Annotated in this window: 52 protein-coding genes and 2 riboswitches (2 of these 54 only partly in view); of the genes, 14 read left to right on the top strand and 38 right to left on the bottom strand. The window is 45.5% G+C overall.

All coding sequences use genetic code 11. The features are described from left to right. The 3 genes in view from gatB to gatC are tightly spaced (at most 15 nt apart) and all read right to left on the bottom strand, a layout consistent with a single transcriptional unit that may run on beyond the window. Positions 1-1316 carry the 5' portion of an Asp-tRNA(Asn)/Glu-tRNA(Gln) amidotransferase subunit GatB gene (gene gatB, locus NSU05_RS03600; RefSeq protein WP_003219444.1) on the bottom strand. It extends 115 nt beyond the left edge of the window, so the window shows 1316 of its 1431 coding nt (coding positions 1-1316); the start codon lies at positions 1314-1316; its stop codon lies off the left edge, out of view. Between the two features lie 13 nt (positions 1317-1329). Beyond that, positions 1330-2787, bottom strand: a complete 1458-nt coding sequence (gatA, locus tag NSU05_RS03595; RefSeq protein WP_003242878.1) for an Asp-tRNA(Asn)/Glu-tRNA(Gln) amidotransferase subunit GatA — start codon at positions 2785-2787, stop codon at positions 1330-1332. 15 nt (positions 2788-2802) lie between these two features. After that, a complete protein-coding gene (gene gatC, locus NSU05_RS03590) occupies positions 2803-3093 on the bottom strand; it encodes an Asp-tRNA(Asn)/Glu-tRNA(Gln) amidotransferase subunit GatC (protein ID WP_003219442.1) in 291 nt (96 codons plus the stop codon). Between the two features lie 413 nt (positions 3094-3506). Between gatC and opuE the strand changes: the two genes are divergently transcribed. Together opuE and NSU05_RS03580 are read left to right on the top strand one after the other, a co-directional pair. Then, a complete protein-coding gene (gene opuE / locus NSU05_RS03585; protein WP_003242814.1) occupies positions 3507-4985 on the top strand; it encodes a proline transporter OpuE in 1479 nt (492 codons plus the stop codon). Between the two features lie 106 nt (positions 4986-5091). After that, positions 5092-5790, top strand: coding sequence for an MgtC/SapB family protein (locus NSU05_RS03580; protein WP_010886431.1), 699 nt, complete (start codon positions 5092-5094; stop codon positions 5788-5790). 37 nt (positions 5791-5827) lie between these two features. On the opposite strand, the gene NSU05_RS03575 is transcribed toward NSU05_RS03580, so the two are convergent. The 5 genes from NSU05_RS03575 to NSU05_RS03555 form a co-directional block, all read right to left on the bottom strand. After that, positions 5828-6838, bottom strand: a complete 1011-nt coding sequence (locus NSU05_RS03575) for a phosphotransferase enzyme family protein (protein ID WP_082200925.1) — start codon at positions 6836-6838, stop codon at positions 5828-5830. 161 nt (positions 6839-6999) lie between these two features. After that, positions 7000-8190: a CamS family sex pheromone protein gene (locus tag NSU05_RS03570; protein ID WP_003242795.1), complete on the bottom strand. Its 1191-nt coding sequence runs from the start codon at positions 8188-8190 to the stop codon at positions 7000-7002. 15 nt (positions 8191-8205) lie between these two features. Then, positions 8206-10212 (bottom strand): NAD-dependent DNA ligase LigA, encoded by a 2007-nt coding sequence (gene ligA / locus NSU05_RS03565; protein WP_015252641.1) that lies wholly within the window; start codon positions 10210-10212, stop codon positions 8206-8208. 23 nt (positions 10213-10235) lie between these two features. Beyond that, entirely contained in the window at positions 10236-12455 is a 2220-nt protein-coding gene (gene pcrA, locus NSU05_RS03560; RefSeq protein ID WP_038428532.1) for a DNA helicase PcrA, read from the bottom strand. Between the two features lie 61 nt (positions 12456-12516). Continuing rightward, on the bottom strand, positions 12517-13203 hold the full coding sequence (locus NSU05_RS03555) for a heptaprenylglyceryl phosphate synthase (RefSeq protein WP_015715449.1): 687 nt from the start codon (positions 13201-13203) through the stop codon (positions 12517-12519). Between the two features lie 263 nt (positions 13204-13466). Between NSU05_RS03555 and NSU05_RS03550 the strand changes: the two genes are divergently transcribed. Beyond that, on the top strand, positions 13467-15044 hold the full coding sequence (locus tag NSU05_RS03550) for an FMN-binding glutamate synthase family protein (RefSeq protein ID WP_038428531.1): 1578 nt from the start codon (positions 13467-13469) through the stop codon (positions 15042-15044). Positions 15045-15081: 37 nt separating this feature from the next. Here NSU05_RS03550 and NSU05_RS03545 read toward each other — a convergent pair whose 3' ends face one another. Genes NSU05_RS03545 through NSU05_RS03535 form a run of 3 tightly spaced genes read right to left on the bottom strand, consistent with a single transcriptional unit; the run spans position 15082 to position 18163 of the window. Beyond that, positions 15082-15396 carry a YerC/YecD family TrpR-related protein gene (locus NSU05_RS03545; RefSeq protein WP_003219429.1) on the bottom strand — a complete coding sequence of 105 codons (315 nt, stop codon included), beginning with the start codon at positions 15394-15396 and terminating at the stop codon, positions 15082-15084. Positions 15397-15398: 2 nt separating this feature from the next. Beyond that, positions 15399-16394 carry a DUF3048 domain-containing protein gene (locus tag NSU05_RS03540; RefSeq protein WP_339204469.1) on the bottom strand — a complete coding sequence of 332 codons (996 nt, stop codon included), beginning with the start codon at positions 16392-16394 and terminating at the stop codon, positions 15399-15401. Between the two features lie 26 nt (positions 16395-16420). Continuing rightward, on the bottom strand, positions 16421-18163 hold the full coding sequence (locus NSU05_RS03535) for an adenine deaminase (RefSeq protein ID WP_015383004.1): 1743 nt from the start codon (positions 18161-18163) through the stop codon (positions 16421-16423). Between the two features lie 128 nt (positions 18164-18291). On the opposite strand from NSU05_RS03535, the gene NSU05_RS03530 reads away from it, so the two are divergent. After that, complete coding sequence (locus NSU05_RS03530) at positions 18292-18519, top strand: DUF2892 domain-containing protein (protein ID WP_003233931.1); 228 nt, start codon at positions 18292-18294, stop codon at positions 18517-18519. 14 nt (positions 18520-18533) lie between these two features. On the opposite strand, the gene NSU05_RS03525 is transcribed toward NSU05_RS03530, so the two are convergent. Next, entirely contained in the window at positions 18534-19808 is a 1275-nt protein-coding gene (locus NSU05_RS03525; protein ID WP_038428529.1) for an amino acid permease, read from the bottom strand. A 143-nt stretch (positions 19809-19951) separates the two neighbouring features. Here NSU05_RS03525 and NSU05_RS03520 point away from each other — a divergent pair, with 143 nt between their 5' ends. Continuing rightward, entirely contained in the window at positions 19952-20371 is a 420-nt protein-coding gene (locus NSU05_RS03520) for an Lrp/AsnC family transcriptional regulator (protein ID WP_038428527.1), read from the top strand. 39 nt (positions 20372-20410) lie between these two features. Here NSU05_RS03520 and purD read toward each other — a convergent pair whose 3' ends face one another. From purD to mneS, 22 genes are all read right to left on the bottom strand, one after another. Further along, entirely contained in the window at positions 20411-21679 is a 1269-nt protein-coding gene (gene purD / locus NSU05_RS03515) for a phosphoribosylamine--glycine ligase (RefSeq protein ID WP_038428525.1), read from the bottom strand. Between the two features lie 15 nt (positions 21680-21694). Beyond that, positions 21695-23233 carry a bifunctional phosphoribosylaminoimidazolecarboxamide formyltransferase/IMP cyclohydrolase gene (gene purH, locus NSU05_RS03510; protein WP_038428524.1) on the bottom strand — a complete coding sequence of 513 codons (1539 nt, stop codon included), beginning with the start codon at positions 23231-23233 and terminating at the stop codon, positions 21695-21697. Beyond that, positions 23230-23817, bottom strand: a complete 588-nt coding sequence (purN, locus tag NSU05_RS03505; RefSeq protein ID WP_015252651.1) for a phosphoribosylglycinamide formyltransferase — start codon at positions 23815-23817, stop codon at positions 23230-23232. The genes purH and purN overlap by 4 nt, the downstream gene beginning before the upstream one ends. Beyond that, the gene (purM, locus tag NSU05_RS03500) at positions 23814-24854 is read right to left on the bottom strand and encodes a phosphoribosylformylglycinamidine cyclo-ligase (RefSeq protein ID WP_003233945.1); all 1041 of its coding nucleotides are present in this window, start codon (positions 24852-24854) and stop codon (positions 23814-23816) included. The genes purN and purM overlap by 4 nt, the downstream gene beginning before the upstream one ends. A 101-nt stretch (positions 24855-24955) precedes the next feature. Beyond that, positions 24956-26386, bottom strand: coding sequence for an amidophosphoribosyltransferase (purF, locus tag NSU05_RS03495; protein ID WP_003233947.1), 1431 nt, complete (start codon positions 26384-26386; stop codon positions 24956-24958). Next, positions 26362-28590 (bottom strand): phosphoribosylformylglycinamidine synthase subunit PurL, encoded by a 2229-nt coding sequence (gene purL, locus NSU05_RS03490; RefSeq protein ID WP_038428523.1) that lies wholly within the window; start codon positions 28588-28590, stop codon positions 26362-26364. Before purL ends, purF begins: the two co-directional genes overlap by 25 nt. Continuing rightward, positions 28574-29257, bottom strand: coding sequence for a phosphoribosylformylglycinamidine synthase subunit PurQ (gene purQ / locus NSU05_RS03485; RefSeq protein WP_038428522.1), 684 nt, complete (start codon positions 29255-29257; stop codon positions 28574-28576). Before purQ ends, purL begins: the two co-directional genes overlap by 17 nt. Further along, the gene (gene purS, locus NSU05_RS03480; protein ID WP_003219409.1) at positions 29254-29508 is read right to left on the bottom strand and encodes a phosphoribosylformylglycinamidine synthase subunit PurS; all 255 of its coding nucleotides are present in this window, start codon (positions 29506-29508) and stop codon (positions 29254-29256) included. The genes purQ and purS overlap by 4 nt, the downstream gene beginning before the upstream one ends. Continuing rightward, entirely contained in the window at positions 29501-30226 is a 726-nt protein-coding gene (gene purC, locus NSU05_RS03475) for a phosphoribosylaminoimidazolesuccinocarboxamide synthase (protein ID WP_038428521.1), read from the bottom strand. The genes purS and purC overlap by 8 nt, the downstream gene beginning before the upstream one ends. Before the next feature lie 73 nt (positions 30227-30299). Further along, a complete protein-coding gene (gene purB / locus NSU05_RS03470; protein ID WP_003233955.1) occupies positions 30300-31595 on the bottom strand; it encodes an adenylosuccinate lyase in 1296 nt (431 codons plus the stop codon). Then, on the bottom strand, positions 31592-32734 hold the full coding sequence (gene purK, locus NSU05_RS03465) for a 5-(carboxyamino)imidazole ribonucleotide synthase (RefSeq protein WP_046160141.1): 1143 nt from the start codon (positions 32732-32734) through the stop codon (positions 31592-31594). The genes purB and purK overlap by 4 nt, the downstream gene beginning before the upstream one ends. Then, a complete protein-coding gene (gene purE / locus NSU05_RS03460) occupies positions 32727-33215 on the bottom strand; it encodes a 5-(carboxyamino)imidazole ribonucleotide mutase (protein WP_003244134.1) in 489 nt (162 codons plus the stop codon). The genes purK and purE overlap by 8 nt, the downstream gene beginning before the upstream one ends. 141 nt (positions 33216-33356) lie before the next feature. Continuing rightward, positions 33357-33458: riboswitch (purine riboswitch) on the bottom strand. A 79-nt stretch (positions 33459-33537) separates the two neighbouring features. Further along, the gene (locus NSU05_RS03455) at positions 33538-33735 is read right to left on the bottom strand and encodes an NETI motif-containing protein (RefSeq protein ID WP_003219403.1); all 198 of its coding nucleotides are present in this window, start codon (positions 33733-33735) and stop codon (positions 33538-33540) included. After that, on the bottom strand, positions 33735-34289 hold the full coding sequence (locus tag NSU05_RS03450) for a DUF5698 domain-containing protein (protein ID WP_015482896.1): 555 nt from the start codon (positions 34287-34289) through the stop codon (positions 33735-33737). The genes NSU05_RS03455 and NSU05_RS03450 overlap by 1 nt, the downstream gene beginning before the upstream one ends. Before the next feature lie 213 nt (positions 34290-34502). Next, on the bottom strand, positions 34503-34670 hold the full coding sequence (locus NSU05_RS03445) for a Fur-regulated basic protein FbpA (RefSeq protein ID WP_003244066.1): 168 nt from the start codon (positions 34668-34670) through the stop codon (positions 34503-34505). Between the two features lie 158 nt (positions 34671-34828). Continuing rightward, entirely contained in the window at positions 34829-35632 is an 804-nt protein-coding gene (locus tag NSU05_RS03440) for a hypothetical protein (protein ID WP_014479057.1), read from the bottom strand. A gap of 210 nt (positions 35633-35842) precedes the next feature. Next, positions 35843-37165 carry a hypoxanthine/guanine permease PbuG gene (gene pbuG, locus NSU05_RS03435; RefSeq protein WP_038428518.1) on the bottom strand — a complete coding sequence of 441 codons (1323 nt, stop codon included), beginning with the start codon at positions 37163-37165 and terminating at the stop codon, positions 35843-35845. A gap of 135 nt (positions 37166-37300) precedes the next feature. Continuing rightward, positions 37301-37402, bottom strand: a riboswitch (purine riboswitch). 143 nt (positions 37403-37545) lie between these two features. Next, positions 37546-39087 carry a glutamine-hydrolyzing GMP synthase gene (gene guaA, locus NSU05_RS03430; RefSeq protein WP_024571783.1) on the bottom strand — a complete coding sequence of 514 codons (1542 nt, stop codon included), beginning with the start codon at positions 39085-39087 and terminating at the stop codon, positions 37546-37548. Positions 39088-39249: 162 nt separating this feature from the next. Continuing rightward, on the bottom strand, positions 39250-41463 hold the full coding sequence (locus tag NSU05_RS03425) for a DUF4129 domain-containing transglutaminase family protein (protein WP_038428517.1): 2214 nt from the start codon (positions 41461-41463) through the stop codon (positions 39250-39252). A gap of 21 nt (positions 41464-41484) precedes the next feature. Beyond that, a complete protein-coding gene (locus NSU05_RS03420) occupies positions 41485-42681 on the bottom strand; it encodes a DUF58 domain-containing protein (protein ID WP_038428516.1) in 1197 nt (398 codons plus the stop codon). Continuing rightward, positions 42681-43643, bottom strand: coding sequence for a MoxR family ATPase (locus tag NSU05_RS03415; protein WP_038428514.1), 963 nt, complete (start codon positions 43641-43643; stop codon positions 42681-42683). Before NSU05_RS03415 ends, NSU05_RS03420 begins: the two co-directional genes overlap by 1 nt. A gap of 349 nt (positions 43644-43992) precedes the next feature. After that, positions 43993-44865 carry a manganese transporter MneS gene (gene mneS / locus NSU05_RS03410; RefSeq protein ID WP_003233995.1) on the bottom strand — a complete coding sequence of 291 codons (873 nt, stop codon included), beginning with the start codon at positions 44863-44865 and terminating at the stop codon, positions 43993-43995. Between the two features lie 72 nt (positions 44866-44937). On the opposite strand from mneS, the gene NSU05_RS03405 reads away from it, so the two are divergent. From NSU05_RS03405 to NSU05_RS03375, 7 genes are all read left to right on the top strand, one after another. After that, complete coding sequence (locus tag NSU05_RS03405; protein ID WP_339204463.1) at positions 44938-45225, top strand: hypothetical protein; 288 nt, start codon at positions 44938-44940, stop codon at positions 45223-45225. A gap of 37 nt (positions 45226-45262) precedes the next feature. Further along, positions 45263-46672 (top strand): GABA permease, encoded by a 1410-nt coding sequence (gabP, locus tag NSU05_RS03400; RefSeq protein WP_003233998.1) that lies wholly within the window; start codon positions 45263-45265, stop codon positions 46670-46672. A 151-nt stretch (positions 46673-46823) separates the two neighbouring features. Continuing rightward, positions 46824-48365 (top strand): outer spore coat copper-dependent laccase CotA, encoded by a 1542-nt coding sequence (cotA, locus tag NSU05_RS03395; protein ID WP_014479048.1) that lies wholly within the window; start codon positions 46824-46826, stop codon positions 48363-48365. Between the two features lie 98 nt (positions 48366-48463). Continuing rightward, on the top strand, positions 48464-49453 hold the full coding sequence (locus tag NSU05_RS03390; RefSeq protein WP_339204461.1) for a DUF4003 domain-containing protein: 990 nt from the start codon (positions 48464-48466) through the stop codon (positions 49451-49453). A gap of 12 nt (positions 49454-49465) precedes the next feature. Next, positions 49466-50287 (top strand): alpha/beta hydrolase, encoded by an 822-nt coding sequence (locus NSU05_RS03385; protein ID WP_038428511.1) that lies wholly within the window; start codon positions 49466-49468, stop codon positions 50285-50287. Positions 50288-50369: 82 nt separating this feature from the next. After that, on the top strand, positions 50370-50579 hold the full coding sequence (locus NSU05_RS03380) for a cold-shock protein (protein WP_003234008.1): 210 nt from the start codon (positions 50370-50372) through the stop codon (positions 50577-50579). A gap of 189 nt (positions 50580-50768) precedes the next feature. Then, positions 50769-50927: a hypothetical protein gene (locus NSU05_RS03375; protein WP_029726582.1), complete on the top strand. Its 159-nt coding sequence runs from the start codon at positions 50769-50771 to the stop codon at positions 50925-50927. Positions 50928-50960: 33 nt separating this feature from the next. Here the strand turns inward: NSU05_RS03375 and NSU05_RS03370 are convergent, their stop codons facing one another. Together NSU05_RS03370 and walM are read right to left on the bottom strand one after the other, a co-directional pair. Further along, positions 50961-52007 (bottom strand): PD40 domain-containing protein, encoded by a 1047-nt coding sequence (locus NSU05_RS03370; protein ID WP_038428510.1) that lies wholly within the window; start codon positions 52005-52007, stop codon positions 50961-50963. A gap of 65 nt (positions 52008-52072) precedes the next feature. Next, positions 52073-52444, bottom strand: a complete 372-nt coding sequence (gene walM, locus NSU05_RS03365; protein WP_003234013.1) for a cell wall metabolism protein WalM — start codon at positions 52442-52444, stop codon at positions 52073-52075. Between the two features lie 436 nt (positions 52445-52880). On the opposite strand from walM, the gene bdhA reads away from it, so the two are divergent. After that, a complete protein-coding gene (bdhA, locus tag NSU05_RS03360; protein ID WP_003234015.1) occupies positions 52881-53921 on the top strand; it encodes a (R,R)-butanediol dehydrogenase in 1041 nt (346 codons plus the stop codon). Between the two features lie 47 nt (positions 53922-53968). On the opposite strand, the gene iolT is transcribed toward bdhA, so the two are convergent. Next, positions 53969-55390, bottom strand: a complete 1422-nt coding sequence (gene iolT / locus NSU05_RS03355) for a myo-inositol transporter IolT (RefSeq protein WP_029726584.1) — start codon at positions 55388-55390, stop codon at positions 53969-53971. A 571-nt stretch (positions 55391-55961) separates the two neighbouring features. On the opposite strand from iolT, the gene NSU05_RS03350 reads away from it, so the two are divergent. Further along, positions 55962-56987 carry a potassium channel family protein gene (locus NSU05_RS03350; RefSeq protein WP_003242752.1) on the top strand — a complete coding sequence of 342 codons (1026 nt, stop codon included), beginning with the start codon at positions 55962-55964 and terminating at the stop codon, positions 56985-56987. A gap of 47 nt (positions 56988-57034) precedes the next feature. Here NSU05_RS03350 and NSU05_RS03345 read toward each other — a convergent pair whose 3' ends face one another. Next, on the bottom strand, positions 57035-57671 hold the 3' portion of the coding sequence (locus tag NSU05_RS03345; protein WP_038428509.1) for an SPFH domain-containing protein. Its footprint extends 335 nt past the window's final position; 637 of the gene's 972 nt are visible here — the last part of the coding sequence; the start codon falls outside the window, past its right edge; the stop codon is at positions 57035-57037.

Below are 57671 nucleotides of genomic sequence, written 5' to 3'. Positions count from 1 at the left end.
TTTTTAAAGTCTTCGATTGATTGAGGATTGTTGTCAAGCGCCTCAGTGACAAGCTTCAGAAGCACGCCTTCGTCAGAAATCTGAACAAGGCCTTTCTCTTTCACAATCTTCTCAGCGTCGCCGCCTTTTTCAATCAATTCTTTAAACACTTTCTTCGCGATCTTAGAAGAAATGGTTCCTTTTTCAATCAATTTGATCATGCCGGCAAGGCCTTCAGGTGTCAGGGCAACGTCGGCAAGCTCTTTTTGTTCTGCGTTTAGGTAAGCTGATACTTCACCCATCAGCCAGTTAGACGCTTGTTTAGCTTCAGCGCCTTTTTGAACGGTTTCTTCGAAGAAATCAGCCATTTCTTTTGTCAGCGTCAGAACCATCGCGTCATATGCAGGCAAGCCAAGCTCTTCGATATAACGCTTGCGGCGCTCATCCGGAAGCTCAGGAATGCTTGCTTTTACGCGTTCCTTCCATTCATCATCAATGTAGAGCTCGACTAGATCTGGCTCTGGGAAGTAACGGTAGTCGTCAGATCCCTCTTTGACACGCATAAGAATGGTTTTCTTCGTTGCTTCATCATAACGGCGAGTTTCTTGCTGGATGACGCCGCCGGAAAGAAGAACCTGCTCCTGGCGTTTTTCTTCATGCTCAAGGCCTTTTTGAACAAACGCAAAGGAGTTCAAGTTTTTCAATTCCGTTTTTGTGCCGAATTCCTCTTGGCCGATCGGACGAAGAGAGATATTGGCGTCACAGCGAAGTGAGCCTTCTTCCATTTTACAGTCAGAAACGCCTGTATATTGGATGATGGATTTCAGCTTTTCAAGATACGCGTACGCTTCTTCCGGCGTGCGGATGTCCGGCTCTGATACGATCTCAACAAGCGGCGTTCCTTGACGGTTGAAGTCAACAAGAGAATAGCCGTCGCCCGTATGCGTCAGTTTTCCAGCATCCTCTTCAAGGTGAAGGCGCGTGATGCCGATGCGTTTTGTTTTGCCGCCGACTTCAATTTCGATCCAGCCGTTTTCACCAATTGGTTTATCAAATTGAGAAATCTGATACGCTTTCGGGTTGTCAGGATAGAAATAGTTTTTGCGGTCAAACTTCGTATCCGTTGCGATCTCACAGTTGAGCGCCATAGCGGCTTTCATTGCGAATTCAACGGCTTCTTTGTTCAGAACAGGCAGGACGCCCGGATATCCGAGGTCAATAACGCTTGTCTGCGTATTCGCCTCCGCGCCGAATGGCGTTGGAGAGCTTGAGAAAATTTTTGATTTTGTTTTTAACTCAACGTGGACTTCAAGTCCGATTACCGTTTCAAAGTTCAATTCTTTTCACCCCTTACAGTTCAGGTTTTGCTTTATGATGGTCTGTCGCTTGTTCAAATGCATGAGCAACGCGGTATACAGTGCTTTCATCAAAGTGTTTTCCGATGATTTGCAGGCCGAGCGGAAGACCGTCTGCTAAACCGCATGGCACGCTGATTCCCGGTACGCCGGCAAGGTTGACCGGAATCGTTAAGATATCGTTTGCGTACATTGTGAGCGGATCCTTCGTGTTTTCACCGATTTTAAACGCAGGTGTCGGTGTAGTCGGTCCAACAATAACATCATATTTTTCAAATACGTCTTCGAAATCCTTCTTAATCAACGTACGCACTTTTTGCGCTTTTTTGTAGTACGCATCGTAGTAGCCTGAGCTTAAAGCAAACGTTCCAAGCATGATGCGGCGTTTGACTTCATTTCCAAAACCTTCAGCGCGCGTTTGCTTGTAAAGGTCGATCAGGTTATCCGCATTGTCTGTGCGGTAGCCGTAGCGGATGCCGTCAAAGCGTGCAAGGTTCGCTGACGCTTCAGAAGATGACAGCAGGTAATATGTCGCAAGCGCGTATTTACTGTGCGGAAGAGACACTTCTTCCCATGTAGCGCCGAGACCTTCAAGGACTTTCAGCGCTGCCAAGACAGATTCTCTCGCTTCTTTGCCGACACCTTCACCAAGGTATTCTTTCGGAACGGCGATTTTCAGTCCTTTGATGTCGCCAGTTAATGAAGAAAGAAAATCAGGCACGTCCACATTTGCACTCGTGGAGTCCATTTTGTCTACGCCGGAAATCGCTTGAAGTAAAAACGCGTTATCCTCAACCGTACGTGTAATCGGCCCGATTTGGTCTAATGAAGAAGCAAATGCGACCAGACCGTAACGAGATACACGTCCGTATGTAGGTTTTAATCCGACAACGCCGCAGAAAGATGCCGGCTGACGGATGGAGCCGCCTGTGTCAGATCCAAGAGAAAACGGAACTTCTCCCGCAGCAACCGCAGCCGCAGATCCGCCGCTTGAACCGCCGGGAACTGTATCCAGGTTCCAAGGGTTTTTCGTCAGCTTGTAAGCAGAGTTTTCGGTAGATGACCCCATGGCGAATTCGTCCATGTTCAGTTTTCCGATTGTGACCGCTTCAGCGTCTTGAAGGCGCTGAACGACAGTAGCGTCATAGATCGGATCAAAGTTTTCGAGAATTTTGCTGGAGCATGTTGTACGCAGCCCTTTTGTTACGATATTATCTTTTACGCCGATCGGCATACCGAAAAGAAGACCGTGCTCAGAACGGCCGTCAACCGCCTCATCAAGCTCCTTCGCGTATGCGCGCGCTCTTTCTTCATCTAATGCCAAAAAGGCTTGTACCTTATCATCAACCGCTTGGATGCGTTTATAAGATTCGTCAACCAGATCAGAAATCTTAATCTCTTTTTTATGTATGAGCTGTTTTAATTCTGTGATTTTATGATCAAATAATGACATTCTTGTGTCCCTCCTTTAGTCCAGAATTGATGGCACACGAATATAGCCGTCTTTATGGTCAGGCGCATTTTTCATGACATCCTCAACCGGAAGACCTTTACCCGCTTCATCTTCTCTCATGACATTTTTCATTTTCAGCACGTGAGTTGTAGGCTCCACATTGTCTGTGTTAACCTCATTAAGCTCCTCGGCAAATGAAATGATACTGTCGAGCTGTTCAGTGAACATTTTTGCTTCTTCTTCAGTAATCGCAAGTCTTGCAAGGTGCGCAACGTGCTTTACTTCTTCTATTGAAATTCGTGACATATGATCCACCTCCACATATTTCTCCGTTAAGTCATATAATACTGATCATATCAAAAACAAGCCCTTTAAAGCAACAAAACGCCTTGAGACAGGCCTGTGTTTTCGAAACAATACCCTATATATTTTATACTAAAATGAGGAGAAGGAGAAACGAAATATTTTTCTGAATATTTTTACTTTAATTATTTCTTGAAAGCGTTTTATTCTTTATTCCCTTCTAGGTTTGCAACGGTTTTCCCCGCTCATGATCAAGGTTTCATCGCTTGAATGGCCGGGAATACTTTGTTAGGTTAAGTTACCAAGTGCACCCGCAAAGGAATTTCTTTTGTTTTGCACTTACGCCAGGCTGCTTAACTGGCACCATCAATTTGAGAGGTGATGCAACATTATTAGAAATGAAGAGAGGGTAAAACGTGAGTATTGAAATTATTATATCTTTAGGAATTTACTTTATTGCCATGCTGTTAATCGGCTGGTATGCATTCAAGAAAACCACTGACATCAATGATTACATGCTTGGAGGAAGAGGCCTCGGACCATTCGTTACTGCTTTGTCTGCCGGCGCGGCCGATATGAGCGGATGGATGCTGATGGGTGTTCCCGGCGCGATGTTTGCGACAGGGCTGTCCACCTTATGGCTTGCTTTAGGTCTTACAATCGGGGCGTACTCAAATTACTTGCTGCTGGCTCCAAGGCTGCGTGCTTATACAGAAGCGGCGGATGATGCGATTACGATTCCTGATTTCTTTGATAAACGATTCCAGCATTCTTCATCACTGCTGAAAATCGTATCTGCATTGATCATCATGATCTTTTTCACATTGTATACCTCTTCCGGTATGGTATCTGGCGGACGGCTGTTTGAATCTGCTTTTGGTGCGGATTACAAATTAGGCTTGTTTCTGACCACCGCAGTTGTCGTATTATACACACTGTTTGGCGGTTTCCTTGCTGTCAGTCTGACTGACTTCGTGCAGGGTGCGATCATGTTTGCAGCACTAGTGCTTGTGCCGATCGTTGCTTTTACCCATGTGGGCGGCGTTGCTCCGACTTTCCATGAAATCGACGCTGTTAACCCACACTTATTGGATATTTTTAAAGGCGCGAGCGTCATTAGCATTATTTCCTATTTAGCCTGGGGCTTGGGCTACTACGGCCAGCCTCATATCATCGTCCGATTTATGGCCATTAAAGACATTAAAGATTTGAAGCCTGCACGCCGAATCGGCATGAGCTGGATGATCATTACAGTTCTAGGTTCCGTGCTGACGGGTTTAATCGGTGTTGCATACGCCCATAAATTCGGAGTTGCTGTAAAAGATCCGGAGATGATTTTCATTATCTTCTCTAAAATTTTGTTCCACCCATTAATTACAGGGTTCTTATTGTCAGCTATTTTGGCTGCCATCATGAGTTCGATTTCCTCACAGCTCTTAGTCACAGCAAGTGCTGTTACAGAGGATTTATACCGGTCATTTTTCAGACGAAAAGCTTCTGATAAAGAATTGGTCATGATCGGGCGATTGTCCGTCTTAGTCATTGCCGTTATCGCGGTACTCTTGTCATTGAACCCGAACAGCACCATTCTTGATTTGGTCGGATACGCTTGGGCCGGCTTCGGTTCAGCTTTCGGACCTGCGATTCTGCTCAGTCTATATTGGAAGCGAATGAACGAATGGGGCGCGCTTGCTGCCATGATTGTCGGGGCTGCGACCGTGTTGATCTGGATTACAACCGGCCTGGCAAAATCAACCGGTGTGTACGAAATCATCCCTGGGTTTATTCTCAGTATGATTGCCGGCATCATTGTCAGCATGATCACAAAACGTCCTGCAAAAGCCTCTTACCGATTATTCGGTGTCATGGAAAAGCTGTTAAAACGCAAAAAGTAAGCAATAAGCCATCAAGCGCAGCTTGGTGGCTTTTGTGCCCTTGTTTTGCTATAAATACTGTGAGAAAATCATATTTATTTAAAAACACCATAGAGAAGGGGGAAGTTTGCTGTTGAGCTGGTATATTGATCCTGATATTTTATTGAAATTGGGCATTGCCACATTGATTGGCATGGTCATCGGGCTTGAACGCGAATTAAAAAATAAGCCGCTCGGATTAAAAACCTGTATCGTCATCGCAGTCAGCTCATGCATGCTGACGATCGTCAGTATTAATGCGGCATATCATTTCCCTAAATACTACCGCATTATGATGGATCCGCTTCGTCTGCCGGCACAAATCATCTCCGGCGTCGGGTTTATCGGAGCCGGTGTCATCCTGCGAAAAAGCAATGATGTCATTTCCGGCCTGACGACATCGGCCATGATCTGGGGGGCAGCGGGGCTCGGGCTTGCTACGGGAGCCGGTTTTTATAAAGAAGCGTTTGCCAGTCTTCTGTTCATCCTGATCAGCGTGGAATTTCTCCCATGGGTGGTCAGAAAAATCGGCCCCGACCGCCTGCAGGAAAAAGACATCCGCATCAGAATGTCACTTTCTGATAAAGACAAAATGACAGAGATTTTAAAAGAAATGAAAAGAAGAGATATCAAAGCACACTCCGTTCGGATCGACGACCTAGGCGAAAAGGATTTTCCAATTATGGAAGTGAAGGTCCGCGTCCATAAAAACAGATACACGACCGACGTCTACTATGACATTAAAGCCATTGAAGGCGTAGTCGGCGTGAAGTGTGATACATTATAAAAGCCAATGGGACTGGAATCCCATTGGCTTTTTCTATCTACACCAGTGCTGAAAAATCAAATGCTGTAATCGGCGTGCCATTCTCTATATCTCTTCTGAAACCGGCCAGCATTTCTTTTTCCTCTGCTCCTATTGTGTTAAGATCAAACATCTGATGCAGCAATCCGTAAATCAGCATATGGCGAAGGCGGAGGAAATCAGGTATTATCATCAGCCATGCAGGGTCAAGCTCATTTTCCTCCCAGTACCCTTTCATAAAATGCGTCATAAATTTTTCTGTAAACGCAGCTTTATCATCATATGGCACAACAGGATACCACAGGACATTGTAGAGAAGAATGCTAATATCGTTAACAAACCAATTGTAGCCGATATCATCAAAATCAAATGCCGTGATTTTGCCATGATCCCAGTTAAAATTGCCATGGTGCAGATCCGCATGCACCAAGCCGTAGCTGTCCTGGCTTTTCGGGAGCCTCCGCAGTTCATTCATCAAAGAATCGGCTTGCTGAAACACCTTTATCTGATCTTCAGGTACATATTTTCTCAGCTTTAATTGCTCCTCTTCATCCCATTCCTGTCTTTTGAAAGCGGGATTGCTCAATTTGTAGCTTTTTGTCAAGCTGTGCATGCTGCCTGTGTATCTGCCAAGCTCATAAAATAGCGTTTCATTCCAGTCCGATTCATCCACTTTTTGCCCCGGCGCTTTCTCATACACTCTCAATAAAAATGACCCGCCGTTTCCGTCCGGCACTGCTTCTACATCTTTTCCGTTCAGCGACGGGAGCGGTTTGGCTACTGAAATTCCTCCTATTGCAAGGTGACGGAGCCATTCCATCTCTCCCATTATATAATCAGAAGATCTCCGAATCGTATGGGTAATCTTTAAAATATAAGGTTGATTGTCTTTCATACATTCATATACATAGTTTTCCGCATCAGCCAGAAAACGCACCTGATCTTTTGAGAAACCGTATCTCGCTGCAGCTTCTGCCAAAACCTGCTCTTCCTCAAATATTTTTTTGATATCTTTATGCATGTCTAACATCCTTTCATTGCTATAGATTTGATAATGATTGTTTTCACACGATTTCCAGCATCAACATACCTCCCCTTGATTTGTGTTTCGGCAGAAGCGGAAATATTTTCCCTTTTCCTGTTAATTGTAACATAAAACCCCTTGTGCCAATATGGCACAAGGGTTTTCTATCAGTCATAAATGTGAACAGTCGGCTCTTTATCTCCGGCATTGCGGATAATGACCGCTTCCTGTCCGTCTGAGGACGTGATATTGACTTCGACATCAACTGAGCTCTTAGAGTAGTAGTCCATCACTTCACCCGTTAAGAACTGGGTAAACGCGACAACTTCACTTTTTCCGTAGAATTGCATTGGTATGTCAATCTTCATTTTCTTCATTTCATCATTTTCATACAGCGCTGTACCGACAACGCCTGTATAGTTCGGGAAATATTCTTCAATTGAGTTTTTGAACCGCTTAAAGACCTCGGTGTCATCCGGGTATTTTTCTGCTGTGGTTGTATCTGCCGGATAGAATACATATTTTTCATTGATGTCATCCCAATTTGAGATATCAGTAGAGCCTGCTTTGACCTCTGTTTTGGCGATGAAGTTCCCCGGCACAATCGATGTTTTTGACGCCTGCTTGTAGAGCGCGACGGTAATCGGCACATTCTTCAAGTTATCTTTTTTGCGGAGGCGGTTAATAACCTCCTGTGCAATTTTTTCTCCCTGCTGGCGAAGCGTGCTGTCTTTAATCTCCACTTCTTTTTGCGGGTCGCCAGTTTTTTCACGATAGTAATACACTGAGTTTAACGCCAGTCCGATCATGACGCCGCCAAGCTGGATAGAATTCTTGTCTTTTCTGACTAAATAATCGTGCTCAAGCATGGATGCTAAATAAATCGGGCTGCTTTCGTTCTTTTCTTCTGTTGAACCAGAACTCGGGAGCGCCGGGTTCAAGCCTTCATTTTTGAAGTTTTTATCTTCTTTTTCGGCTTTTTTCAAATCAGAGCCCGTTTTTTTCCGTGCCAGCCAGCTTAATACTGTATCCTCATCTAAATATTGTCCTTCTTGGAACAGATAATCGTCAGTCGAGAAAGAATCTTGGGCAAGACGCATCAGCCCTGTTTCAAACTCGTCAATGTCCAGCCTAGTGTTCAGCTGTTCCGTTGTTAAGCCGCGCGCTTTGCCTGCCTTAAACGGCAGCACCATTTTGTAATAGGAGTCAGAGATATTATATTTCGGGACAATCGCTTTTTCTGACGATTTCGCCGTCTTTTGCGTAATCTCTTCCTCCTTCTCCCCCCCAAAACCTGACGAGCAGGCAGACAGCATTAATACTGCCGCCGTTGCCGCCAATGCCAACGTCTTTTTCAATAGAAAACACTCCTCTTATTTCTTTAGCTCTCCCATTAACTGTTCTTCATTCCACACTTCAATGTTCAGCTCTTGTGCTTTTGTCAGCTTGCTTCCCGCCGCTTCTCCGGCGATGACTAAGTCTGTGTTTTTGCTGACGCTTCCAGTCAGCTTTCCGCCCAGCGCTTCGATTTGCGCTTTGGCTTCGTTTCTTGACAGCTCTTCCAGCTTTCCTGTCAGAACAATTGTTTTACCGGCAAAGTAAGAGTCGCTGTCCTCTGCTTTTACTTTTTTCGGGCCTTTGTAGAGCGTGTTTACGCCCAGCTCCTGAAGTTCATTCAAGAGTTCAAGCATTTCTTCTTTATGAAAATAGGTGATGACCGCGTCAGCCATTTTTTCACCGATTTCATCTACCGCGAGAAGTTCCTCTTTTGAGGCTTTTTTCAGGTTCTCCAAGCTTTCAAAATGCATGGCAAGCGTCTTTGCAGCCTTTGATCCGATAAAACGGATACCAAGCCCAAACAGCAAACGCTCTAACGAATTTTCTTTTGATTTTTGGATGGAGCTGATCAGGTTTTCAGTGGACTTTTCACCCATGCGCTCGAGCTGGATGACTCGTTCCTTCGTCAGCTTATATAAATCTGCCACATTGCGGACAAGGTTTTCCTCAAACAGCTGTGTGATCACTCGTTCGCCGAGCCCGTCAATGTTCATGGCATTGCGGGAAACGAAATGGATCAGCCCTTCCCGGATTTGCGCCGGACATTCAGGGTTAATGCAGCGAAGCGCCACTTCTCCTTCGATCCGGACGAGCTCACTGCCGCATTCAGGACATTCCGTCGGCATGCTGAATTCCTTTTCTTCTCCTGTTCGCTGTTCAACGAGGACATTCACAACTTCCGGGATGATATCGCCCGCTTTTTTGACGACAACCTTATCCAAAATCCGAATGTCCTTCTCTTTAATTAAATCTTCGTTATGAAGGGATGCTCTTGAGACCGTTGTGCCGGCAACTTTTACCGGCTCAAGAATCGCGGTCGGCGTGATCACACCCGTTCTGCCGACATTTAATTCGATATCGAGAAGCTTCGTCACGACCTCTTCAGCAGGAAACTTATACGCGATGGCCCAGCGCGGGCTTTTCGCCGTAAAACCGAGCTCCTCCTGCTGATCGAGAGAATCGACTTTAATGACAATGCCGTCTATTTCATACGGCAGGTCTGCGCGCTTCGCCTGAAACTCATCGATCAGCACTATGACTTCTTCTATGCTGCCGCATTTTTTTCGTTCCTGATTCGTTTTAAATCCGAGTTCGTCGAGAAAATCAAGCCCTTGGCTTTGCGTCTCCACACCCATCTCGTCAAGCTCCGCTATACTGTAGACGAAGATATCGAGGTTTCGTTTCGCTGCAATTTTCGGATCGAGCTGCCTGAGAGATCCCGCCGCGGCATTTCGCGGATTGGCGAACGGTTCTTCCTCATTTTTAATCCGTTCCTCATTGAGTGCTTCAAACGAACGTTTCGGCATATACGCCTCTCCGCGCACTTCGATTGACAGCTCACGGTTCATTTTAAGGGGGATATTGCGGATCGTCTTCAGGTTCTCCGTAATATCCTCTCCAGTCGTTCCGTCACCTCTTGTGGCCCCTCTGACAAAATAGCCGTCTTCATAACGGAGAGAAACAGCAAGACCGTCTATTTTCAGCTCCACATTATACGCCACATCGTCGCCGACGGCTTGGCGCACACGGCGGTCGAAATCACGAAGATCATCAGCATTAAAGGCGTTGCCCAGACTGAGCATCGGTGTGCCGTGGGTGACTTTTTGAAACGCTTCAAGCACGGCTCCGCCGACGCGCTGCGTAGGAGAGTCAGGCGTTCTGAGGTCTGGGTGCTCCTCCTCGATCGCAATCAGCTCCTGCATCAATCTGTCGTATTCGGCATCTGGGACGCTCGGTTCATCTAAGGTGTAATATTCATAGCTATACTTGTTGATGGTGCGGCGCAGTTCTTCTGCCCGCTGCTTCGCTGTTTCTTTGTCCATCTGCTTCTTCCTTTCCTCTTCAATTACTGCTTTTCAATAGGAGCAAATGCTGCTAACAGGCGTTTCACGCCGACAGGGCTCGGAAAGGCAATATCGAGCTCCGTCCCTTCTCCTTCGCCTTTCACGCTGACGACAGTTCCTGTTCCCCATTTTTTATGGCCCGCCTTATCTCCGACTGCCCAGTTTAAGGTGTCGCCGCCTGTTTTGCTGGCGTAGGATACCGGGCGTGAAACAGGGCCGCGTCTCGGCTGCATTTTTCTCGCAGACGTCGCTCTCGTTTCTTTTTTCTCATTTAGGTTTTCCAATAAATCATCCGGTATTTCAGCAATGAAGCGAGATTCCGGGTTCATATTTGTCCGGCCAAACAAGGTGCGCATTTTAGCATTGGTCAGATAAAGCTCCTGTTCCGCCCTTGTAATCCCAACGTACGCAAGGCGGCGTTCTTCTTCCATTTCCGCTTCCTCCATGAGTGAACGGCTATGCGGGAAGACGCCTTCTTCAAGCCCCATCAAGAAAACAACCGGAAACTCCAGTCCTTTCGCGGCGTGCAGTGTCATCAGGGTGATCGCATCCTTGCCGCCTGACTCTTCCTCCTGCTGATCGAGCTGATCAATATCTGCGATCAACGCCAAGTCTGTCAGGAACGCAACGAGTGTCTTGTCTTCACTTTTCTGTTCAAAGTTTTTCGTAACAGACAGGAACTCGTCGATATTTTCTAAACGGCTTTGGGCTTCGATCGATTTCTCAGCCTTCAGCATTTCTCTGTATTCCGTCTTATCAAGAATTTCTTCTGTCAGCTCTGTAATGGATAAGTAATCCTGCATATTGGTCAGGTTTTCAATCATCTGTCTAAAGCTGTCAAGCGCGTTTGCCGCTTTGGCACTGACGCCGATAAAATCAACCTGCTGAATCGCTTGGAAAAATGACAAGCCGTTTATGGCCGCATACGAAGCGATTTTTTCAAGTGATGTCGCGCCGACTCCGCGCTTCGGCACATTGACAATGCGCGTGAAACTGATATCGTCATCCGGATTGGATACGAGGCGCAGGTACGCAAGAATGTCTTTAATTTCTTTTCTGTCATAGAACTTTGTGCCGCCGACAATGTTATAGTTCAAGCCCGCTTTGAGAAGCGTTTCCTCAATCACACGGGACTGCGCGTTTGTCCGGTATAATATGGCGATATCAGACAGTTTCCGCTTGCCTGAGCTGTGAAGCTGATGAATTTTGCCGGCCACAAACTGTCCTTCTCCGAATTCATTATCACCGCGATAATAGGAAATTTTGATGCCTTCATCGTTTTCCGTCCACAAATTTTTCGGTTTGCGGTTAGAGTTGTTTTTAATGACCTCGTTTGCCGCGCGCAAAATCCGTTTCGTTGAACGATAGTTTTGTTCTAGCAAAATCACGCTTGCATTCGGATAATCTTTTTCAAATGAAAGGATGTTGGTGATATCCGCGCCGCGCCATCTGTAGATTGACTGATCAGAATCCCCCACAACGCAAAGGTTCTGGAAACGCTCGGCAAGCTGCTTAACAAGCATGTATTGCGCCCTGTTCGTATCCTGATACTCATCAACATGGATGTATTGGAATTTGCGCTGATAAAATTCAAGTACTTCCGGCACTCGGTCAAACAGTTTAATCGTCGTCATAATCAAATCGTCGAAATCGAGCGACTGGTTTTTCAATAGCTTCTTCTGATAATCAGCATATACATCGCTGACCACCTGATCGTAGTAGCCGCCAGCAACTTTAGAGAATTCCTCCGGTTCGGTCAATTCGTTTTTCGCACTGCTGATCGTACCGAGGATGCTTCTCGGGTCAAACTTCTTCGGATCAAGATTGCGCTCCTTCAAAATCCCCTTGATCACTGAAAGCTGGTCAGCCGTATCAAGGATGGAGAAATTTCGGTTGATCCCAATCCGGTCGATATCTCTGCGCAAGATCCGCACGCACATGCTGTGGAATGTGGAAATCCAGATATCGTCCGCGCCGGGTCCGAGGATGCTTTCCACACGTTCTTTCATTTCGCGTGCCGCTTTATTTGTAAATGTGATCGCCAGAATGTTCCACGGCGCCACATGCTTTTCCGCCATTAAATAAGCAATTCTATGGGTCAGGACACGCGTCTTTCCGCTTCCCGCTCCCGCCATCAGCAAAAGAGGCCCGTCCGTTGTTTTGACTGCTTCCTGCTGAACGGGGTTTAAACCGCTTAGTAATTGATTGCTAATATAATTCAAAATTTGTTCACCCGCCTATACAAAACATATGTTCTATCATAAACCAAATCCGTACAATTTACTACTCGCCTTTCACAGCCGCTACTGTTTTCAAAGCCCTGTCAAAATCTTCATACACAGCATTGCCTACAACGATCACGTCCGCATGCTCTGCATACTGTCTGGCCGTTTCCGCATCCTTGATGCCGCCGCCGTAAAACAAGGTTGACGTTTCCAATACAGCCTTCGTTTTCTTGACAGCTTCTATGTCTCCAATCATGCCGCTGTATTCTAAATAAAAAATCGGCAGTTGCAGCAGCTCCGACACACGCGCATAGGCGACAATATCATCCATATTCAGATCGGCGTCCGCTTCAGTCAGTGCCGCGGCTTTGCAATCTGGATTTGCGATGCAGTAGCCCTCCGCCACGATTTCTTCCATAGACATCAGTTCTCCGTATTCCTTCATGGCTTTCTGGTGCATTCCGACAATCCAATCCGCGTTTTTGCTGTTTAATACACTCGGAATAAAATATAAGTCAAAGCCGGGAACGATCGCTTCAATCGCTGATACCTCAAGGACACACGGCACCAAAAACCGTCTTACCTTAGACATCATCCGCAGGACATTATCCTCTGTTACACCATCACTGCCTCCGATAATGACCGCATCCGTTCCTGATTCGCAAAGAATCTCCAGCTGTTCGTCAGGCAAATCTTTATTTGGATCGAGTTTAAAGACATGCTTCCACTCCGTTACATCGTACACGTCATACGTTCCTCCATTCGTTTGTTACCATTTAAACATTATAACAAATTCACATAGCGCGGAAAAACGGAAAAAGCCGTTAATCTCGTTATTCACTGAAAAAGGTGTTTTGATTCTTTTTTCATAAAAAAAGGAGCAGGAGGCAGACCTGCATGGTGAGTCCTGTATCGGCAGAAGCACACATTTTTCACCTGATTCCTTCTGCTATTGTTTGGAAAGTGTTCAACTGTGGAAATGGTTACATAAAAAAGGGAGGCTGAGAGATGGAAACCATCATAATAGCACTCATCGCATTTATCATAGGGATCATCGCTATCCCGATCGTCTTGTTTGCCTGGATCTACATAAAGGATGAAAAACAGCAGGAGCACTCAATTCTTCGCAACTATCCCGTCATCGGAAGGTTTCGGTATATCCTTGAAAAAATCGGGCCGGAGCTGAGGCAGTATTTATACAGCAATGACAATGAGGAGCAGCCTTTTTCACGAAAGGAATATGAGCAAACCGTCATCTCCGGAAAATACAAAAGCAGAATGATGGGCTTTGGATCTGTAAGAGATTTTGATAAACCTGGCTATTATATCCGTAACGCTATGTTTCCAAAACAAAGGGAAGAAATGCATGTAAATCAAACGCCAAAAATTGAAACCCAAATCTATAAAATGGATGCTGACAATCTGTTCAAACGCAAGGAGCATGCCGAACATATCAAGGCAGACCCGTATTTTCTCCATCCTGATGATGTACAGGTGATTGGCGAGCATACATGCGAGAAGCCATTTTATGTGAAGGGCTTAGTCGGCCAGTCTGCCATGAGCTACGGCTCTCTTGGAGAACGGGCTGTTACGGCGCTCTCAAAAGGGCTCCACCAGGCAGGCGGAACCTGGATGAATACAGGTGAAGGAGGATTGTCTGAGTATCACTTAAAGGGCGGCGCCGATATCATTTGCCAAATCGGACCAGGCCTATTCGGCGTGCGCAAAAGAAACGGGGAATTTTCGTGGGAGGAATTTAAAAGAAAAAGCAGGATTGACCAAATTAAAGCGTTTGAGCTAAAGCTGGCACAAGGAGCGAAAACCCGCGGCGGCCATGTGGACGGCGCCAAAGTATCAGAGGAAGTGGCAGACATTCGGAATGTCGAACCTGGAAAGTCGATTGACAGCCCGAACCGCTTTTATGAATTCTCAAACCCTCCTGAAATGCTCGACTTTATTGAAAAACTTAGAGATGTCGGACAAAAGCCAGTCGGCATCAAACTGGTCGCAGGGCATCCTGAAGAATTGCATGAGCTTTTCTCTCATATGCAGAAAAGCGGAAAGCATCCGGATTTTATCACGATCGACGGAGGTGAAGGCGGTACCGGAGCTTCCTTTTACGAGCTCGCGGATACAGTCGGCCTTCCGATTATGACAGCGCTGCCTATTGTTGACACGCTTCTTAAACAGTACGGCTTGCGCAGCCAGCTGAAAATCTTTGCTTCCGGAAAGCTCCTGACTCCTGACAAAATCGCGGTCGCCTTAGCCCTCGGCGCTGACTTTGTCAACATCGCACGCGGCATGATGTTTTCCGTTGGCTGCATCCGCGCTCTCGTCTGCCACACCAACACCTGTCCGGCAGGTGTGGCGACGACAGATCCGAAATTGCAAAAAGCATTGAGCGTTGAGGAAAAACAGCATCGTGTCTGCAACTACGTTATTTCATTGCGTGAGGGGCTGTTTAACCTTGCAGCCGCAGCAGGGATCAATTCGCCGGTTCACTTTTCCATGGAGCATGTTGTCTATCGGAAAGAGGATGGCAGTCTCATCGATATCGACAACCTGATCCATCAATTTGTTTCATAAAGAAACCGCCCTTGCCGAACGGCAGGGCGGTTGTTTATTATTTTGAAGAAGACTCAGTTTCCGTCTCCTTCACACGGTCAAGCGCCATTTCATAAGCGTCATTCCCGTAATTTAAGCAGCGTTTCACACGGGAAATCGTAGCCGTGGAAGCGCCTGTTTCTGTTTCAATCTTATGATACGTGTTTCCTTCGCGAAGCATGCGCGCCACTTCAAGGCGCTGAGCCAGCGATTGAATTTCGTTAATTGTGCATAGATCATCGAAGAATCGGTAACATTCCTCCAGGTCTTTCAGCGATAAGATCGAGTTAAATAACTGGTCCAGCTCTTTGCCGCGTAATTTATCGATTTGCATCGTTACACACCTTCTCCTTTACTAATGGAAGCCGCATCAAGATCAGGTACGATATTGATCCAAGTCTTTCCTGGCACAAACGGAAGCCACTTGCCGTCTTTTATCGGCACAATTCTGCCATTCACTTGTTTCCAGTCTGTTTCAATGACGTTTCCGTGCTGAAACAACAGACCTTTTCCTCCTGATTCCAAGTCGATGTCCCGCCTTCCATCTTGATCAATAATATGATGGCTGGCTTCAACAATGAAAATATTTTGCATTGCAACCGGCTTTCCGGTTTCCCGGTCTGTCGTTATGACACCATCAGAGCTTCTTGTATAAGATTCAGCTTTTTTATCATAGTTGTATTCGACAAGATTTGTAACGTTTTTTGTTCCATAATCTACCCGAACATTGTAAGATTCATTTGCAGGTTTTGCATCTGATGTTTGAAACAGCAGCGGATTTGTTTCCTGCTTCAGCTTATAACCCTTTTGTTCTGCCGCCTTTTTTATGTAATCATAAGACGTATAGGAATTGTGGGGCGGTTTGCTGAAATCAGCTCTCCAAAATAAGCTTCCGTCAAAATCCAATCCGTTCATATAATCGGCAGCTCCGGATTCCAGCTGCTTTTTGGCGCTGGGACTCCAGCCGTGATGGACAAATATGCTGTCAAAGCCATTGCTGAGAGTGACGAAATATTCCCGCGCGCTCCGCACAGGTCCGACAGTTTCAGGCATCTGGCTTTGGAAAATGGCCAGAAATCTTGTGATTTGCCCTTCGGCTAGCGCTTCTATGACAATGTCGGCTTTAGACAGACCCGACTGCGGCCTCGCCTTCGGGTGATTGTTCACCACAACAGCAACAGGCCGGCGTTCAGTCGCCTTCTGTTCAGTCTTTAGCCCCGTTAAAGGAGCTTTCAGCTTCTTTGCAGTATCCGGGACAGCATCCTTCTGCTGGCAGGATACCAGCAGAAAAAACACGAAACACAGCGCGCAAACTGTCATCCATTTTTTCATATGTCGGCTCCCTGCTCTTTTATATTTTAACGCATTATCGATGGAAAGAGTACAGTTTTTTTCATGACGTCGAAGATTCCTCTTGGCGTAATGCGTATATACGGAAGGTGCGTACTTTGCAAAAAGAGCAGCGTATAGATAGGATCGCAAAACTCATAGCCTCTTTCAGTCAAAAGATCTCTCAGCTTTTGTTCCTTCTCAAGCACGTCTTCATACGCTTCCGAAGAGGCGCAGCCGCACAGCGCAAGCGGGATTTCATGCAAAATGTTTCCGTTCTCCGCTAAAACAATTCCTCCTCCGATTTCTTTCATCCGGGCGAAAGCGAGCAGCATATCCGCTTTATTTTTTCCAATCGCGACAATGTCGCCCGTCGTCGTAAAGGAGCTTACAAATCCCTGCACGCTTGAGGCAAACCCTTTTATCATCGTATTGACGCGCCATTTCCCGTGTCTGTCGAGCATCGTCAAATAACTTTCATCATGGTCAAACGAGAGCTGTTCCATCGAATTGTCGATCTCAATCATATATGGCTCCATAATAACCGCATTCCGCATTTTCACGCCCATCGGCATAGAAAACTGCAAGTCATCCATCGTCATATCATATGAAAGTTCAAGCGGGACAAGACCGCCTTTGTGCCAGTCCGTCTTTGTAAACGCCTTCAAATCACAGCCGTCCTCACGCAGAATGGTCCCTTTTGACAGAACAGTCACTGGATTCGGATTTAACGGATCTTCCAGTATGTTGAGCGATGCCAGTCTGCCCGGTCCGACAACTCCTAAATAATCATCCATTTGGTAATACTTTGCGATATTAAATGATGCCATATTGTAGGCGTCGATTGCAGGTACGCCTTCTTCTAACGCGATACGAATCAGCTCGTTTGTCATGCCGCCTTTATAGAAATTCGGGGTTGCGCCATCTGTCGTGTAAAAGAAGTGGTCATAATAGCGGAAGCCCTTCTCATGCAGCTCTTGCAAGATTTTTCTTACATCAGGGCGAATGGAAGAGTTCCGAAGGGAAACATAATAGCCCAGTTCCAGCCTTCTCATCACTTCATCACCTGTCATCGCTTCATGATCACAATCCGCACCGAACAGCTTCATTTTTGTAAGCGTTTTATCAGAAGCGCCGGGAAAATGCCCTTCAATGCGTTTTCGCTGTTTCTTTGTAGCTTGCATGCAGTGGAGCATTAAATCATCACCATCTACCAAGCGTGGCCATCCGGTCATTTCTCCGCCTTGAATCACATCCGGATGTTCAATCCACTGTTTTCTGACGTCAAATGGAAGGACGTGGTCCTCGTTCAGAACCTCGGTCTGGAGGTCATAGCGTGACCACCAAAAATACTGGACAGGCTGCTTTTTAAGTTCATTCAAAATCGTAAGCGCTTTCTTTTTTCCGCTTTGCAAAAGCAAAAATAAGTTATCATTCACGAATGTCGTTGTTCCGTATTGAGACACATATTCCGCCAGTGTTTGGGGATTATATATTTGAAAAGGATGTGCGTGCGGTTCAATATAACCTGGCACAATGTATTTTCCTTCACAATCAATCGTATGAATTTCTTCGGCTCTATTCGGAAGTTCATGACCCACATAAACAATGCGGTCCTGATAAATCCAAATGTTTTTTTTCAGCCATTGTTTTACATATGGATTTAAGACGAGAGCATTCCGTAAAAGGAGCGTTGGAAGCAGCTTTGAGTCTACAACATCAACCTGTGCCCTGATGTCTTTGTTTTTCCAGTTAAAGGTGCGTTCGGACATTCACATACTCTCCTTTACATGTATTAGACTCATGGTATCACATCCTTCCTCATCACGCACGATAAAAACGTTACAAATTTTTGAAGGTTCGGTAAAAAAACTTTTTTAAGTAAAAGGAGCGGATTTCCTTGAAGCCAAACATCAGTCTCATCAATGCCGTGTTCAGAATCGCCTGCGGATTGACGATTATGTCAGCCGCCAGTGCAAAGTTTACGAAAAAACCTTGGTGCAGAATGCATCTCTTTTACATCTTTATGGGGGCCATGAAAGCGGGTTCGGGAATCTTGCGCTTCTGTCCTGTGACCTACATGTTTCAACACAGTGATTCTGGAAATAACGAGCATCAAAACGGATAAACGGAAAAGCTTGATCACAAAACGTGATCAAGCTTTTTTTTATGCCCATCCTTTGTTTTCATATAGAAATATCCTGCAGCTGCCAGCACTGCCGGATAAAGCAGTGCCCAGCCGCTGAATGAATAAATCACCGCGCACGCCACAAATGCCCCGAGCGCCATCCACCAGCCTATATCTCTCCTGCCCAGCAGTTTCAGTGCTGCCGCCATTGTACATATGTAAGATGCGATAAAAGCCGCGCTCGGCCCTTTCAACAGAGTCGTCAAATCGATTTGAAACAGACCATGCGCCGCAAGCACTAAGCCAAACACTGCGGCCATCGCTGTCAAAACGCGAATAGGCGTACGTTTTGTCGCACTGAGTTTTCCAAAAAATACGGGTATGTGCCCCTCTCTCGCCAATGCGTACACCATTCTTGAAAAACCGGCAATATTGGCATGGATGGTGGCGAATGTAATAAACAGCGCTAAGCATACCGTGACGTATACACCGCTTTCCCCTGCTCCTTTTGAGATGAGCATGGCAAGCGATGCAATTTCTCCATTCTCTCCGTATGAATGAGTTCCCACTGTTACAAATGACAGCATGATATACAGCCCTGCCACACAAGACGCTCCCAAGAACAAGCTGATTGGGACATCTTTTTCAGGGCGATGAAATTCCTCAGCCAATGGAGTAATCATTTCCCAGCCTACAAAAGAGAAAAAAATCATAACAGAAACAGATCCCGCGGCAGACCAGCCATGCGGAAGAAACGGTTTGAATTCTGCTATCGTGACGTGTGGCAATGACACAGCAATAGAAATGACAAGCAGAAATACAATGACACATATAACGATTGTACTGATGTTTGCTGATAGTTGAATCCTTTTCATATGAAGCAAAATAGATATAGCCAGCATACAACCAGCAATCGATGTAACCTGCCAATCCACCGCCTCTGTGACGTAACTGACGTAATGCGCGCCAGTCAAAGCGATGATGGGAACGCCAATCGGAACGGAACCTAACATGATCCAGCCCAAAATAGCCCCGGCTTTTTTTCGAAAAGCCAGCTGCACATAAGCCGTGATTCCTCCCGCACTAGGCGCAATTTTCACAAGCCGTGCCAGCGTGCCGACGAGAAGAAAAGATAAAAAAGACATGAATACCCAGACAAATAAAGAAGCCGGACCGGCCTTATCCGCGGTAACAGACGGCAAAATTAATATCCCGCAGCCTAAAACCGCCCCAATCGTTAACGCCGTCCCTTGTATCCAAGTAATAGAGCGCTGTAATTCTGGCAACATGATGCCTCCTCTCAAATTGATGGCTTTATTATAGAAAAAATAAGACGGCATCCATATGCTACAATGAAGGTAAATCAACAGCATTACCTTACAATCAAAGGAATTTTCATTCATTCGCCTAAATATGTAAAGGAGCCAGACAAATGGACGATACAGACCTTCAGATTCTCTCGCATTTGCAGCGAAATGGCAGATTAACGATGGTTGAGCTGGGAAAGCTTGTCGGACTCAGCTCGCCAAGCGCGGCGGAGCGTGTCAGGAAGCTGGAAGACAAAGGAGTGATTACCAGCTACAGCGCGAATATCTGTTACGAAAAACTAAACAAGCATGTCACCGCTTTTATTCTCATGGAGCCAAAAAGCTGTAAGCACTACGCCGCCTTTGCAACATCGCATCCTGATGTAGCAGAAAACCACCGCATCACAGGGATGTACAGCTATGTGACAAAGGTCGTGACTGAATCGGTACATACGCTTGAGGATTTTATTGACGCCTCGATGGCCCATGGAAAACCAACCACACTCGTTGTGCTTTCCTCTTCCAGCTGCCATCCCGCTTTTTGATAACAAAAAACCCGCAGCTAATCTGCGAGTTTTCCTCACTTATTTTTGGGCAGCCTTTAAAGCGCGTGCCCCAATGTCTTTTCTGAAAAAGAGTCCCGGTTTGAAAATTTCATCAACCGCTTTGTACACTCGGTCTCTAGCCGCTTCAAACGTTTCATCAAAAGCCGTCACATTGGCGACGCGCCCCCCGTTTGTAACGAACTCTCCGCCTTCTGCTTTCGTTCCGGCATGGAAGACCACGACCTGCTCAGTTTCCGCAGCAAGGCTGCCGATCGGCGTGCCTTTTGCGTAGCTTTCCGGATATCCTTCAGAAGCAAGCACCACACTAACAGCAGCGGTATCCTTCCATCTTAAGTCAACTTCCTTATCATCTAAAAGATCAAGAAGCACCTGTACCAGATCAGATTCCATGCGCGGAAGCACGACCTGTGTTTCCGGATCGCCGAAACGGGCATTAAATTCAATGACCTTCGAGCCGTTTTCAGTAAGCATCAATCCAGCGTACAAAACGCCAGTGAAGGAACGGCCTTCTTGTACCATTGCTTTTGCGGCCGGCTTAACGATCGTTTCTACAGCATGGCGAACCGTTTCTTCCGAAATTTGCGGAACTGGAGAGTAAGCGCCCATTCCGCCCGTATTCGGGCCTTTGTCTCCGTCAAACACACGCTTGTGATCCTGGGCAATCACCATTGGATACACTTTTTCTCCTTTGACAAAGGCCATTAGAGAAAATTCTTCACCAGAAAGGTATTCTTCAATGACAACGGACGCGCTCGCATCACCGAACTTTTCATCTTCAAGAAAGTCATGCAGACATGCAATTGCTTCTTCCTCTGTCATAGCCACAGTAACGCCTTTTCCAGCTGCAAGTCCATCTGCTTTTATCACAATCGGAGCACCTTTTTCCTGCACATATGCCTTCGCCTCATCAAAGGATGTAAACGTCTCGTATTCTGCGGTCGGAATGTCGTATTTCTTCATTAAATCCTTAGCGAACTGTTTGCTTCCTTCGATGATCGCCGCGGCTTTTGACGGGCCGAACACGCGCAGACCCGCTTTTTCGAATTCATCCACCAGACCTTCAATTAAAGGAACCTCAGGGCCGACAATGGTCAGGCCGACCTGATTTTGTTTTGCAAATGAGACAAGCCCTGCGTGGTCGCTTTCCTCAATGTTTACAAGCTGTGCGGAAGCTGCCATGCCGTCATTTCCGGGAGCGGCAAATACATTCTCGACGAGGCTGCTTTGCGCTGCCTTCCACGCCAGCGTATGTTCTCTTCCGCCTTTACCGATAATTAATACATTCACGTCGTTTTCATCCCCTTAATGTTTGAAGTGTCTGATGCCGGTGAATACCATGGCAATGCCGTATTCATCCGCTTTTTTGATGGAATCCTCATCTCGGATCGATCCGCCTGGCTGAATGATGGCTGTAACGCCCGCTTTTGCCGCTTCTTCGACAGTATCTGGCATTGGGAAATATGCATCCGAACCGAGCGCGCTGCCCTTCGCTTTTTCCCCTGCTTGCTCGATTGCGATTTTTGCCGATCCGACGCGGTTCATTTGGCCTGCTCCCACACCGACTGTCATGTTGTCCTTCGCGAGAACAATCGCATTTGATTTCACATGCTTCACGACTTTCCAAGCAAGCTTCAAGTCTTCCCACTCTTGCTCGTTCGGCTCTCTTTTTGTCGGAATGCTAATCTCAGCATCCTCGAAACCGTGCATATCTAAATCTTGAATCAGCAGCCCGCCTTGAACAGATGTCAGTTGTTTTTCCTTTTGAACAGCGGCGGATACGTCAAGCGTCAGCAGACGGAGATTTTTCTTCGCAGTCAGGACGTCGAGCGCTTCTTGGCTGAATGAAGGTGCAATGATGATTTCTAAGAAAATGTTGTGAAGCGCTTCGGCAGTTGCCTTGTCCACTTCACGGTTCAGCGCGATAATGCCGCCGAAGATAGATGTTTTATCCGCTTCAAACGCTCTGTCAAACGCTTCGGCGATCGTTTTTCCTGTTCCTACACCGCACGGATTCATATGCTTTACAGCAACAGCAGCCGGCTCAGTGAATTCACGAACGATTTGAACTGCCGCATCCGCGTCTTTAATGTTGTTGTAAGAAAGCTCTTTTCCGTGAAGCTGTTCTGCTTGCGCAATAGAGCCTTTGACAGGAAGAGCTGTTTGATAGAAAGTTGCTTCCTGATGCGGGTTTTCTCCATAGCGAAGCGATTGTTTTTTCTCAAATGTCACAGTGAATTGCTCTGGTTCTTTTTCACCGACAACATTTGTCAGGTAGTCAGCGATCAGTGCATCATATGCCGCAGTATGACGGAATACCTTTGCCGCGAGCTCGCGTTTTTTCTGAAGAGATACGCTGCCTTCTTCTTTGATTTGATTCAGCACTGGGCTGTAATCGGCCGGATCGACGATAACTGTGACATCCTGATGGTTCTTTGATGCCGCACGCAGCATGCCAGGTCCGCCGATGTCGATATTTTCGATCGCTTCTTCATACGTGACGTCTTCTTTAGAAATCGTTTCTTTAAATGGATAGAGGTTGACGACAACGAGGTCAATCGGCTGAATCCCGTGTTCATTGATCTGCGCCATATGCTCTTCATTGCCGCGAACCGCCAGAAGGCCGCCGTGAATATTCGGGTGTAGGGTTTTTAACCGGCCGTCCATAATTTCAGGGAAGCCTGTCACTTCAGAAATTCCGATCACATCCACACCGTTTTCTTGAAGAAGCTTTTTCGTTCCGCCTGTGGAGATGACTTCAACGCCAAGCTCTGTCAGTTCTTTTACGAAAGGAACGAGATTTGTTTTATCTGAAACACTGATTAACGCACGTTTAATTGTCATGCCTTTTCACCTCTGTTATTTAATCCTAATAGCTGTTTAATCACACTCGGATACCATTTATGCTCAAGCTTGTGAATCCGCTGTTCGATTGTTTCCAATGTATCATGTTCATCAATTTCGATTGCCTTTTGAGCGATGATCGGACCTGTATCCATTCCTTCATCGACATAATGCACGGTGATTCCGGCCACCTTCACACCCGCCCGGAACGCCTGTCCGACTGCGTCGATTCCAGGAAACGCCGGAAGAAGCGATGGGTGAATGTTAATGATTTTTCCCCCATATGCTTGAAGGAGCGTATCACCGATCAGCCTCATATAGCCGGCAAGAACAATCAATTCAACCTCGTGAAGACGAAGCTGTTCAATGATGGCTTGTTCAAATGCAGCCTTGTTTTCATAAGACTTCGGCTCAAATGCAAAGGATGGAATGTGGAATGCTTCCGCCCGTTCGATGACTTTCGCCTGCGGTTTGTCGCAAACGAGGAGCGCTGCTGACGCATCCCAGTTCTCCTCCTTCAAACGCGTGACAATGGCTTCGAAGTTTGACCCGTTTCCTGATGCAAATACCGCAAACTTTTTCATGAAAGTGCCGCACCGCCGAATGTGACGCCTTCACCTTTTTTCACACGCCCGATTAAATAGGCTTTTTCGCCATGGCTTTCAAGCGTTCCGATCACATCTGTCAGATGCTCTTCTTTGACAGCCAAAACAAAACCGATCCCCATATTAAAGACGTTGAACATGTCTTCTTCCTTTAGCTTGCCGTACTCTTGCAAGAAAGAAAAAATTGGCGGGATCGGCCATGAGCCATGATCAATTTCCGCACTTAAGCCTTCCGGAAGCATACGCGGAATATTTTCAATAAATCCTCCGCCTGTCACGTGCGCCATGCCGTCGATTTTTCCGCTTTTGACCGCGGCAAGCACAGGCTTCACGTAAATCCTTGTCGGTTCAAGCAATTCCTCGCCAAGCGGGCGTTCAAACGGCTCATATGTTGTATCGAGGTCCAGCTCCGCATCATCCAGAAGCACTTTTCTGACAAGGGAAAAGCCGTTGCTGTGAAGGCCGCTGGAGCTGAGGCCGATCAACAGATGGCCCTCTTCAATGTTTTCTCCAGTCACGATTTCGTCCTTTTCTGCCACTCCGACTGAGAAACCGGCAATATCGTATTCATCAGCTGTATAGAGCCCCGGCATTTCAGCCGTTTCACCGCCGACTAAGGCTGAACCTGACTGCTCACAGCCTTCCGCAACACCTTGTACAATCTGTTCAATTTTCACTGGGTCCGCTTTGCCAACCGCTAAATAATCGAGGAAAAACAGCGGCTCTGCACCTTGTGCCAGCACGTCATTGACACACATTGCAACAGCATCCACGCCAATCGTGTCATGCTTATCCATGGAAAAAGCGAGCTTTAATTTTGTGCCGACACCGTCCGTTCCCGAAATGAGAACTGGTTTTTGATAAGAAAGCTCAGACAGGTCAAACATGCCGCCAAAACCGCCAAGGCTGCCCATAACGCCAAGCCGTTTCGTGCGCTCCACGTGTTTTTTCATTCGTTTTACAGCTTCATATCCGGCTTCGATGTCAACTCCTGCGTTTTTATATGCTTCAGACATCCTATTCACTCCTTTAAGGCGCTTTTCAAAGTATCTCCCCGAACGAGGGCAGAAAGAGAAAGGCAGCCGAACTGCGCTGCCTTTATGTCATTTTTCAAGTTTTATTTGGTTAATACTGCTTCTTTTACGTGAGGAAGCACTGTATCCTGGTAAATTTCAGTCGGATATTTTCCTGTAAAGCAAGCGAGACACTGTCCGCAATTCGAGTCATCGTATTTTCTGCCGATGCCTTTCAGCAGCCCTTCCACACTCAAAAATGAGAGGGTATCGGCTCCGATTTCCTGACGGATTTCTTCAACAGAATGCGAAGACGCGATCAGTTCTTCATGTGTGGAAGTGTCAATGCCGTAAAAGCACGGATGAGCGATCGGCGGTGAACTGATTTTCACATGCACCTCTGTCGCACCCGCTTCTCTTAGCATCGTGACAATCCGGCGGCTAGTTGTTCCTCGCACGATAGAGTCATCCACCATCACGACGCGTTTGCCTTCTACAACCCCGCGCACCGCAGACAGCTTCATTCTGACGCCTTGCTCACGCAGAGCCTGGGACGGCTGAATAAACGTTCTGCCAACATAGCGGTTTTTGATTAAACCGAGCTCATACGGAATGCCTGTTGCCTCTGCATAGCCGATCGCCGCAGAAATACTGGAATCCGGAACCCCGGTTACGACGTCGGCTTCAACTGCGGATTCCTGAGCCAGCATTTTTCCAAGGTTTTTACGGGCACTGTGCACATTAATACCGTCAATATTGCTGTCTGGTCTGGAGAAATAAATGTACTCCATGCTGCAAATGGAACGATTGATATTCATGGAAAAACGCTCTGATTTCATGCCTTCATCATTAATGATCAGCATTTCCCCCGGCTCTACCTCGCGAAGGTACGTTGCGCCGACGACGTCAAATGCGCATGTTTCTGATGCGACCACATAAGCATCGCCCATCATGCCGATGGATAGCGGTCTCAGCCCGTTCGGATCAAGTGCGACAATCATTTCTGTTTCGGTCATGATCAGGAACGCGTAGGCGCCTTTCAGCATAGAAAGCGAGTTTTTAATTTGATCCTTCAGCGTGAAGTGTCCGCTTCTTTTGATCAGGTGAGCCAAAACCTCTGTATCCGAAGAGGTTTGAAAGATGCTCCCTTGATTTTCGAGCTGCTGCTTCAGCTGAGTGGCGTTGACAAGATTTCCGTTATGAGCAAGCGCCAGGCTGCCGTTGTTTTGGGAACGGAAGAGGAGCGGCTGAACATTTTCGTATCCGCCGCCTCCAGCCGTTGCGTACCGAACGTGCCCGATAGCGCCTTTTCCCTTTACTTTGCTGAGTTCGCCGTTTTGAAATACTTCAGTGATCAGCCCTTGGCCTTTGTGAGCCGTCAGCTTTTCACCGTCAGTCGCTACGATGCCAGCGCCCTCCTGTCCTCGGTGCTGAAGGCTGTGGAGACCGTAATACGTGATCTGCGGGGCTTCTTCATGTCCCCAAATCCCAAAAACGCCGCATTCTTCATTTAAGCCTTTGATTTCAGCAAGCATGGGATAGCTCCTTTCCATACGCGTTCAAGCTCTTTCGTTTGCGCATGAATCATTTGTTGTCCGTCTTGATTTTGAATCGCCAGAATTCCGTCAGCTGTTACCTCACCAATATGAACTGCATCTTTGACAATTGCTTCAAACGCTTCTTGATGTTCTTTTTTCACTGAAACGACGAAGCGGGATTGAGATTCAGAGAATAATAACGCCGCTCCCCCTTCTACAGTCACATTAGCGCCAAGGTTTTCCGTCGTCATGACACTTTCCGCAATCGCTACACCTAAGCCGCCTTCAGACACATCATGCGCAGATTGAACGAAGCCTTTTTTAATCGCGTCAAGCAGTGCTTTTTGACGAGACAGCTCTACATCAAGATCGATTTGCGGGGCTTTGCCGTAAATACGGCCTTCTGTCATTTTTTGCAGCTCGCTTCCGGCAAACTCTGGTTTTGTTTCGCCGATCACATATACGAGATCTCCCGCTTGTTTGAAATGCTGTGTTGTAATGTGTGCTGTATCTTCAATTAAGCCGACCATGCCGATAACAGGTGTCGGATAGATCGCCGTGCCGTTTGATTCGTTATAAAGCGATACGTTACCGCCGATAACCGGTGTGCTGAGAACATTGCACGCTTCGCTTATGCCGTCTGCCGCTTTTTCGATCTGCCAGAAGATTTCCGGCTTCTCCGGGTTACCGAAGTTAAGGTTATCTGTGACCGCAAGCGGTTCTGCGCCTGAGCAAATGATGTTGCGCGCTGCTTCAGCGACAGCAATTTTCCCTCCGACTTCAGGATCAAGATAGAGATAACGCGCGTTACAGTCTGTCGTCATAGCCAGCGCCTTTTTCGTTCCGCGGATTCTGAGAACACCAGCATCAGACCCAGGAGCGACAACTGTATTCGTGCGCACCATGTAGTCATACTGATCATAAACCCACTCTTTACTCGCAATCGTCGGCTGCTGAAGAAGGGCCTTCAGCGTTTCATTCGCATCTTCAATTTGCGGAGCCGGAACGTCCGTTTCCAAAAACTCGCGATAGTAAGCAGGCTCTTGAGAAGGCTTATGGTAAACCGGTGCTTCTTCTGCCAAGGCATCAACAGGCAGCTCGCACACAACCTCTCCTTTATGTGTCAGGCGAAGCATTTTATCATCTGTCACATGTCCGACAGAAACCGCTTCAAGATCATACTTGTCAAAAATATCGATGATTTCCTGCTCACGTCCGCGCTCAATAACCAAAAGCATCCGTTCTTGTGATTCAGAAAGCATCATTTCATACGCGCTCATGCCTGTTTCGCGCTGAGGAATCAGGTCAAGGTTCATTTCAATGCCAGAACCGGCCTTACTTGCCATTTCTGCACTTGAGCTTGTTAAACCGGCAGCTCCCATATCCTGAATGCCGACTAAGGCGTCGCATTGGATGACTTCCAGACATGCTTCAAGCAAAAGCTTCTCCATAAACGGATCGCCGACTTGGACAGCAGAACGCTTTTCTTCAGACGAGTCTGACATTTCTTCAGAAGCAAACGTAGCGCCGTGGATGCCGTCACGCCCTGTTTTCGCTCCTACGTACATTACTGTGTTGCCGACACCCTTTGCCTGGCCTTTTTTGATGTCTTCATGGTTGATTAAACCGACGCACATTGCGTTGACGAGCGGATTTCCTTCATAGCTGCTGTCAAACTGCACTTCTCCGCCGACTGTCGGGATGCCGATACAGTTGCCGTATCCGGCGATACCCGCTACTACTTCTTCAAACAAGTACTTCACGCGGGGTGAAGTCAGTTCACCAAATCGAAGAGAGTTCAATACAGCGATTGGACGGGCACCCATTGAGAATACATCACGAATAATTCCGCCTACGCCAGTCGCAGCGCCTTGGTAAGGCTCGAGAGCTGATGGGTGGTTATGTGATTCAATTTTGAACACAACCGCTTGGTTATCACCGATATCAACGATTCCGGCGCCTTCCCCAGGCCCCTGCAGCACACGCTCGCCGCTTGTCGGGAATTTACGCAGAATCGGCTTTGAGTTTTTATAGCTGCAATGCTCAGACCACATGACAGAAAAAATCCCGATTTCTGTGTAGTTCGGCAATCTTCCAAGAATGGATTCTATCAATGCAAACTCATCATCACTGACACCCATTTGCTGATATAGTTTCTCTTCTTTTATTTGTTCTTTACTTGGTTCAAGCAGTAGTGACATGAGTTTCCCTCCAATTTTTCACGATAGACTGGAACAATTTAAGACCGTCGGCGCTTCCAAGCAGTTCATCGACCGCGCGCTCAGGATGAGGCATCATGCCTAATACGTTGCCTTTCTCATTGACGACACCGGCAATGTCGCTTACACTTCCATTGATATTAGATCCGTATGTGAAAGCAATTTGATTGTTTTCCTTTAATGAAGCAAGCGTCTCGTCATCACAATAGAAATTTCCTTCACCGTGGGCAACCGGGATTGTAATCGATTGTCCCTTTTCGTAGGAAGCTGTGAATAATGTTTCGTCGTTCTGAACAATTAATTCAACCGGACGGCAAATGAACTTCAGATCTTTGTTGCGTCTCATTGCGCCTGGCAGCAGCCCAAGCTCCTGTAAAATCTGGAATCCGTTGCAGACGCCAAGAACAGGTTTTCCTTCAGCCGCTGCTTGTTTGACAGCTGGCATAATATTCGCAAATCGGGCGATGGCGCCGCATCTTAAGTAATCACCGTAAGAAAACCCTCCCGGAATTAACACGCCGTCGAAGCCGTCAAGACTTGTTTCCTCATGCCAGACGTATTCCACTTCTTGGCCGAGCTCATCCTTTACAGCATGATACATATCGATATCACAGTTGGAGCCGGGTAACACAATCACCGCAAATTTCACTGTGCGACTACCTCCTCAACCTCATATCTGTAATCTTCAATCACTGTGTTCGCAAGAAGTTTTTCGCACATTTCTTTCACTAGCACGTCAAGATCACGGTCAGATTTTTCAATGGTAAGCTCCATGTATTTCCCGATGCGCACATCTTGAACTTCGTTGTAAGTCATGCTGTGCAAGGCATGCTGGACAGCGCTCCCTTGTGGATCTAGTACACTTTCTTTTAAGCTGACATAAACTTTTACTTTATACATGATGAATGCCTCCCAGTCTTTTGAAAATCTCTTCGTATGCGTCGGTTAAGCTTCCCAGATTGCGTCTGAATAAATCTTTATCCAGCTTTTCGTTCGTTTCTTTATCCCACAAGCGGCATGTGTCAGGAGAAATTTCATCCGCCAAAAGCACTTGCCCTTCTGCATCTAAACCGAATTCAAGCTTGAAATCTATTAATCTGACATGACAATCGCCGAAAATGCTTTGAAGCTCTTCATTTACTGTTTTTGTAATGGACTTAATGGTTTCTACCTGCTCAGGAGTCGCCGCTTTCAAAAGCCAAATATGATCTTCTGTGATGAGCGGATCACCCAGCGCGTCATCCTTGTAGTAAAACTCGATAATCGGCTGCTCAAGCTCCGTGCCTTCTGGAATGCCGAGACGTTTGGACATGCTTCCTGCCACAACATTTCTGACGACGACTTCAAGCGGCACAATCGTTACCTTTTTAATGAGCTGTTCCGTTTCCGAAATGCGCTCGATAAAATGATTGTTAATGCCCTTTGCATGAAGGTGTTTGAAAATTAAGCTTGAAATCTCGTTATTTAAGCGCCCTTTCCCGCTGATTTCTGCTTTTTTCTCGCCGTTAAAGGCAGTGGCGGAGTCTTTATACACGACATACAGCGTGTTTTCGTCATCGGTTTTGTAGATCTTTTTTGCTTTTCCTTCGTATAAAAGTTCATTCTTCACAATATTCACGGAAGGCCTCCTAACCCGAATGTTGGGAATTTTCAAACTGCGGCGGCTTAGAAGAAGCCGCTAAAAGCTTCTTCTATGCTAAACCTAAACGTTCAAAGATCAGATCAACATTTTTCAGATGGTAATTGTAATCAAAGCAGTCAGCAATTTTTTCTGGAGAAAGACGTGACGTGATTTTCTCTTCCGCTTCAACAAGCTCGCGGAACGGCACTTGTTTTTCCCACGCTTCCATTGCTTTCGGCTGAACTGTATCATAGGCTTCTTCACGAGTCAGGCCTGTGTCAATCAAAGCAAGCAGCACACGCTGAGAATAGATAAGACCGAGAGTGCGGTCCATGTTGCGCTTCATGTTTTCCGGGAAGACCGTTAAGTTCTTCACGATGTTGGAGAAGCGGTTCAGCATGTAGTTCAGCGCAATTGTCGCATCCGGAAGAATAATTCGTTCTGCTGAAGAATGAGAAATATCGCGCTCATGCCATAATGGAACATTTTCGTAAGCTGTCATCATGTAGCCGCGGATCACGCGCGCCATGCCTGTCATGTTTTCAGAGCCAATCGGATTTCGTTTATGCGGCATTGCAGATGAACCCTTTTGCCCTTTCGCGAAAAATTCCTCTACTTCACGTGTTTCACTCTTTTGCAGTCCGCGGATTTCCACAGCGAATTTCTCAATGCTTGTCGCGATCAAAGCAAGTGTTGCCATATAGTCAGCATGGCGGTCACGCTGAAGGGTTTGAGTGGAAATTGGTGCTGCTTTCAATCCGAGCTTCTCACAGACATATTGTTCAACAAATGGATCAATGTTCGCATATGTGCCGACAGCGCCAGAAATCTTTCCAACCTCGATGCCTGCTTTCGCTTGTTTGAAGCGCTCAAGATTACGTTTCATTTCTTCATGCCAAAGCGCAAGTTTTAAGCCGAAAGTTGTAGGCTCAGCGTGTACGCCGTGCGTGCGCCCCATCATGACTGTGTATTTATGTTCTTTTGCTTTTTCTTTAATAATGTCAACAAATCTCTCAAGATCCTTGAGCAAAATATCGTTTGCCTGTTTTAATAAGTAGGAAAGAGCCGTATCAACAACGTCAGTTGACGTTAATCCGTAGTGCACCCATTTTCTTTCTTCGCCCAGTGATTCGGAAACGGCGCGTGTAAAAGCGACAACGTCATGGCGCGTGTCCTTTTCGATTTCTAAAATGCGGTTGATGTCAAATGACGCGTTTTCGCGCATAACCTTTACATCTTCTTTCGGAATGACACCAAGCTCCGCCCACGCTTCACAGGCAAGAATCTCTACCTCCAGCCATGCTTGAAATCTGTTTTCATCCGTCCAAATCGCGGACATTTCAGGTCTTGAATAACGTTCGATCATTCTGCTTGTCCTCCGTCTCTATTCATCCATTGATTTGTGATCTCCTGAATCCATTCGTCTTCAGGCTGCTTCATAAATGTAATATGCCCCATTTTGCGGCCTTTTTTGATTTCATGTTTTCCGTATATATATAGCTTTGCCTCTTTTAAAAGCTCCGGGTCTTCCTCAACAAGCTTCACTTCATCGCCGAGAAGATTCACCATCATGCCCGGCTTCAGCAAATCTGTCTTCCCAAGCGGAAGCCCGCATACCGCTCTGATATGCTGCTCAAACTGGCTCGTCTCGCAAAGGTCCAGCGTATAATGCCCAGAATTGTGCGGTCTTGGCGCCAGTTCATTGACCAAAAGCTCTCCGTCCTCTGTCAGGAACATCTCAACAGCAAGCGGTCCGACAAGGTTAAGCTCATCTGCAAGCTTAACTGCGAGATCAGCAGCCTTCTGCTGAATCCCTTTCTCTACCCGTGCGGGCACGATGCTTTGGAAAAGAATATTGTTGTGGTGAATGTTTTCAGCTGTCGGAAATGTTGAAATTTCACCGTTTACCGATCTGACGACGATCACCGACAGTTCCATTTTAAAAGAAACCCAGCTTTCAAGAATGCAAGTTCCGTGTTCTAACAGAGCGGCTGCCTGCTCCATTTGCGCCTCTTCTTTTATCACAAATTGGCCTTTGCCGTCGTACCCGCCGCGGCATGTCTTCAGAACTGCGGGTAACCCGAGCTCCTGTACCGCCTGTTTCAATTCATTCTTTGTTTTGACGATGCTGTACGGTGCGACTTCACAGCCCGCGGATTGAATTGCTTTTTTCTCTGTTTCACGGTTTTGGGTAATGAGCAGCAGCTCACTTCCTTGCGGGAGATACGCATGATCTTTTAGCCAATGCAGCGCATCATAGTCGATGTTTTCAAACTCATATGTGATGATATCGCTGATTTCAGCCAATTTTCGAATCGCTTCACGGTCATTATAATGAGCGGTAATTTCGACATCCGCAACCTGCCCGCACGGCGAATCTTTCACCGGATCAACGACCGCGACTTTATACCCCATTTGTTTGGCGGACACAGCCATCATTTTCCCAAGCTGGCCGCCGCCGATAATGCCGATTACAGCTCCCGGATAGATGATTTGTTTAGACAAGCTGATCACTGCTTTCTAACACCGTCTGTTTTGTATTTTCTCTTCTCTCATCCAGCTTACGGGCAAGGTCTTCGTCAAATGCTGACAAAATTTGCGCCGCTAACAGGCCTGCGTTCACAGCACCCGCTTTGCCGATGGATGTTGTCGCAACAGGCACGCCTCCAGGCATTTGGACGATGGAAAGAAGTGAATCCATTCCGTTCAGCGCCTTGGACTGAACCGGAACTCCAATGACTGGCAGTGTTGTTTTCGCAGCCGTCATCCCTGGCAGATGCGCCGCTCCTCCGGCACCGGCAATAATCACCTTGATGCCTCTTTCTCTAGCAGTTTCAGCATATTCAAACATGAAATCAGGCGTCCGGTGAGCGGAAACGACCTTTTTTTCGTACGGAACATTGAGTTCGTCAAGTATGTCGCATGCGTGTTTCATTGTCTCCCAATCGGAAGTGCTTCCCATGATGATTCCTACTAGCGGCTGCATTCTGTTCCCCACCTTCTAATGCTTTTGTTTTCAGAAAATAAAAAATACCCGCTCTGCATTGCACTTATGAGGAAGCAATACAAACCGGGCATGGTACATGTATCGTCAGTCGTTCGCTTCTGCGATATATCCATGTCAGTTTTATCGATCACTTTCCTGCATAGTCCGGCAATTTACGGTTGCCGGGTAGAAACTTATGGGCCATATTCCCAAGATTATATGAGGTCGTGTTTTGATTTCATGTTTATCTTAACAACGGACATGGATAATGTCAACGATATTATCGAACGATACAAAAATTCATTCTACTAATGTTCGTGTTTTAGATCAATTTCCCTTCAAATACGATTTTTTTCCCGCACGGAACGATCTGAATTGACCCATTTTCCTTTTTTTCCATAAAAATAGGTTCTTCCATTCGCCTTACAGGCAGATATCCTTCTTCTTTCATTTGCTGAAGCACCGCATCAATCGTTTGCTGCTCTGTCACTTCAAACTTTTTCTTCTTCGGCTTTGCCATTATTCTTTAATTCTCCTCTTCTTCACCGCTTTGACCCAGAAGCCGCCGTGGATTGTTTTTGGTTCGTACGCAATAATAAAGGCTTTTGAATCAAGTGTTTTAATCGTATCATATAGCTGGAGTTCATATTTTCTCGGCGTCAGGATCTGAAGGGCTGTGCGGTCGCCTTCAAGCCCGCCTGCCACCCAGTTTGTCACGCCGTAGCCTTTTTCACGGAGCTGCTTCGGAAGATCAAGATCGAGCTCCTTCGTAATCACATTGACCATAATATAGCCAAGCGCCAATTTTTCTTCTATTTTCATGCCGACAATTACGCCAAGACCGTAACCGAGCGCGTACGCGATCACATTTTGAATCTGGTCTAAGTTATCGAGCACCAGACTCAGTCCTGTCACATAAACCAGTATTTCAATCGTACTGATGCCGGCCGCTAAATAACGCTGTCCTTTCAGCGTTAAAATCATTCTTATCGTAAAAAATGACACATAGACAATATTAATAATGAGAATTATGAGAACCATGGCTATCCCATTTGATAAGATGGTTTGCATCATTTTATTCATCCCCCTACTCTTCAGCTTGCACAAAGCATTCATATTCTACTAGAGAAATGAGCCGTTTACAATCAGCTTCGCCCGTAAGCTAAAGCAAAATATTTCGACATGCTTTTATGCGTTGAACAGTAGTAGTTTACCCTCTTTCTCGCCTTTTCAAAATCAAAACAAAAAAGCCCGCTTTTCAGCAGACTCACCTCTTTATATCTATTGTCAGATCTCTTTTTTCATTTTCTGAAGGGACTTGTATTCTTTCTCAAGCTCACTCAGCGTGTAGTCAGCAAGCTGTTCGCCTCTTCCTTGATAAAATTCCGAGAGCAGTAATTTGGTTTTTAAAAATTGCTTCTTTTGATTAATTGCTCGGCGAAGCACATCAGCCATGTCCATCATCCTCCTTAAACATAAAGGTTTTTGCGCTGGACGTTTTCAGCATTTTCCCCATCATACACGGGTTAATCCTACAAATCAACTATGTTTTTTAGATATATTTGTAAAAAGTGTGACATAAAAAAACCGGCTAGGATTAGCCGGTTTTTTCATTAAAGCGGAATCAGCGACGCCGTAAAATATTCAGAAATAAACGGCCAAGTCACTGCCGTAAACAGCAGCGCTATCGCAACCACTGCAAATACACAATAGATATAATCAATTGGTGCATCTTGTGCCGCCTGGTATACACGCTGTACATACAGCGCGATGATAAAAAAGATGGAAAACAAGATCAGCACCGTAAACAGTACTGTCAGCATTGGGATATTTACGATCGCAAAGATCAGCCAAAGGATTGAAACAGCAATTACCGGTACAAGCAATGAACCCAATACGGCAGCCGCTTCTCTGAACGTCACCTTCTGCTTCATCATATAGCGGGAGACAGCCCATATAGCAAAGACCATTACCGCGAAAAAGATCAGCAAATACACAAGAACAACTAAAAACCCGTCATAGAAAGCATGATGGCGTTCTCCGAAACCGAGCGGCCGATTCCAGCTTGCCTTTAACTGAAACCAATTCCCAATTGAAAAAATGATACTGAATATAAGCATTGAAATCAGACCGTACTTATAATGAGAAAAACCATCCGTTACGACAGTTTTCGCCGGAGATTTTAAAATCGAGAACGCAAAACCGCAATATCTGTTGATGGCTGCCCAAACAGACGCAAGCTTGTCTTTAACAGTTGATTCACCGCGTTCCTGGCGCGGTTTCTGCTTTTGTTTTTGCTTCTGCTTGCTTTGCCGGCTCGCCTTTCTGGACATTCTCGATAGCGGTTCTTCATCTGCATCTATTCTTTCACTCTGGTTAATTTCTTCTTCAAACGTTTCTTTTCTTTCTTCCGTCATGTCAGCAACTCCTATCAAAAAAATACGGCGGAATACCATTCAGCAAGAAAATAAAACACTTATATAAGGTACCGAAGCCTTCCTGAACAGTCAAGTCATTTCCATTTAAGTAAAGCATGGCGGCACATCTACATGACGGTATATCGTATGAAATGGTTTTATCTTTTGCAACAAAAAAACCAGCTGCCAGTGCAGCTGGTTTTTCATTCCTTATTTTAAGAAGATAAAGTACAGGATAAATACGACAAACAGCCCGTACATGATTGGATGAACCTCTTTTGCTTTTCCTTTGCACACCATTGTAATCGGATAGAAAATAAATCCGATGGCAATACCAGTCGCGATGCTGTACGTTAACGGCATCATGATCATGGTAAGGAAAGCAGGAACGGCCACTTCGAACTTATCCCAAGCGATTTTGCCAAGCGGCGCCACCATCAATGCACCAACAATAATAAGCGCCGGCGCTGTTACATTTGACGTAACGACTGATAGGAGCGGAGAGAAAAACGTAGCCAGTAAAAAGAGAATCCCTGTTACAATTGCGGCAAATCCTGAACGGGCACCCGCAGCGACACCTGAGCTTGATTCCACGTAAGAAGTTGTTGTAGACGTACCAAGCACGGCACCGATCACAATAGAAGATGAATCAGCTAAAAGCGCACGGCCCGCACGCGGCAATTTGTTTTCCTTCATTAAACCAGCTTGTGTTGCCACAGCAACAAGTGTACCAGCTGTATCAAAAAATCCGACAAACAAGAATGTTAAAATAACGATCAGCATTTGTACAGAGAAAATATCCGGGAGGTGAATCCACGCTTGTCCGAAAGTCGGCGCAAGGCTTGGCACACTGCCGATAATTTGAGTCGGAACCGGAACCAAACCGAAAATCATGCCGGCTACCGCTGTTAATAGCATCCCGATAAACACGCCTGCGTTCACGCGAAGCACCATTAAAATAACCGTGACAATCACACCGAAAATCGTTAACAGCACAGGACCGCTGTGAATGTTTCCGATCGTGACGAGCGTAGAAGGATTTGCAGTAATGATTCCTGAGCCTTGTAAGCCAACGAATGTAATAAACAGGCCGATCCCCGCACCGACTGCCAATTTCAGCTCAGGCGGAATGGCGTTGATGATTTTTTCACGAAAACCTGTTAAAGAAAGAGCAACGAAAATAAGACCTGAAATAAAAACACCGGACAAAGCTGCCTGCCATGAAATACCCATACCAAGGACAACAGAAAACGCAAAAAACGCGTTCAGCCCCATACCCGGCGCAATGGCAATCGGATATCTCGCTATTAATCCCATTAAGATACATCCTGCTGCAGACGCCAGCGCTGTCGCCGTAAAGACTGCACCCTGGTCAATTCTCAGCGCCTCCGGAAAATCTTTCACGCTCTCCAAAGCAAGCGTAATCGGATTGACGAACAAAATATATGCCATAGATAAAAAAGTCGTTAACCCGCCAATGATTTCATTGCGATAGCTGGTGCCCAGCTCATCAAACTGAAAATACTTTTTCAAGCTATTTGACTCCCTTCACTCTTTGCTATTTATTCTGTCCTGAAAACGCCAAATAAAAAACGTCCCAATACATTTTGGGACGCTTGACTACAGACGGATTTCAGTTTGAATAAATAAACGTGTTTTATTTATATCAAACGAAAGAAATGTTTACGTAGTCAAGCCATTTACGGTAGCTTGGTAGAGACTTGCGAGCCATATTCCCGCGATTATACGAATTCATCTTATTTGATTTCTGTGTCTATTGTACCAACTTCATTTTGAAAAAACAATACAAAAAGCGAACAATAGTCACACAAAATCGGATTTTGTTCGTAATAAACAAATAAAACCATCTTCCCGGCAAAATTGCCAAAAAGATGGTTTCCATTAATTGATTCTTATTCCCACTCAATCGTCGCAGGCGGCTTACTTGTAATATCGTACACCACGCGGTTAATGTGCTTCACTTCGTTTACGATACGTGTCGAAATGACTTCAAGCACATCCCACGGGATACGCGCCCAGTCAGATGTCATGCCGTCGATTGATGTAACGGCACGGATTCCGATTGTGTAATCATATGTTCTTGCGTCACCCATAACACCAACGCTGCGAATGTCAGGAAGAACAGTGAAGTATTGCCAGATATCACGCTCTAAGCCGTGATTTGCAATTTCTTCACGCAAGATTGCATCTGATTCACGAACGATTTCAAGTTTTTCTTCTGTTACTTCGCCAAGAACACGGATTCCGAGTCCCGGTCCTGGGAACGGCTGACGCCATACGATTTCATCCGGAATGCCGAGCTCTGTGCCAAGCGCGCGCACTTCGTCTTTGAAAAGCGTGTTTAACGGCTCGATCAGCTCAAACTGCATGTCTTCAGGAAGTCCGCCGACATTGTGGTGAGATTTGATCGTTTGTGCCGTTGCTGTACCGCTCTCGATGATATCTGTGTAAAGCGTACCTTGTGCAAGGTAGTCGATGCCTTTGAGCTTGTCCGCTTCATCATCAAACACGTAAATGAATTCATTACCGATGATTTTGCGTTTTTGCTCAGGATCAGAAACGCCTTTTAGTTTATCTAAGAATCGATCTTGTGCGTCTACTTTAATCACGTTCATGTTAAAGCCTTCGCTGAATGTTTTCATAACACCCTCAGCTTCGCCTTTACGGAGAAGACCATGGTCTACAAAGATACAAGTCAGCTGGTCGCCGATCGCTTTATGAATCAAAACAGCAACAACAGAGGAATCAACGCCGCCGCTTAGCGCGCAAAGAACCTGTTTGTCTCCGACCGTTTCACGGATTTTTTGCATTTCGATTTCGATAAAGTTCTCCATTGACCATTCGCCTTCGCATTCGCAAACACCGAATACAAAGTTTTTCAGAAGATCATTGCCGTATTCGGAGTGGCGCACTTCCGGGTGGAACTGAACGCCGTACCATTTTTTGTCTGCTTTGCTCATTGCTGAGTTCGGGCAGTGATGGCTTGTCGCGTCAACAGTGAAGCCTTCAGGAACTTCTACAACCAAATCGCCGTGGCTCATCCAAACCACTTGTTCATTCGGAAGATCTCTGAACAAATCAGGTGTGCCTTCGATGTGGATGTTTGCTTTTCCGTATTCACGCTGGCTTGCCGCTTCAACTTTACCGCCAAGGTAATGAGTCATCAGCTGCATGCCGTAACAAATTCCCAAAACAGGAATATCAAGCTCGAAAATTTTCTCGTCACAGCGGAAAGAGTTTTCATCATACACACTGTTTGGACCGCCGGATAAAATAATTCCTTTTGGATTCATTTTTTTAATTTCTTCAGCCGTCAATGTATGTGGATGCAGCTCGCTGTATACACCGAATTCACGGATACGGCGTGTAATCAGCTGGTTATACTGACTGCCGAAATCAAGGACAAGAATCATTTCATTCACTAACTTTGTCATGGTTGTCACCTAATCTCCTCTAAGTTTTTTGACACAGAAAAAAACGAGGACAGATATGAAGCTCGCTCCGCCCTCTTTGGCAAGGCCGTTTGCCGGAGTCAGGCCAACTCGCTCCCAGACTCCGATAATATTCACTAATTCTAACAACACGTCGATAAGTGGTCAAGACCATCTTCTTTTAATTAAATTTTCCCATAACTCTCTCGAATCATTCCATAGCGCCGAAGAATCTTCATTTCTGTAAAGCGCCCTTTCATAGCTTAATGTCAGCTTTGACATGTCTTCTATGTCGTATTTTTCATCGATTCGTTTTGCATAATCACGCAGCGTTTCACTGTCTCGTTTCGGCAGTCCTTTTCTCTTCAGTTGTTTCAGCAGCGCGCCATATGCCTCAAAAAACGCGTGCTGATCGCTGCGCCGCTTCAATTTCCTCACGGCGAAAACAGGAATCCATAACGAGCGGAAAACATACAGCAATACAGCTGCCACCAGGAGGACTGCAAGAACCGCAAGCGCTGCATACAAGCCCGCACCGGCATTGGTAAGCGAAGCGGACGGCTTTTTAGAAACAGCTGGCTCCCGCTTTTCCTTTTGTTTTTCCTCTTTTTGCGGCTGTTTTTTCTCTTCTTTCTGCTTCTCTTTTGCTTTCTTCGGCGAGCTGCTGTTATCGCTGCCGGAGTCCTTTGTGTAAGAAGAAGTAAATTCAGCCGGATTTGTAAACCCTTTAGTCGGCTCAAATGTAACCCAGCCCTGTTCCGGGAAATACACCTCTACCCAGGAATGGGCATTGTTATTTGTCACTTCGTAGATGCTGCCATTTTTGTTTCCTGCTTCTTTGTATTCGCCGGACGTATAACCCTTTACCCAGCGGGCCGGAATCCCGGCCGAGCGCAAGAGCACCACCATGGCGGAAGAAAAGTTATCACAATAACCCATTTTCGTTTCAAAGAGAAATTGATCGACATAATCTTCATCATTCTTAGGAATGGTCACGTTTTCTGTTTCATATGTGAACGCATTTGACCCTAAATAGTCCTCAACCGCTTTCACCTTATCAAACATATTGTCGTGATCCTGAGTCAGTTTGATCGCAAGGGTTCTCACCCGCTCTGGCAGTGAATCTGGAAGCTGCATGTAGCGATCGCTGAATGTGTACTCCTCACTGTTTTTTCTCACTTTTACCTTTCTCAGTTCATCCAGCTTATAGACCGGGGAATTGTACGTTACAGTATAATTTCCCATATTTCTGATTTCACCGGCTTGTTCACTGATCGGAGAAATTTGCTCCGTGTTGCCGTTCATTTCAAGTGAGACAGCCTGCTTTGGCTGAATGGTTTCCGCACCAATCGGATACATCAGATGATTATACCCGTAGTGCTTATCGACTTTTACACGGACGGTGCGGCGCTCTGTCGCAACCTTATGGTCAAACCACAGATTTTCAACTTTTCCTCTGCTAAGCTGATACGACATGCCTGTGTCTGTTTCAATCCAGCCTTTTCCGGTATACGTGTCCTTCGTTTCCACACGGAAATACGTACGCTCTTTTCCCTGCCATGTAAAAACAGGTGTAGCATCCTGCTGGAACGGGCCGCCGAGTGATTCATCATGATTCCCGTATCCGATTTTGCTTTCCCCTGCAGACACGCGGTCTTGATGAGTGATTTTTTTAAGAAAAGGCACCGGATCAGGCCAAGCTGGATCTGATTTTGGAGCGGCGAGTCCGAATCCCGTTGCAGCCAAAACCAATACAGATAAAGGAAGAAACCATTTCAGGACAGATGTTTTTGGCAGTGTGATTCTTTCCATCAGCTTAATGCGCTCCAAGTATAAAAGGCCCAGCATAAAGAAGCCGATCAGCACGATACGGATGACGGCAAAAGTAGCATCATATGGCGTAAAGGTATCAAGAATCGTAATATACGCTACTGTCATCATAAAGAAAAACAAAATTCTTCTCTGGTAAATCACCCAATAATGCAGGAGATAGACCAGCAGCCACAGCAGCACAAAAAACAGCAGGGTCCGAAATGAAGGAATCATCTCATTCCATTGCCCAGATTGAATCAGCGTGATATTCAGATAGACATCCTGCAAAAAAGAGCTGACCCAGCTCAAGTCGAATATAGATTCTTGATAAAACAGGATGTGTATCGAGATCAATGTAAATATGACACAAAAAGGAACGGTGACAAACCACCTCATCCTGAAAAAAGTCAGCAGAAACGTCAAACCGATAAAGACACTAAAAAAGCCTGTATGTTTCGTTTCAGTAAAACTGTCAAGCGGCCTGAGCCACTCCCACAGCAATAAAAAAGCCAGAAAATAAAATAACAGCAAGCTCAAACGGCTTCCCTTGTGATCATCGTGCGGCATGTGAACCAGTCACCTCTCTTTCTAAACAACACGCAAAACTCGCCCGCCCCTCATGACCCGAACTCTGATTTGGCGTTTCATCATGCGTTCAATCATGACATTTTCAGCTTGAGAGAGCTCAGCATCTTTCTCTTTTGCCAGTATCACCGTAACCCGGCCGCCTCCTATTTCTGCGAGGTGCAGCATATCTTCCGTTAACTGTCCCGTGACAACAACTTGATCAGCTTGGCGAACAGATGGCTTTCCCAGCTCTTCCCGTGCATATCGGCTTATCGGGTCTGCCGCATCACAATGAGCGATGGCTAAATGCCGAAGCATGTGCTTAAAATGCTGATCCCCTTCCTGAATAGGGAAAATGTTTTTTTCCTTTCCGATGGAAGCCAAGCCAGCACCCGCGCCGTTTTTTAAAACAGAATGAAGAATCGAAGCTGTCACTGAAACGACCTCTTCGAATGCGTCTGAGGAAAAACGGTCCATCAGCAGAAACAGATTTTTGCTGCGAGAAGGCTCAAATTCCTTCGTCATCAGCTGGCTCCGCCGTGCAGATGTCTTCCAATCTAACGCAGCAAACCGGTCTCCCGGCTGATAATTCCGCACACTTGCTGCGACTGAGGAATGGTGCTGATGAATTGGAGAAGAACCGCTTACACCGTCTTCCTGATGCCTCTCATTCACCTGATAGGAAAAACGCTGATAGAATGGATAAACAAACAGGGTATCATCCAGCTCAAAAAATGCAGTTTTTTCAATTAAGCCAAGAACATCCCCGGTTCGCACCCTGACAGAATGAAAGTGATGCTCTCCGCGCGGTACCCGAGCTAATTCATACGACATCGTCATGCTCCGTTTAAACCAAGGAAAAACGAGCCGTTTGGCCGCGGCTCCGTCTCGATTTAATGACTCGATACCTTCTGGCAGGCAATCTTCAATCACCATATACATCAGCGGAAATGGCAGCTTTCTTCTCAGCGTAACCGTTACGCCCAGCCTGTCCCCCGCATGCAATTGTGTTTTATCCATTTGCCTTGAAGCCTGAAAAGAACGGAGCGGATACAAGGCCAACAGCCCGGCATACAAGACAAAAGGGAGAAACGCGTAAAACAAAAACCAGCTGACAAAGCCGCCCTGAAACATCGCATAAGAAAAAACAGCAGCCGTCAATAAAGTTAATATAATCAGCTTCCAACCATATATGAGCCATTGCCATTTCTTATTCATCAGCGGACCGACGACCTTTGAACCGGCACCTTCACAGCTGACATGATCTCCCTTACGATCGCTTCTGCCTGAATCCCTTCAAATTTTGCCTCAGGATGAAGCATCATCCGGTGCGGCAGCGTGAAAGGAGCTAAATATTGAATATCATCCGGTATGACATAGTCGCGATGATGCAGCAGCGCGTATGCCTGTGCCGCTTTCATGAGGGCGATTGAGCCGCGCGGACTGACGCCTAATTGAACAGAAGGATGCTGTCTCGTTTTCTGCACAATTTCAACGATATATTCCTTAATGCTGTTATCAGCACGGACATTTTGCACTTCCCTCTGTAAACAGATGAAGTCTTCTTTTGCAATAACCGGCTCAAGCGTCTCAATCGGATGGCTTTTTTCCTGAAGAGATAAGACGTCAAGCTCTTCATTAAAGGACGGATAACCCATCCGAAGTTTGAATAAAAAACGGTCAAGCTGAGCTTCCGGCAAAGGATAGGTCCCTTCATATTCGACCGGGTTTTGCGTTGCCATCACAAAAAACGGATCGGCAAGCTGCATCGTATGGCCATCTACCGTGACGCTCCCCTCTTCCATCGCTTCGAGCAAAGCCGACTGTGTCTTCGGAGAGGTACGGTTGATTTCATCTGCCAGCACGATATTTCCCATAATTGGGCCGGGACGATATTCAAACTCCATCGTTTTCGCATTATAGATAGATACCCCTGTTACATCAGATGGCAGCAAATCCGGAGTGAATTGGATTCTTTTGAAATCGGCGCCGATTGACTTTGCCAGCGCGCGGACCATCATCGTTTTTCCGACTCCGGGTACATCCTCAAGCAGCACATGCCCTTTGGCAAGAAGGGCTGCTAAGCTGAGTATGGCGATGTCTCGTTTTCCAACCATTACTCTATTAATATGTTCAACTGCTTTCCCCAGCAAAGGATGCAGGTCTTCTTGATATGCCATTCTTTTCCTCCTAGTCATCTACAAAATTCATCATAATGTAACCTAACTTTACCACAAAAAGCAATCTGTATAAAAAAACGATTCTAGCAAATTGTTTCCAATAAAGCTGGCCAAAACACACAAAAAAGCTTCCTGTGGCAGGAAGCTCCAGATTGTTGACAAAATCCTAAAATGGCTTTCATTTTAGGGTTTTGTCATCTTTTCAGCGTGATTGAAAACCCTTGAAGTCTAGGAAGGACGAGCATAGGAGCGGAGCGAATGTTCTAATTCGTGAGCACCGAAGCGCAGACCTGACAACGAATGCGAGGGTTTGTCGACACGCTGAAGCTTCCTGTGACAGGAAGCTCCATTATTTTTGTTCTAAAGGCTCCATATGAACATGCGAATAATCAATCGCATGCTCCTCCTTCATTCTCCGCTCAATTTCATTGGCTATATCGTGGCTTTCCGTAATATTTAAATCTGCCGATACCTCAACCACCACATCAACATGAACCGTACTGCCCAAGTATCTTGCTTTTATGTCTTTTAAACGGCTCACACCGGAGATTTTTTCGATTGTCTGTTTATAAGCGGAAATGTCCTTTATGTCGAATCCATCTGTCAAAGAGTGAGATGACTCTTTAAAGATATCCCATGCGGTCTTGCAAATAAGCAGACCGATCACAAACGCAGTGACCGTATCAATCCAAGCAAGATGGAATTGAGCAGCCACAATGCCGATAAATGTGCCGATACTGACGAATGCGTCTGATTTATTATCAGCAGCCGCAGCAAGGAGCGCCTGGCTCTTCACCTTTTTGGCCAGCCTTTTATTGTACCGGTAAACGATCAGCATCAGGACTGCCCCGCCCGCTGCCGTCCAAGCCGCAATCATATCTGGCGTCTCTTGTTTAGCAGAAAAAATAGATTCTCCGGCGCTGAACAGCACTTGCAGTCCGACAACCATCATAATAAACGATGCGATAAGCGATGCAATCGTTTCCGCTCGAAAGTGGCCGTATGGATGATCTTCGTCAGGAGGCTTTTGAGAGATGCGCAGGCCAATCAGCACAGCAACAGAAGCAATAATGTCAGTTGTGTTATTTAACCCGTCTGCCGTAAGTGCTTCCGAGTGAAAAAGATAACCGATGATCAGTTTAATTGCGGAAAGAACTAGATACGCGGCAATGCTGACCAGCGCTCCGGATTCTCCCTTTTTCAGTTCATCATATCTCTCCATACAAAACCTCCTCTCGCTCACATTTTCCTATTATTATCTTACAAAGCTGATCCGCAGTGGGTCTACAGAAACATGATTCACCCGCCACAGAAAAATAGTGACGAAGGAACACTTTTTCTCTCATCCAATTTATTTGCTCCGCCAAAAAGCCCATCAGATCCAATGACACCAGCGCTTCTCGCATTCTATCGAATTGTAAATAGTACACAAAATCACACAGCAAATAAAAAACGAAACATTTTTTCCACACATTCGCTGAAAGCGCAAACAAAACACTACAAATTTGAAATAAAACGTTATATTTTCTCACATGAATTTTCGACAAACTGTATATTTATGATAGAGTTTCAATTATCATAATATTCAGTAATGATTGCATTTTAAAAGGAGGTAACTTATGAACCAATCTCAATCAGGATTAAAAAAGGAATTAAAGACCCGCCATATGACAATGATTTCGATTGCCGGTGTAATCGGAGCCGGCCTATTTGTAGGCAGCGGTTCAGTGATTCACTCGACCGGTCCGGGTGCCGTTGTTTCTTACGCGTTAGCCGGATTATTGGTGATTTTTATTATGAGAATGCTCGGTGAGATGTCTGCCGTAAACCCGACGAGCGGATCGTTTTCTCAATACGCTCACGACGCCATCGGACCGTGGGCAGGATTTACAATCGGCTGGCTGTACTGGTTTTTCTGGGTGATCGTCATCGCGATCGAAGCCATTGCCGGTGCTGGCATTATTCAATACTGGTTCCATGATATTCCGCTGTGGCTGACAAGTTTGATCTTGACCATTGTGCTCACCCTGACAAACGTCTACTCCGTTAAGTCTTTCGGTGAGTTTGAATATTGGTTCTCCCTCATTAAAGTTGTGACTATCATTGCTTTTCTAATCGTTGGTTTTGCCTTTATTTTTGGCTTTGCACCGGGCAGTGAGCCAGTCGGTTTTTCGAATCTTACAGGCAAAGGCGGATTTTTCCCGGAGGGCATCAGCTCCGTATTGCTCGGCATTGTCGTTGTCATCTTCTCTTTTATGGGAACTGAAATCGTTGCCATTGCAGCAGGGGAAACATCCAACCCGATCGAATCTGTGACAAAAGCCACCAGATCCGTTGTATGGCGCATCATCGTCTTTTACGTGGGCTCAATCGCCATTGTCGTGGCGCTGTTGCCATGGAATTCAGCAAATATTTTAGAAAGCCCTTTCGTCGCTGTACTTGAGCATATAGGAGTGCCGGCAGCCGCACAGATTATGAACTTTATCGTCCTCACAGCCGTACTCTCTTGCCTGAATTCAGGTTTGTATACCACATCCAGAATGCTGTATTCACTAGCAGAAAGAAACGAAGCGCCGCGCCGTTTTATGAAATTGAGCAAAAAAGGCGTTCCCGTACAAGCCATTGTGGCCGGGACATTTTTCTCTTATATCGCGGTCGTAATGAACTATTTTTCACCGGATACCGTCTTTTTATTCTTAGTCAACTCATCAGGCGCAATCGCTTTACTCGTCTATCTTGTCATCGCTGTTTCCCAGCTGAAAATGCGGAAAAAACTCGAAAAAACAAACCCGGAAGCATTGAAGATCAAAATGTGGCTCTTCCCTTTCCTAACCTACTTGACCATCATCGCCATTTGCGGAATTTTAGTGTCCATGGCGTTTATTGATTCCATGAGAGACGAGCTGCTGCTGACAGGCGTCATCACGGGAATCGTTCTGATTTCTTACCTTGTGTTCAGAAAACGCAAGGTGAGCGAGAAAGCGGCTGCCAACCCAGTCACACAGCAGCAGCCCGATATCCTGCCTTAATGCTGATCAAATCCTAAACGGCCTGCCGTTTAGGATTTTGTTATTTTCTTCTTCGGGCGGGCTGCAGCACGAAGATTTTTTGTAACCATCACGTCCTTATTGTCATTAACTATAGTACCAATTTGGAAAATTTAGATAAGGACAGATGAAAATGACACTTGAAAAATTTGTGGATGCTCTCCCAATCCCAGATACACTAAAGCCAGTACAGCAATCAAAAGAAAAAACATACTACGAAGTCACCATGGAGGAATGCACCCATCAGCTCCATCGCGATCTCCCTCCAACCCGCCTGTGGGGCTACAACGGCTTATTTCCGGGGCCGACCATTGAGGTTAAAAGAAATGAAAACGTATATGTAAAATGGATGAATAACCTTCCTTCCACGCATTTCCTTCCGATTGATCACACCATTCATCACAGTGACAGCCAGCATGAAGAGCCAGAGGTAAAGACTGTTGTTCATTTACACGGCGGCGTCACGCCAGATGATAGTGACGGGTATCCGGAGGCTTGGTTTTCCAAAGACTTTGAACAAACAGGACCTTATTTCAAAAGAGAGGTTTATCATTATCCAAACCAGCAGCGCGGGGCTATATTGTGGTATCACGATCACGCCATGGCGCTCACCAGGCTAAATGTCTATGCCGGACTTGTCGGTGCATATATCATTCATGACCCAAAGGAAAAACGCTTAAAACTGCCTTCAGACGAATACGATGTGCCGCTTCTTATCACAGACCGCACGATCAATGAGGATGGTTCTTTGTTTTATCCGAGCGCACCGGAAAACCCTTCTCCGTCACTGCCTAATCCTTCAATCGTTCCGGCTTTTTGCGGAGAAACCATACTCGTCAACGGGAAGGTATGGCCATACTTGGAAGTCGAGCCGAGGAAATACCGATTCCGTGTCATCAACGCCTCCAATACAAGAACCTATAACCTGTCACTCGATAATGGCGGAGAGTTTATTCAGATTGGTTCAGATGGAGGGCTCCTGCCGCGATCTGTTAAACTGAATTCTTTCAGCCTTGCGCCTGCTGAACGTTATGATATCATCATTGACTTCACAGCATATGAAGGAGAATCGATCATTTTGGCAAACAGCGCGGGCTGCGGCGGTGACGTCAATCCTGAAACAGATGCGAATATCATGCAATTCAGAGTCACAAAACCATTGGCACAAAAAGACGAAAGCAGAAAGCCGAAGTACCTCGCCTCATACCCTTCGGTACAGCATGAAAGAATACAAAACATCAGAACGTTAAAACTGGCAGGCACCCAGGACGAATACGGCAGACCCGTCCTTCTGCTTAATAACAAACGCTGGCACGATCCCGTCACAGAAGCACCAAAAGTGGGCACAACTGAAATATGGTCCATTATCAACCCGACACGCGGAACACATCCGATTCACCTGCATCTAGTCTCCTTCCGTGTATTAGACCGGCGGCCGTTTGATATCGCCCGTTATCAAGAAAGCGGGGAATTGTCCTATACCGGTCCGGCTGTCCCGCCGCCGCCAAGTGAAAAGGGCTGGAAAGACACCATTCAAGCGCATGCAGGTGAAGTCCTGAGAATCGCGGCGACATTCGGTCCGTACAGCGGACGATACGTATGGCATTGCCATATTCTAGAGCATGAAGACTATGACATGATGAGACCGATGGATATAACAGATCCCCATAAATAACCCGACAAACTTGCCTCTAGCAGGCAAGTTTTTTCCTTATGAAACCTTTGGCCCTATTTATCGTATTACGTAAAAACAGCAAAAAGGAGCTGCTTTTTATGCTGACACACGACCTACATGAAAAAATAAAGCAATACATTTCCATTTATGCTGAATTAAAATCAAAATTAAAATGGAAAGTTTCACACGATCAGATATTAATGCTCATTTCTTCTGCATATATTGTGAATAAAAGAGAGTTTGATTTTCAGCGCTTTTATGATTTGAGCAGCTATATCAAATCAAACATCGGCAGCTTCTCAACACTCAATTCACACCACCGCTTTACTGTTGCATCTATTCTGGACATTCATTTTCAGCATGAGGCAAAACAAACATTTCATACTTTTATCGATGTATACAATGAAATGGTGAAGCTAGGATATAAGCGGGATATGTTCACATACCTTTCCACTCTGATCTTGCTCACCGGCAAATCTGAAACGACAAACCAAAAAGAACAGATGAACATGGGGCTAGCAGTTTATCAGCAGATGAAGAAAAATCATTATTTCCTCACTTCAACTCAGAATGTTCCGCTTGCCATACTGCTTGGAGAAAACGGAAAAGGTTTGCAGGCGCTACAGAAGGTGGAAACATGCTATCAGCTGCTGGCAGCCAACGGCTTTAAAAAAGGACAGTACTTACATCAGGTCAGCCATATTCTGGCCTTGCAAAGTGAAAAAGAGCCCGAAATGCTGGTTTCCGCTTGCAAACAGATATATCAATCAATCACTGAATCTGTCAAAAAACCAAAGGATTATCATTATCCAGACCTTGCTCTCCTCACATTTCTGGAAGAGCCAGATATCAAAACCGTTTTGTGCATCACTGACGAATTAAACCAGGAAAAAGCTTTTAAATGGCAGAAGGAAATGAATTTTAAAATTGCTGTCAGCCTCTATCTCAGTGAGCATATGGAGAAAAATCTGCTGATGGAATCAGGACTATACACCGCTATCGAAACAGCCATTCAAGCGCAGCAGGCAGCCGCGACAGCTGTCATCATCAGCTCAACAGCAGCCAGCCATACTCATGATGGAAACTAAAGGAGGAGAAACATGCCATACATCACATTAGAAGATCAGACACGCCTTTACTATGAAACACACGGGAGCGGGACGCCGATCCTGTTTATACATGGGGTGCTGATGAGCGGACAATTTTTCCACAAACAATTTTCGGCGCTTTCTGCCAATGCCAATTATCAATGTATTCGTCTTGATCTTAGAGGACACGGCGAATCTGACAAAGTGCTTCACGGCCACACCATTTCCCAATATGCCCGTGACATAAGGGAATTTCTAAATGCAATGGAGCTTGACCATGTCGTTCTTGCCGGCTGGTCAATGGGCGCTTTTGTCGTATGGGATTATCTCAATCAATTTGGGAATGATAATATTCAAGCCGCTGTGATCATCGATCAATCCGCTTCCGACTATCAATGGGAGGGCTGGGAACACGGTCCATTTGATTTTGACGGCTTAAAAACAGCGATGCACGCCATTCAAACTGACCCGCTGCCTTTCTACGAAAGCTTCATCCAGAATATGTTCGCAGAACCGCCTGCCGAGACCGAAACAGAATGGATGCTGGCAGAAATCCTCAAACAGCCGGCTGCCATTTCTAGCACGATTTTATTTAACCAAACGGCCGCTGATTACCGGGGCACCCTCCAAAACATCAATGTGCCGACATTGCTGTGCTTCGGGGAAGACAAGAAATTTTTCTCTACAGCAGCTGGAGAACACTTGCGCAGCAATATTCCGAACGCGACACTCGTTACCTTTTCTAAAAGCAGCCATTGCCCGTTTTTAGAAGAGCCAGATGCTTTTAACAGCACACTCCTCTCCTTTTTAGATGGGGTTATTGGAAAGTCATAAAGAAAAAGGAATTAGGAGATTAGGGAAAAGTATGAGACAATAAGAAATGTGCAGTAAAATACATGAGGGAAGAAGTGACTTTATGTCTTACTATAACAAACGAAATCAAGAACCGCTGCCAAAAGAAGATGTGAGTACTTGGGAATGCACAAAAGAAGACTGTAATGGCTGGACCCGAAAAAACTTCGCCAGCAGTGATACGCCATTGTGCCCTTTGTGCGGAAGTAAAATGGTCGACGGCATCCGTTCATTAGTGAATCTCCAAAACAACAGCCAAACGAAAACAAGCTAGTTCTTCCCTATAACAAATGCAGTCTCCTGCAAGCAAACAAACTCCGAACGGAGACAAAATTCTATATTTCAGAATAAAAACCTCTCATTGCAAGAGGCCAAATACGAAGAAAGAAGCCCAAAACTGTAAACGTTTAGGGCTTTTTTGTCTGCTTTAATGGTATAATATGGATATAAGAGGAGTGATAACGTGATCTCAAACCAGCAGCAAAAAGACTTGAAAAAAAGAGCTGCGTTCAAAAAGCTGAATGTTGCAATGAACTCATATGTTGAACTTCTGTTTTTGTCAGTACCTCTGATTCATATCTTTAAATGGCTCGAATCATTAGCCCTGCACCTCATCCATTAAAAAAGTCACTCAGCTTATGCCGAGTGGTTTTTATTAGTTAATCACAGAAAAGCTGTTGATGATGCCGTTCGGATTTTCCCATACTTTTTTGAAGGTCTTATTTTCAAGGCTATAGGAATAAATCGTCCGCACCTTAGCTTCACGCCCTGTTTCGTCCTTCAGCTTTTTAGCCCCCTTGGCTTCGGCAAGAAAATAAATGTTCTTTCCATCCTTAGAGAACTGAGGCTGTGCGTCAATTAACAGCTTAAATGATTTTTGATTTGAGATGATGCTTTCATATTTTTTCGTATCCGCATTGAGCATTTGAATAGAAGCGGTTTGCTCCGTTCCTTTTTGCGTATATGATGTGAATAAAATACGTTTATCATCATCAGAAACAGCAATATCGCTGATAAATTGGTTCAGGCTTTTCAGCTCATTAAAATTATGTTGGCGGCCTTCCGCAAAATGAATCGTTGTCGGTTCGGGGTCGATGCCCTTTTCGTTTGCTTCATCTGTTTTCTTGTAGTCTTCTTCTACAGAATAATGAAGCAATACAAATGAATCATTTTTTTGGTTATAAAAGAAGCTGCTGACGGTGTTATCCTGATCATTAGCGGCAGGATAAAGATTTTTGTACTTTTTCGTTTTCAGATCAAAAGCGGCGATCCGAAAATTGCTTTCGTCCGCTTTTCCTAAGCGGAAATAGATGGTTGAACGGTCCTTTGATAAAAACAAACTGTCCGCACTCTCCGCGCCTTTATAAAGCACCGTCTTTTTATTAGACTTTAGATCCAATTTAAAAAGCCTCATTTCATTCTGTTCATTATTGCCCGTATAATAGAGCACCTGCTGTTTTTGATCCAAGGCAAATGCCGGATAGCTGGTCAGCTTCTCCTCATGGATCACCTTGTCATTTTCATAATACTTTGTCAGCAGATCCGTATCTGTAATTGAAACCAGCAGCTCATCACCGCTTTCGGTATTGACTGAAACATCAGCAGCCTTCTCATGGCCTTTATCCTTTGCAAGATAAAACGCAACCCCCGCGGCAGCTGCCGCTATTATCACTGCTAATAATAATATGATTCTTTTTTTCATCTTTTATCTCCACCAATAGAAAAAGCAAGAATGTGACTTCTTGCTTTCCAGATTATATATGTACATTAATAGCTGTAATGCCCCGCTACTTTACCTTTGCTTAATGGATATCCAAGCGCTTTAAACGCTTTAGGGCTAACATCCAGCACTGCATTAGGCATTCTGCCAACATCATTTTTATAAACCGTAATCACCTTTTTAGGCTTCGCTTTTGCATAAGCTCTGATTTTTGTCCCGTTTCTAGGAACATCAAATCCGATTTTGGTCGCACAATCCCAATGTCCAAGTTTCTTACCTGAAGAGCCTTTTTTCCCGACTCCATTATACCAAGTAATATTTCCGTTCACATGTTTCGCACTGGCATCTGATGAAAAACTAAAAGCTCCCAAAGTACTTCCTACTAAGATAAAAGCGGCTAAAATGACTTTCTTCAACATTTCGTCCCCCTGTTTGTTAACATCTAGGAAGATTATACACGATCAACCAGCTATTTTTTATTTCAATATCCTTACAGTAATGTTACAAAGTCAAAAAAGTTACTCTGCTAAAATAAACCATGGAAGATTATCCTATTATAATAGCAGTATTAGCGTTATAATTATTGATAGAGTAGTTGTCGCATTCAATATGAACGAACCATTACCGTATTGTTCAAACCAAATTCATAGCTATGTAAACGATTGATACTCTCATATAAAGAAAAAAGAGTGTGCGAGACCCTTTTTTCTTTAAAGTTTCTTTTTTCAAAAAAACGTAGATTATATTATATAAAAATTTCATTTCTTTTTTGGTTTTAAAAATGGCGATTTTGTGAACAGTTCATATTGACCGGTGCGGAATTACTCACATCAAAAGTTATAGGAGTGGTAATCCATGAAGGCAGCAAGATGGCATAACCAAAAGGATATCCGTATTGAACATATCGAAGAGCCAAAAACGGAGCCGGGAAAAGTAAAGATCAAAGTCAAATGGTGCGGCATCTGCGGAAGTGATTTACACGAATATCTGGGCGGCCCGATCTTTATTCCGGTTGACAAACCGCACCCATTAACAAATGAAACGGCACCTGTCACAATGGGGCATGAATTCTCCGGTGAAGTTGTCGAAGTCGGAGAAGGCGTTGAAAATTATAAAGTTGGAGACCGCGTTGTAGTCGAGCCGATTTTTGCTACACACGGCCACCAAGGCGCCTACAACCTTGATGAACAAATGGGATTCCTCGGCTTAGCCGGCGGAGGCGGCGGTTTCTCTGAATACGTCTCTGTGGATGAAGAGCTTTTGTTCAAACTTCCTGATGAATTATCATATGAACAAGGCGCGCTCGTTGAACCTTCTGCAGTTGCTCTATACGCTGTCCGCTCAAGCAAACTCAAAGCAGGCGACAAAGCGGCTGTATTCGGCTGCGGCCCGATCGGACTTCTTGTCATTGAAGCGCTGAAGGCTGCCGGTGCAACTGATATTTACGCTGTTGAGCTTTCTCCTGAACGCCAGCAAAAAGCTGAGGAGCTTGGCGCGATCATCGTTGATCCGTCTAAAACAGACGATGTAGTCGCTGAGATTGCAGAACGTACAGGAGGCGGTGTTGACGTAGCATTCGAAGTCACTGGTGTCCCAGTGGTGTTACGACAAGCCATCCAGTCCACTACAATTGCCGGTGAAACCGTCATCGTCAGCATTTGGGAAAAAGGTGCTGAAATCCATCCGAACGATATCGTAATCAAAGAACGTACAGTAAAAGGAATTATCGGATACCGCGACATCTTCCCGGCTGTATTGTCATTAATGAAAGAAGGCTATTTCTCAGCCGACAAACTCGTAACGAAAAAAATCGTACTAGATGATTTGATCGAGGAAGGCTTCGGGGCTCTTATTAAAGAGAAAAGCCAAGTCAAAATCCTTGTCAGACCTAACTAATTTGAAACCAAAAAGAATCCGCACTCGGGTGCGGATTCTTTTTTTAATTATCCAATCACTTCAGCCCCAGAATCCTTCTTTGCCCCGCCGTGATCATAAGCGCGGAAGTTTTCCTCCAGCTGCTCAAGCGAAAGACCTTTCGTTTCCGGTAAAAACTTCTTCACAAACAGGACTGAGCAAATTCCTAATCCAACGAAGATAAAGAACGTTGTGGACAGCCCGATAGCTGCCAGCAATATCGGAAACGTGAAACTGACTGCAAAATTCACCATCCACAGACAGAATACCGTAACACCCATTCCCAGTCCGCGAAGGCGAAGCGGGAAAATTTCAGATAGCATCAGCCAAGTCACTGGTGAAATGGCGCCCTGCTGAAAAGCAAGAAATGTGACCGTTAATGACAGGACTACATACGGAAGTGCCGGTGATCCTTCAAGTACAAGTGAGAATATCCCGATCAGCAATAATGCTGTTGTCGTACCGATCAAGCCTGTCATCAGCATCGGCCGGCGCCCCACTCTTCCCAGCAGCCAGATTCCGACGAATGTTGCCAATACCGAAATCACGCCATTCGCAATATTTCCGATTAAAGCGGCTTCCGTTTGGAAACCGGAATTTCTTAGAATTTCAGTCCCATAATACATTATCGAATTCACACCTGTAATTTGCTGTACAATCGCAATCCCTAATCCAATAAACACAATACGGCGCACCCATGGGACCGAAAGATCTTTAAACGTCGCTTTTTCAAGCTGATCTTCTTTTTTGAAAGCGAATTCAATTTCTTGCAGCTCAGCTGCTGCCCGTTTTTCGTCCCTGATTTTTTTCAATACACGCAAAGCATCTTCTTTTCTTCCTTTAGAAACAAGCCAACGGGGACTCTCGGGCATTCTGATCATGCCGAAAAACAGGAACACGGCTGGAAGTGACGCAATGACCAGCATAAACCTCCACACATGGGAGTTGTCTCCCATTGTTGTTCCAAGGATCGCATTAAAAACAAAGGCCAAAAGCTGTCCTGATACAATCATCAATTCGTTCTGCGTCACCATCCGTCCCCTGCTTTCCACAGGAGACATCTCTGCTAAATAGGCAGGCACCGTTACGGATGCACCCCCAACCGCAATACCGAGCACAAAACGGGAAATAATCATGACCGTAACATTTGGTGCAAACGTGCACCCAATCGTTGAAATAAAAAATATAACAGCGAGGAACAAAATATTTTTGCGGCGGCCGTTAAAATCAGACATCCTGCCGCCAAACACAGCACCCAGTGCCGCTCCAAAAAGAAGTGAACTGGTGACAAGGCCCTCTGTGAAGGCATTGAGATTAAGCTGATCCGGCTCTCCCATATACGGCAAAGCTCCATTGAGCACACCGGTATCATAGCCAAAAAGAAGCCCGCCGAAAGTGGAGACTAAAATAATTGTACGTAAAAATGACATTTGATTGCCTTGTTTATTCATACTGTTTCCCCCAGTCTTTTTCAAAATGCGTATGTCAAAAACTTATTCCAGGGCTGCTGCCTTCCTCACATTTCGTAAGCAGGCTTCAGAAAATAGTTGTTCATGTTTTTATCCAATAACCTCATAACCTTCCCTTCTTCTTAGCATGTCAGTCCTGATGGAAGCGATTTCATTTCTCGCTAAAAGAACAATGGTCATTTCTTTGTGCATAACCTTGTAAATTTGGAATTTAATAGTCACTTGATAGTTTAATTGTAGTGATATGATAGTGACATTTTTGTTATATCTGATATTATCATAATTATAAAAACGCTTTCAGTCAATATAAATTTCTGAAAATTTTTTACTCTATAAAAGGAAAATCACCAATTCAAGGGGAAAATGAACGTTTTTCTTCATAAAAATGTGTGAATCAAGTCAAAAATCCTGTGATTTTCTGTTCATATCGATAAATGAGTAAGTTTTGGGTAACTTCATCTAAAATCAAACATTCGTTCAATTGTTTCAGACTTAGGATAAAAGGAAATAGAGAAGAAAATAAAAGAAGGCTGACTTAAGGGAGGCAACCAAAATGAATGAGGGTTATATCATTGCAGGCCTTTTATTATTGACAGCAGGGATGATTGATTTTTTATGGACCACGTTATGGTTAGAGAGCGGTGCCGGCCCGATCACAAGATGCCTGTCTGCCTGGCTGTGGAAGGGCTGCCGCAAAATCAGCGGTGACCACGCAAAGGTTCTAAGTATGGCTGGTCCTCTGCTGTTATGCCTGACGTTAGTGATATGGATCAGTCTATTTTGGAGCGGGTGGGTTTTGATTTACTCGAGTGACCCTCACTCACTTATGGAAACTCAATCAAAAGAACCGGCTTCCTGGTCAGACCGAATTTATTTTTCCGGCTATGTCATGTTTACATTAGGAAATGGCGACCTCGCTCCGAACGGAGGCCTATGGAAGCTTGTCACGATTATTGAAACAGCTCAAGGACTGCTTACCATCACGTTTTCTGTCACGTATTTGATTTCCGTCTTGAGTGCGGTTAATCAAAAACGCTCCTTTGCCCAAAGTGTATTAAGTCTAGGACATGACGGAACAGAAATCGTCCATAATGCATGGAATGGCAAAGATTTTCACGACATTGATTTTCTTCTTGTCGCTGCCTCATCAGAACTGGGAAAGCTGACCGCTCAGCATAACGCCTTCCCCATCCTTCATTTTTACCACAGCACGCAGCATCAGGAATCATCCATTATAGCTGTTGCTGTATTGGATGAGGCTCTAACCATTTTCAAATACGGAATTCCTGAACAATATCAGCCGAATCAGCTTCACATCAAAGAAGCGCGCTCAAGTATCAAAAACTACCTGGATACCGTTCATACTGCCTATATCCATCCTGCAGAACAAGCGCCGCCGGAACCAGACATCTCAAAGCTTCAACAATCAGGCATACCGGCTTTATCAAAGCAAACATTTCAAATTGCCGTCAATTCAATAAAGGAACGTCGTCAATTGCTGCTGGGAATTATCCAAGCGGGTGCTCGAAAATGGCCTGTTCAGGAGCAAGCAATAGGTAACGCTTATTCTCCTAAATAAAAAAGTCCGGAGTGTCTGATCACTCCGGACTTTTCACTGTATGATTCTTATACAAGCTTCTGGCCGCAATTCGGACAAAAATTGGCTTCACCCGTTTTTGTTCCGCAATTTGGACAGAAATTCGGTTTGCTTCCGCTGCCAGTTGACTGTGGGCCTGATGACTGTGCCTGCTGATTCTGATTCATTTGGCTCATCATCTGATTGGCCATATTCATTCCCATCATCATTCCAGCCATATCCGAAGCCGCTCCGCCTCCGCTCATCTTTCCGGATGCCATTCCATCCGTCATTGATATTTGCTGGTATCTGTTCACATCCCCAACCATACCGTAGGAAGCGTTCTTTGTAATCATATCTTGAACCTCTTGAGGATAATTAAAGCTCATGATTTGAAAACCAGTGACTGTCATTCCGTCGCTTATTAATTGCATATCTAAGTCCTCTTGAATTCCCTTGGCAATATCAAAAGCGTTTGCTTGAAGATTAAACATATCTTTCCCTTCTCTTGTGATCCACTTCATGAGAAGCTGATCCAGAATAGAAATGATACGGGTTTTAATATCCTCTACAAAATATTGATCTTTCACGCCAGCGATTTTATCAATCAGGCTGATATAGTCCTGCACCTTGAAATTAAATGTGCCGTTTGCGCGAATGGGCATCCCGCCTGGCATTCCCGCTGCC

This window comes from Bacillus sp. EU52 (assembly GCF_037964975.1).
GTDB lineage: Bacteria > Bacillota > Bacilli > Bacillales > Bacillaceae > Bacillus > Bacillus subtilis.
The sequence above is the reverse complement of the archived record's forward strand: the minus strand, read 5'-3'. Positions and strand labels throughout refer to the sequence as shown.

Bases quoted from the DNA above. Each gene is read 5' to 3' on its own strand.
- gatA (WP_003242878.1), bottom strand. From the start codon at position 2,787: ATGTCATTATTTGATCATAAAATCACAGAATTAAAACAGCTCATACAT.
- gatC (WP_003219442.1), bottom strand. From the start codon at position 3,093: ATGTCACGAATTTCAATAGAAGAAGTAAAGCACGTTGCGCACCTTGCA.
- NSU05_RS03575 (WP_082200925.1), bottom strand. From the start codon at position 6,838: ATGTTAGACATGCATAAAGATATCAAAAAAATATTTGAGGAAGAGCAG.
- ligA (WP_015252641.1), bottom strand. From the start codon at position 10,212: ATGGACAAAGAAACAGCGAAGCAGCGGGCAGAAGAACTGCGCCGCACC.
- NSU05_RS03550 (WP_038428531.1), top strand. From the start codon at position 13,467: ATGGAAACCATCATAATAGCACTCATCGCATTTATCATAGGGATCATC.
- NSU05_RS03545 (WP_003219429.1), bottom strand. From the start codon at position 15,396: ATGCAAATCGATAAATTACGCGGCAAAGAGCTGGACCAGTTATTTAAC.
- NSU05_RS03540 (WP_339204469.1), bottom strand. From the start codon at position 16,394: ATGAAAAAATGGATGACAGTTTGCGCGCTGTGTTTCGTGTTTTTTCTG.
- NSU05_RS03535 (WP_015383004.1), bottom strand. From the start codon at position 18,163: ATGTCCGAACGCACCTTTAACTGGAAAAACAAAGACATCAGGGCACAG.
- NSU05_RS03525 (WP_038428529.1), bottom strand. From the start codon at position 19,808: ATGTTGCCAGAATTACAGCGCTCTATTACTTGGATACAAGGGACGGCG.
- NSU05_RS03520 (WP_038428527.1), top strand. From the start codon at position 19,952: ATGGACGATACAGACCTTCAGATTCTCTCGCATTTGCAGCGAAATGGC.
- purH (WP_038428524.1), bottom strand. From the start codon at position 23,233: ATGACAATTAAACGTGCGTTAATCAGTGTTTCAGATAAAACAAATCTC.
- purN (WP_015252651.1), bottom strand. From the start codon at position 23,817: ATGAAAAAGTTTGCGGTATTTGCATCAGGAAACGGGTCAAACTTCGAA.
- purM (WP_003233945.1), bottom strand. From the start codon at position 24,854: ATGTCTGAAGCATATAAAAACGCAGGAGTTGACATCGAAGCCGGATAT.
- purF (WP_003233947.1), bottom strand. From the start codon at position 26,386: ATGCTTGCTGAAATCAAAGGCTTAAATGAAGAATGCGGCGTTTTTGGG.
- purL (WP_038428523.1), bottom strand. From the start codon at position 28,590: ATGTCACTACTGCTTGAACCAAGTAAAGAACAAATAAAAGAAGAGAAA.
- purS (WP_003219409.1), bottom strand. From the start codon at position 29,508: ATGTATAAAGTAAAAGTTTATGTCAGCTTAAAAGAAAGTGTACTAGAT.
- purB (WP_003233955.1), bottom strand. From the start codon at position 31,595: ATGATCGAACGTTATTCAAGACCTGAAATGTCCGCGATTTGGACGGAT.
- purE (WP_003244134.1), bottom strand. From the start codon at position 33,215: ATGCAGCCGCTAGTAGGAATCATCATGGGAAGCACTTCCGATTGGGAG.
- NSU05_RS03455 (WP_003219403.1), bottom strand. From the start codon at position 33,735: ATGGCAAAGCCGAAGAAGAAAAAGTTTGAAGTGACAGAGCAGCAAACG.
- NSU05_RS03450 (WP_015482896.1), bottom strand. From the start codon at position 34,289: ATGATGCAAACCATCTTATCAAATGGGATAGCCATGGTTCTCATAATT.
- NSU05_RS03445 (WP_003244066.1), bottom strand. From the start codon at position 34,670: ATGGCTGATGTGCTTCGCCGAGCAATTAATCAAAAGAAGCAATTTTTA.
- NSU05_RS03440 (WP_014479057.1), bottom strand. From the start codon at position 35,632: ATGACGGAAGAAAGAAAAGAAACGTTTGAAGAAGAAATTAACCAGAGT.
- guaA (WP_024571783.1), bottom strand. From the start codon at position 39,087: ATGACAAAGTTAGTGAATGAAATGATTCTTGTCCTTGATTTCGGCAGT.
- NSU05_RS03425 (WP_038428517.1), bottom strand. From the start codon at position 41,463: ATGCCGCACGATGATCACAAGGGAAGCCGTTTGAGCTTGCTGTTATTT.
- NSU05_RS03420 (WP_038428516.1), bottom strand. From the start codon at position 42,681: ATGAATAAGAAATGGCAATGGCTCATATATGGTTGGAAGCTGATTATA.
- NSU05_RS03415 (WP_038428514.1), bottom strand. From the start codon at position 43,643: ATGGCATATCAAGAAGACCTGCATCCTTTGCTGGGGAAAGCAGTTGAA.
- mneS (WP_003233995.1), bottom strand. From the start codon at position 44,865: ATGGAGAGATATGATGAACTGAAAAAGGGAGAATCCGGAGCGCTGGTC.
- NSU05_RS03405 (WP_339204463.1), top strand. From the start codon at position 44,938: ATGATTCACCCGCCACAGAAAAATAGTGACGAAGGAACACTTTTTCTC.
- gabP (WP_003233998.1), top strand. From the start codon at position 45,263: ATGAACCAATCTCAATCAGGATTAAAAAAGGAATTAAAGACCCGCCAT.
- cotA (WP_014479048.1), top strand. From the start codon at position 46,824: ATGACACTTGAAAAATTTGTGGATGCTCTCCCAATCCCAGATACACTA.
- NSU05_RS03390 (WP_339204461.1), top strand. From the start codon at position 48,464: ATGCTGACACACGACCTACATGAAAAAATAAAGCAATACATTTCCATT.
- NSU05_RS03385 (WP_038428511.1), top strand. From the start codon at position 49,466: ATGCCATACATCACATTAGAAGATCAGACACGCCTTTACTATGAAACA.
- NSU05_RS03380 (WP_003234008.1), top strand. From the start codon at position 50,370: ATGTCTTACTATAACAAACGAAATCAAGAACCGCTGCCAAAAGAAGAT.
- NSU05_RS03370 (WP_038428510.1), bottom strand. From the start codon at position 52,007: ATGAAAAAAAGAATCATATTATTATTAGCAGTGATAATAGCGGCAGCT.
- walM (WP_003234013.1), bottom strand. From the start codon at position 52,444: ATGTTGAAGAAAGTCATTTTAGCCGCTTTTATCTTAGTAGGAAGTACT.
- bdhA (WP_003234015.1), top strand. From the start codon at position 52,881: ATGAAGGCAGCAAGATGGCATAACCAAAAGGATATCCGTATTGAACAT.
- iolT (WP_029726584.1), bottom strand. From the start codon at position 55,390: ATGAATAAACAAGGCAATCAAATGTCATTTTTACGTACAATTATTTTA.
- NSU05_RS03350 (WP_003242752.1), top strand. From the start codon at position 55,962: ATGAATGAGGGTTATATCATTGCAGGCCTTTTATTATTGACAGCAGGG.